Origin of the sequence: Thermus thalpophilus (genome assembly GCF_022760915.1) — a bacterium.
Lineage (GTDB): Bacteria > Deinococcota > Deinococci > Deinococcales > Thermaceae > Thermus > Thermus thalpophilus.
Genome location: NZ_JAKTNS010000019.1, coordinates 1 through 42,508, shown reverse-complemented (window position 1 = coordinate 42,508; position 42,508 = coordinate 1). Strand labels below are relative to the sequence as shown.

The 42,508-nt window shown below is 67.6% G+C and carries 50 protein-coding genes and 2 pseudogenes; 24 read left to right on the top strand and 28 right to left on the bottom strand.

Annotated elements, in window-relative coordinates:
* The 8 genes and pseudogenes from L0D17_RS07955 to L0D17_RS07920 form a co-directional block, all read left to right on the top strand.
* A pseudogene (locus tag L0D17_RS07955) lies at window positions 1–303 on the top strand (hypothetical protein); the annotation flags it as partial.
* A 63-nt stretch (window positions 304–366) separates the two neighbouring features.
* Window positions 367–1,782: a DUF5666 domain-containing protein gene (locus L0D17_RS07950; protein ID WP_243094709.1), complete on the top strand. Its 1,416-nt coding sequence runs from the start codon at window positions 367–369 to the stop codon at window positions 1,780–1,782.
* Between the two features lie 81 nt (window positions 1,783–1,863).
* Window positions 1,864–2,382: a YceI family protein gene (locus L0D17_RS07945; RefSeq protein WP_243094708.1), complete on the top strand. Its 519-nt coding sequence runs from the start codon at window positions 1,864–1,866 to the stop codon at window positions 2,380–2,382.
* Window positions 2,379–3,173, top strand: coding sequence for a cytochrome c3 family protein (locus L0D17_RS07940; RefSeq protein ID WP_243094707.1), 795 nt, complete (start codon window positions 2,379–2,381; stop codon window positions 3,171–3,173). Before L0D17_RS07945 ends, L0D17_RS07940 begins: the two co-directional genes overlap by 4 nt.
* Window positions 3,174–3,181: 8 nt before the next feature.
* Complete coding sequence (locus tag L0D17_RS07935) at window positions 3,182–3,640, top strand: hypothetical protein (RefSeq protein ID WP_243094706.1); 459 nt, start codon at window positions 3,182–3,184, stop codon at window positions 3,638–3,640.
* Window positions 3,637–4,293, top strand: a complete 657-nt coding sequence (locus tag L0D17_RS07930) for a response regulator transcription factor (protein WP_243094705.1) — start codon at window positions 3,637–3,639, stop codon at window positions 4,291–4,293. The genes L0D17_RS07935 and L0D17_RS07930 overlap by 4 nt, the downstream gene beginning before the upstream one ends.
* Window positions 4,290–5,531, top strand: coding sequence for a sensor histidine kinase (locus L0D17_RS07925; RefSeq protein ID WP_243094704.1), 1,242 nt, complete (start codon window positions 4,290–4,292; stop codon window positions 5,529–5,531). The genes L0D17_RS07930 and L0D17_RS07925 overlap by 4 nt, the downstream gene beginning before the upstream one ends.
* On the top strand, window positions 5,506–6,057 hold the full coding sequence (locus L0D17_RS07920) for a hypothetical protein (RefSeq protein ID WP_243094703.1): 552 nt from the start codon (window positions 5,506–5,508) through the stop codon (window positions 6,055–6,057). Before L0D17_RS07925 ends, L0D17_RS07920 begins: the two co-directional genes overlap by 26 nt.
* On the opposite strand, the gene L0D17_RS13580 is transcribed toward L0D17_RS07920, so the two are convergent.
* The 7 genes from L0D17_RS13580 to L0D17_RS07885 are packed head-to-tail and all read right to left on the bottom strand — an operon-like array spanning window position 6,038 to window position 12,983.
* Window positions 6,038–6,850 (bottom strand): NADH-quinone oxidoreductase subunit B family protein, encoded by an 813-nt coding sequence (locus L0D17_RS13580; RefSeq protein ID WP_279231646.1) that lies wholly within the window; start codon window positions 6,848–6,850, stop codon window positions 6,038–6,040. The two genes, L0D17_RS07920 and L0D17_RS13580, sit on opposite strands and share 20 nt — an antisense overlap.
* Before the next feature lie 8 nt (window positions 6,851–6,858).
* Window positions 6,859–8,169, bottom strand: a complete 1,311-nt coding sequence (locus tag L0D17_RS07910) for a hydrogenase large subunit (protein WP_243094702.1) — start codon at window positions 8,167–8,169, stop codon at window positions 6,859–6,861.
* On the bottom strand, window positions 8,157–9,503 hold the full coding sequence (locus L0D17_RS07905) for a proton-conducting transporter transmembrane domain-containing protein (RefSeq protein WP_243094701.1): 1,347 nt from the start codon (window positions 9,501–9,503) through the stop codon (window positions 8,157–8,159). Before L0D17_RS07905 ends, L0D17_RS07910 begins: the two co-directional genes overlap by 13 nt.
* Window positions 9,504–9,506: 3 nt before the next feature.
* Window positions 9,507–10,139 carry a hypothetical protein gene (locus L0D17_RS07900; protein ID WP_243094700.1) on the bottom strand — a complete coding sequence of 211 codons (633 nt, stop codon included), beginning with the start codon at window positions 10,137–10,139 and terminating at the stop codon, window positions 9,507–9,509.
* Window positions 10,127–10,981, bottom strand: coding sequence for a respiratory chain complex I subunit 1 family protein (locus tag L0D17_RS07895; protein ID WP_243094699.1), 855 nt, complete (start codon window positions 10,979–10,981; stop codon window positions 10,127–10,129). Before L0D17_RS07895 ends, L0D17_RS07900 begins: the two co-directional genes overlap by 13 nt.
* Window positions 10,978–12,639, bottom strand: coding sequence for a proton-conducting transporter transmembrane domain-containing protein (locus L0D17_RS13575; RefSeq protein ID WP_341474683.1), 1,662 nt, complete (start codon window positions 12,637–12,639; stop codon window positions 10,978–10,980). The genes L0D17_RS07895 and L0D17_RS13575 overlap by 4 nt, the downstream gene beginning before the upstream one ends.
* The gene (locus L0D17_RS07885; RefSeq protein ID WP_243094698.1) at window positions 12,636–12,983 is read right to left on the bottom strand and encodes an ArsR/SmtB family transcription factor; all 348 of its coding nucleotides are present in this window, start codon (window positions 12,981–12,983) and stop codon (window positions 12,636–12,638) included. The genes L0D17_RS13575 and L0D17_RS07885 overlap by 4 nt, the downstream gene beginning before the upstream one ends.
* A 462-nt stretch (window positions 12,984–13,445) precedes the next feature.
* On the opposite strand from L0D17_RS07885, the gene L0D17_RS13945 reads away from it, so the two are divergent.
* Entirely contained in the window at window positions 13,446–13,715 is a 270-nt protein-coding gene (locus L0D17_RS13945) for a hypothetical protein (protein WP_243094697.1), read from the top strand.
* 74 nt (window positions 13,716–13,789) lie between these two features.
* On the opposite strand, the gene L0D17_RS13570 is transcribed toward L0D17_RS13945, so the two are convergent.
* The 12 genes from L0D17_RS13570 to L0D17_RS07820 all read right to left on the bottom strand — a co-directional run bounded on the left by L0D17_RS13570 (window position 13,790) and on the right by L0D17_RS07820 (window position 25,075).
* Window positions 13,790–14,077, bottom strand: a complete 288-nt coding sequence (locus tag L0D17_RS13570; protein WP_341474682.1) for a DUF1634 domain-containing protein — start codon at window positions 14,075–14,077, stop codon at window positions 13,790–13,792.
* Window positions 14,074–14,910 (bottom strand): sulfite exporter TauE/SafE family protein, encoded by an 837-nt coding sequence (locus L0D17_RS07870; RefSeq protein ID WP_243094696.1) that lies wholly within the window; start codon window positions 14,908–14,910, stop codon window positions 14,074–14,076. The genes L0D17_RS13570 and L0D17_RS07870 overlap by 4 nt, the downstream gene beginning before the upstream one ends.
* A gap of 10 nt (window positions 14,911–14,920) precedes the next feature.
* Window positions 14,921–15,520: a QcrA and Rieske domain-containing protein gene (locus tag L0D17_RS07865; RefSeq protein ID WP_243094695.1), complete on the bottom strand. Its 600-nt coding sequence runs from the start codon at window positions 15,518–15,520 to the stop codon at window positions 14,921–14,923.
* A 2-nt stretch (window positions 15,521–15,522) separates the two neighbouring features.
* A complete protein-coding gene (locus L0D17_RS07860) occupies window positions 15,523–17,799 on the bottom strand; it encodes a glycoside hydrolase family 15 protein (protein ID WP_243094694.1) in 2,277 nt (758 codons plus the stop codon).
* A complete protein-coding gene (locus L0D17_RS07855; RefSeq protein WP_279231645.1) occupies window positions 17,796–18,431 on the bottom strand; it encodes a 6-phosphogluconolactonase in 636 nt (211 codons plus the stop codon). The genes L0D17_RS07860 and L0D17_RS07855 overlap by 4 nt, the downstream gene beginning before the upstream one ends.
* Window positions 18,421–19,317: an NADP-dependent phosphogluconate dehydrogenase gene (locus L0D17_RS07850; protein ID WP_341474681.1), complete on the bottom strand. Its 897-nt coding sequence runs from the start codon at window positions 19,315–19,317 to the stop codon at window positions 18,421–18,423. The genes L0D17_RS07855 and L0D17_RS07850 overlap by 11 nt, the downstream gene beginning before the upstream one ends.
* Window positions 19,314–20,657 (bottom strand): glucose-6-phosphate dehydrogenase, encoded by a 1,344-nt coding sequence (locus L0D17_RS07845; protein ID WP_243094692.1) that lies wholly within the window; start codon window positions 20,655–20,657, stop codon window positions 19,314–19,316. The genes L0D17_RS07850 and L0D17_RS07845 overlap by 4 nt, the downstream gene beginning before the upstream one ends.
* On the bottom strand, window positions 20,654–21,577 hold the full coding sequence (locus L0D17_RS07840) for a c-type cytochrome (protein ID WP_243094691.1): 924 nt from the start codon (window positions 21,575–21,577) through the stop codon (window positions 20,654–20,656). The genes L0D17_RS07845 and L0D17_RS07840 overlap by 4 nt, the downstream gene beginning before the upstream one ends.
* Window positions 21,574–22,407: an SDH family Clp fold serine proteinase gene (locus tag L0D17_RS07835; protein ID WP_243094690.1), complete on the bottom strand. Its 834-nt coding sequence runs from the start codon at window positions 22,405–22,407 to the stop codon at window positions 21,574–21,576. Before L0D17_RS07835 ends, L0D17_RS07840 begins: the two co-directional genes overlap by 4 nt.
* Window positions 22,404–23,624: a S1C family serine protease gene (locus L0D17_RS07830; RefSeq protein ID WP_243094689.1), complete on the bottom strand. Its 1,221-nt coding sequence runs from the start codon at window positions 23,622–23,624 to the stop codon at window positions 22,404–22,406. Before L0D17_RS07830 ends, L0D17_RS07835 begins: the two co-directional genes overlap by 4 nt.
* Window positions 23,625–23,950: 326 nt before the next feature.
* Window positions 23,951–24,409 carry a hypothetical protein gene (locus L0D17_RS07825; RefSeq protein WP_243094688.1) on the bottom strand — a complete coding sequence of 153 codons (459 nt, stop codon included), beginning with the start codon at window positions 24,407–24,409 and terminating at the stop codon, window positions 23,951–23,953.
* Between the two features lie 96 nt (window positions 24,410–24,505).
* On the bottom strand, window positions 24,506–25,075 hold the full coding sequence (locus L0D17_RS07820; RefSeq protein ID WP_243094687.1) for a DedA family protein: 570 nt from the start codon (window positions 25,073–25,075) through the stop codon (window positions 24,506–24,508).
* 310 nt (window positions 25,076–25,385) lie between these two features.
* Between L0D17_RS07820 and L0D17_RS07815 the strand changes: the two genes are divergently transcribed.
* The 6 genes from L0D17_RS07815 to L0D17_RS07790 are packed head-to-tail and all read left to right on the top strand — an operon-like array spanning window position 25,386 to window position 29,837.
* A complete protein-coding gene (locus tag L0D17_RS07815) occupies window positions 25,386–25,817 on the top strand; it encodes a PepSY domain-containing protein (RefSeq protein WP_243094686.1) in 432 nt (143 codons plus the stop codon).
* 58 nt (window positions 25,818–25,875) lie between these two features.
* Window positions 25,876–26,358: a PepSY domain-containing protein gene (locus L0D17_RS07810; RefSeq protein WP_243094685.1), complete on the top strand. Its 483-nt coding sequence runs from the start codon at window positions 25,876–25,878 to the stop codon at window positions 26,356–26,358.
* Between the two features lie 9 nt (window positions 26,359–26,367).
* Window positions 26,368–27,012 (top strand): phosphatase PAP2 family protein, encoded by a 645-nt coding sequence (locus L0D17_RS07805; RefSeq protein ID WP_243094684.1) that lies wholly within the window; start codon window positions 26,368–26,370, stop codon window positions 27,010–27,012.
* A complete protein-coding gene (locus L0D17_RS07800) occupies window positions 26,987–27,640 on the top strand; it encodes a response regulator transcription factor (protein WP_243094683.1) in 654 nt (217 codons plus the stop codon). Before L0D17_RS07805 ends, L0D17_RS07800 begins: the two co-directional genes overlap by 26 nt.
* Entirely contained in the window at window positions 27,637–28,893 is a 1,257-nt protein-coding gene (locus L0D17_RS07795) for a sensor histidine kinase (RefSeq protein WP_243094682.1), read from the top strand. The genes L0D17_RS07800 and L0D17_RS07795 overlap by 4 nt, the downstream gene beginning before the upstream one ends.
* Entirely contained in the window at window positions 28,890–29,837 is a 948-nt protein-coding gene (locus tag L0D17_RS07790) for a PIG-L deacetylase family protein (RefSeq protein ID WP_243094681.1), read from the top strand. The genes L0D17_RS07795 and L0D17_RS07790 overlap by 4 nt, the downstream gene beginning before the upstream one ends.
* Here L0D17_RS07790 and L0D17_RS07785 read toward each other — a convergent pair.
* Window positions 29,834–30,352: a YetF domain-containing protein gene (locus L0D17_RS07785; protein WP_243094680.1), complete on the bottom strand. Its 519-nt coding sequence runs from the start codon at window positions 30,350–30,352 to the stop codon at window positions 29,834–29,836. The genes L0D17_RS07790 and L0D17_RS07785 overlap by 4 nt on opposite strands.
* Before the next feature lie 306 nt (window positions 30,353–30,658).
* On the opposite strand from L0D17_RS07785, the pseudogene L0D17_RS07780 reads away from it, so the two are divergent.
* Window positions 30,659–30,926, top strand: a pseudogene (locus L0D17_RS07780) (hypothetical protein); the annotation flags it as partial.
* A complete protein-coding gene (locus tag L0D17_RS13940) occupies window positions 30,902–31,138 on the top strand; it encodes a zinc ribbon domain-containing protein (RefSeq protein WP_423247950.1) in 237 nt (78 codons plus the stop codon). The pseudogene L0D17_RS07780 and the gene L0D17_RS13940, both read left to right, overlap by 25 nt.
* A 418-nt stretch (window positions 31,139–31,556) precedes the next feature.
* Here L0D17_RS13940 and L0D17_RS07775 read toward each other — a convergent pair whose 3' ends face one another.
* The 6 genes from L0D17_RS07775 to L0D17_RS07755 form a co-directional block, all read right to left on the bottom strand.
* A complete protein-coding gene (locus L0D17_RS07775; RefSeq protein ID WP_243094679.1) occupies window positions 31,557–32,057 on the bottom strand; it encodes a VIT1/CCC1 transporter family protein in 501 nt (166 codons plus the stop codon).
* Between the two features lie 80 nt (window positions 32,058–32,137).
* The gene (locus L0D17_RS13565) at window positions 32,138–32,263 is read right to left on the bottom strand and encodes a hypothetical protein (protein ID WP_279231644.1); all 126 of its coding nucleotides are present in this window, start codon (window positions 32,261–32,263) and stop codon (window positions 32,138–32,140) included.
* Window positions 32,264–32,309: 46 nt separating this feature from the next.
* A complete protein-coding gene (locus L0D17_RS07770) occupies window positions 32,310–33,299 on the bottom strand; it encodes a DUF5009 domain-containing protein (RefSeq protein ID WP_243094678.1) in 990 nt (329 codons plus the stop codon).
* Window positions 33,299–34,303: a polysaccharide deacetylase family protein gene (locus L0D17_RS07765; RefSeq protein WP_243094677.1), complete on the bottom strand. Its 1,005-nt coding sequence runs from the start codon at window positions 34,301–34,303 to the stop codon at window positions 33,299–33,301. The genes L0D17_RS07770 and L0D17_RS07765 overlap by 1 nt, the downstream gene beginning before the upstream one ends.
* A 124-nt stretch (window positions 34,304–34,427) precedes the next feature.
* Window positions 34,428–35,339 (bottom strand): NHL repeat-containing protein, encoded by a 912-nt coding sequence (locus L0D17_RS07760; protein WP_243094676.1) that lies wholly within the window; start codon window positions 35,337–35,339, stop codon window positions 34,428–34,430.
* Between the two features lie 44 nt (window positions 35,340–35,383).
* The gene (locus tag L0D17_RS07755) at window positions 35,384–36,598 is read right to left on the bottom strand and encodes an Nramp family divalent metal transporter (protein WP_243094675.1); all 1,215 of its coding nucleotides are present in this window, start codon (window positions 36,596–36,598) and stop codon (window positions 35,384–35,386) included.
* A gap of 103 nt (window positions 36,599–36,701) precedes the next feature.
* Between L0D17_RS07755 and L0D17_RS07750 the strand changes: the two genes are divergently transcribed.
* The 4 genes from L0D17_RS07750 to L0D17_RS07735 all read left to right on the top strand — a co-directional run bounded on the left by L0D17_RS07750 (window position 36,702) and on the right by L0D17_RS07735 (window position 39,527).
* Window positions 36,702–37,148, top strand: a complete 447-nt coding sequence (locus L0D17_RS07750) for a c-type cytochrome (RefSeq protein WP_243094674.1) — start codon at window positions 36,702–36,704, stop codon at window positions 37,146–37,148.
* Window positions 37,148–37,810, top strand: coding sequence for a response regulator transcription factor (locus L0D17_RS07745; protein WP_243094673.1), 663 nt, complete (start codon window positions 37,148–37,150; stop codon window positions 37,808–37,810). The genes L0D17_RS07750 and L0D17_RS07745 overlap by 1 nt, the downstream gene beginning before the upstream one ends.
* Complete coding sequence (locus L0D17_RS13560) at window positions 37,807–39,078, top strand: sensor histidine kinase (RefSeq protein ID WP_279231641.1); 1,272 nt, start codon at window positions 37,807–37,809, stop codon at window positions 39,076–39,078. The genes L0D17_RS07745 and L0D17_RS13560 overlap by 4 nt, the downstream gene beginning before the upstream one ends.
* A gap of 68 nt (window positions 39,079–39,146) precedes the next feature.
* Window positions 39,147–39,527 carry a hypothetical protein gene (locus tag L0D17_RS07735; RefSeq protein WP_243094672.1) on the top strand — a complete coding sequence of 127 codons (381 nt, stop codon included), beginning with the start codon at window positions 39,147–39,149 and terminating at the stop codon, window positions 39,525–39,527.
* Between the two features lie 200 nt (window positions 39,528–39,727).
* On the opposite strand, the gene L0D17_RS07730 is transcribed toward L0D17_RS07735, so the two are convergent.
* Window positions 39,728–39,964 carry a transposase gene (locus L0D17_RS07730; RefSeq protein WP_279231640.1) on the bottom strand — a complete coding sequence of 79 codons (237 nt, stop codon included), beginning with the start codon at window positions 39,962–39,964 and terminating at the stop codon, window positions 39,728–39,730.
* Between the two features lie 150 nt (window positions 39,965–40,114).
* Here L0D17_RS07730 and L0D17_RS07725 point away from each other — a divergent pair, with 150 nt between their 5' ends.
* From L0D17_RS07725 to L0D17_RS07715, 3 genes are all read left to right on the top strand, one after another.
* A complete protein-coding gene (locus tag L0D17_RS07725; protein WP_243094670.1) occupies window positions 40,115–40,495 on the top strand; it encodes a hypothetical protein in 381 nt (126 codons plus the stop codon).
* A gap of 140 nt (window positions 40,496–40,635) precedes the next feature.
* A complete protein-coding gene (locus L0D17_RS07720) occupies window positions 40,636–41,439 on the top strand; it encodes a sunset domain-containing protein (protein WP_243094669.1) in 804 nt (267 codons plus the stop codon).
* Between the two features lie 34 nt (window positions 41,440–41,473).
* Window positions 41,474–41,752 (top strand): hypothetical protein, encoded by a 279-nt coding sequence (locus L0D17_RS07715; RefSeq protein ID WP_243094668.1) that lies wholly within the window; start codon window positions 41,474–41,476, stop codon window positions 41,750–41,752.
* A 454-nt stretch (window positions 41,753–42,206) separates the two neighbouring features.
* On the opposite strand, the gene L0D17_RS07710 is transcribed toward L0D17_RS07715, so the two are convergent.
* On the bottom strand, window positions 42,207–42,464 hold the full coding sequence (locus L0D17_RS07710; protein ID WP_243094667.1) for a hypothetical protein: 258 nt from the start codon (window positions 42,462–42,464) through the stop codon (window positions 42,207–42,209).
* Between the last annotated feature and the right edge of the window lie 44 nt (window positions 42,465–42,508).

Genomic DNA, 42,508 nt, shown 5'->3' with positions numbered 1-42,508 from the left:
CCGCTTTGGCCTCCTGCCCGGCAACGCTCGGGAGACTTGGGGGGAAGCGCTTTTGCTTGGGCTTCCCGCCGCCCTGGGGGACCGGGGGTTTCGCTGGGGCCGGGGGTGAGGAACTGGATAGAAGCCCGCTTCAGCGTGATGGTGCGCTCTTTGGGGCTTCATCGGGTAGAGGCCAGGTCCTTCTGGGGTCTTTTGGCGCGGGTGAACCTCATCCGCAAGGTACGCTATCGCGTGACCTTAGCCCACAACCTCATCCGGAGCCGGATCCTTCTCAGGATGGCGGGGGTGGGGGATTTGAGGTAGCACACGAGGGGATTTACGTTTCGCTTACGGAAGGGGTATACACTTCTCCCGGAGGTGGTGCACATGGGTAGGTGGATGATTCTGGCGGCGCTGGGCCTCCTGGTGTTGGCCTCGTGCACGATGCCCCAGACGCAGGCGGGCGGCACCCTCGAGGCCATGGGCGCGCTAGGGGGAACCCCCACGAACCCTACCCTCTTGGGCAAGCCCTTGGACCTGAGCCAGGCTTCCCTTTCCGAGGAAGGGGAGGTTTTCCAGGGGAACCTCCTCCCGGGAATGGTGGTGCGGGTCTTGGGCACGGATGCTGGCCAGGCCATCCGGGTCCAGTCCCTCGAGGTGCGGGTGGAACTCAAGGGGCCCGTGACCAGCGTGGATGTTCAGGCGGGCACCCTGGTGGTCCTGGGGCAGACGGTGTACATCGACGCCAACACCCGCATCTACGAAAAGGCCCCTGGGGGGTACCGGACGCTTCTCCTTTCGGACCTGCGGCCAGGGGACTATGTGGAGGTGCAGGGAACGGCCACGGAAGCGGGGATCCAGGCCACGTACGTGGAGCGCTACCCTGGGCCCTCCTCCCAGGTGGAAACCGAGGGCAGGGTACAGAACCTGGACACCGCCGGGAAGGCCTTCACGCTTAACGGCTTCACCGTGGACTACGCCCAGGCCCGGGTGGAAGGCACTCCCCGGGAGGGGGTGTGGGCGGAGGTGAAGGGGGAGCTTTCGGGAACCACGATTCGGGCTGCGAAGGTGGACTTTAAGGGGCAAGGCCAAAGCGGGTTCGGAACCTCCCGTCGGTTGGAGTTGGAAGGCCCCCTGGCGAACCTAGACGAGGCGGCCAAGACCTTCTCCCTTCTCGGCTACACCGTGGACTATAGCGGCGCCCAAGTGGTGGGTGCCCTGATGGAGGGGAGCTACGTGGAGGTGAAAGGGCGGGTGGACGGGGGCAACCCCACCCTCCTGCACGCCCAACTGGTCAAGGCCAAGTACCCGAGGACGCGGGCTCCCAAGGCGGAGGCCAAGGGGCAGGTGACCGCCCTAGACCCCACGGCCATGACCCTGGCCCTGGGGAGCCTTGCCTTCTACGCCGACCAGAACACCCTCCTCAAGCGGGACGAACCGGACGGGCCGATCGCCTTTGGGGAGATCCGGGTGGGGGACTTCGTGGAGGTGGCCTACGACCCCACCCTCCAGGACTCCCAGGGGCGCTTCTACGCCCTGCGGGTGGAGGTCAAGGGGGCCATGGGAGCGGAGGAGGGGGAGTGGGAGGGCGCCGTGCAGGCGGTAGACCGCGCCCAATACACCTTCCAGCTTCTCGGCTACACCGTGGCCACGGACGCCTCCACCCGCTTTGAAGCGGGGGACCGGGACCTGACCCAACAAGACTTCTTCGCCCTCCTTCAGCCCGGGAACTGGGTGGAGGTCAAGGGGGCCCTTTCGGGCACCACCATCCAGGCCAGCAAGGTGGAGCTTAAGCGCCGTTAGGCGTCCTAGTCCAGGGGGCCGGACCCGGGTCCGGCCCCCGTTTACGTCCGGTTTACGGTCTCCTGAAATACTGCCATTGTTATGCCTCGGAGATGGCTTTGGATCCTCCTCCTCTTGTCAGGCGGAGCCCTAGCCCAGGGGTACCAGGTACGGGGCGAGGTGGTTTATACCGCCCGGGCCCCCATCGGGACCTTTAGCGGTGTGAACCGGACGCTCCAGGGCGAGGTGCTCCTGGACCAAGGCTCAGGAAGCGTAAGCGGCCGCCTCTGCCTGGACCTCTCCGCCTGGGACTCGGGAGAACCCTTAAGGGACCGGCACACCCGCGAAATGTTTGAGGTGGAGCGCTACCCCAAAGCCTGTTTCACCCCAACGAAACTCGACGTGGATAAAGGGCTCCTTCACGGAACCTTGGACCTCCACGGCGTCCGGAAGGCCGTGGTCATACCTTTGGAGGTGGCCCAGGGCGTCCAGGGGGTCCGCTTCCGCGCCCGCTTTGCCCTTCGCCTGAGCGAGTACGGCCTGAAGGCGCCGCGGTTCATGGGGATGCAGGTGCGGGACGAGGTCCAGGTGGAGGTTCGGGGCGAGGGGGTGGGGCGGTGAGGGCCTGGGCCGCCCTCCTTCTCCTGATGGGGCTCGCCCTAAGCGGTGAAGGGGAACGCTACCTCTACCTGCGCTGGGATCCCGAGCGGCAACGCGCCCTCCTTTCCGACGGCACCCCTCTTCCACCTGGGGTTAACCTGGTGCCGGGGCAGTACGTGGAGTGGGAGGAGGGCCGCTGGAAGGGCAAGAACACCTGGCAACCCCCGCAGGACCTGGTGAAAACCTGGACACCCCGGGAAGCGGGCCGGGTGGTCTTCAGCCACGAGCGCCATTTCGCCGCCTTGGGGGCCAAGGGAAGCACCTGCCAGACCTGCCACGCCAGCCTGGATCGGGGGAAGGCTTGGCCCAGCTCGGCCCCAAGCCCCGCCTTGGAACCCCACGGCCGGGCTTCCTTGGGGCGCTTTTGCGCCACCTGCCACGACGGCAAAACCCTTCCAGGGACCCTTCAGGGAAGCCAAAGCCCCCTAAAGGCCCCCCTATTTCGCGCCTGGGGCCGTAAAGGGGAAGGCGCCTGCAATCAGTGCCACGCCCCTCAAGACCACGGCCTTGACTTCACCGCCATCCACGGGAAGCGGGTGGAGCGGCAGGGAACACGAATGTGCGCCGCTTGCCACCGCGGCGCCACCCAGCTGGCCCCGCAGGAAAGAGCGTGGGTCCAAGCCTTTTACCGCGCCCAACTCGCCCTCATCCGCAATCCAGATGACGAAAAGGCCTTCAATCAGGTCCTGCCCCCCAACTTCTGCGCCTACTGCCACGGCCTAGACGGCAAGGCCTGGAAGGGGAAAGACTGAGGTGGAGTATGGTGGAGATCCGAGCATGGCTTAAAGCGCGGTTTGCCGACCTCGTGGCCCTCACGGTGGCCTTGGGCTTCTTCCTCACCTTGGCCGAACTCCTCCTCATGGGACACACGGAGGGCGTTCAGGCCCTGGCCCCCCTGGCGGCGGGGCTCGGCGCCCTGTTGGCGGGCTTGGGCCTTCTGAGTCCAGGCCTGCGCCCCTGGGCGGCCGTGGCCCTTCTCCTTCTCGGGGGCGCAGGCCTCCTGGGACTGGCGGAGCACCTGGAGAAAGGCTTGGGCGGCGAGGCCCTGCGCCCGGGCGCCCTGGTCCTGGTGGACGAGGAGGGGACGTACGTGGGGGGCGCGGAAGAGGGAGGGAAGGGAAACGGCGAAAACGAGGCTACACCCCCTCCGCTGGCCCCTTTAAGCCTCTCGGGCCTTGCCCTCCTCGGGGCCTTAGCGCTTTCCGTCAAGGAGCCATGAGGGTTTTGGTGGTGGAGGACGAAGAGGGGATCCTCGAGCCCGTGGTGGCCCTCCTGCGCCGGGAGCGGTACGAGGCCGTGGGGGCGCGGGACCTGGAGGAGGCCTGGGCAAAGCTGGCGGAGGGGGAGCCCGATGTCCTCGTCCTGGACGTGATGCTTCCCGAAGGGGAGGATGCGGGTTTTCGTTTCGCCGAGGCCCTTCGGGGAAGCGGCTTTAAGGGGGGTATCCTCTTTCTCACCGCCCGGGACTCCCTCGAGGATCGCCTCCACGGCCTGGAGCTGGGTGGGGACGACTACCTGGTTAAGCCCTTCCACCTGGAGGAACTCCTGGCGCGCGTGAGGGCCCTGGCGCGGCGCAACGCCGACTTCAAGGGTCGGGTCCTTTCCCGGGGGCCCCTCCTGGTGGACCTGGCGGTGCGGCGGGTAACCTTCCAGGGGAAACCCGTTCACCTGTCCCCCAAAGCCTTCGCCCTCCTGGAGCTCCTCGCCCTCAATCCCGAGAAGACCTTTTCCCGGGAGGAGCTCCTCGCCCGCCTCTTCCCCGAGGCCCAGAGCGAGGCGGTTCTCCGGGTGTACGTGCGAAAGCTAAGGCAGCAACTCGCCCCCTGGGTGGTGGAGCGGGGGCCAGGGGGCTACCGCCTGGGTAAGCCATGAGCTTGAAGGGCCGACTGGCCTGGGCCTTTTTCTTGCTGACCGCCGGGAGCGGCCTCGTGACCCTCCTTGGGGGCTACGCCATCTTCCGCAACCTGGTGGAGCGGGACATCGCCTTGGACCTGGCGGAGGCCACCTCCCGGGTGCAACGGGCCTTGGCCCTCACCCCCTCGGGTCCCCGGCTCGTTTCCGCAGAGGCCTTCGGCGGGAGCCACTACGCCTTTGGCTTCCGGCTCCTGGACGGGGAAACGCCCATCTTGGAAGGAGGCTTCACCCCGCAACCCCAGGAGGCTTGGCGCACGGCCCGCCTGCCGTGGGAGGGGTATCGGCTGGAAGTCTACCTGCGCACGGAGGAGTACGCCCGGGCCCTTCGGGCCTATCTCCGAGGCGGCTTCCTGCTCCTCCTCCCCCTCCTGGGGTTGGCGAGCCTCCTAGGGTACGCCTTCGCCACGCTGCTCCTGAAGCCCCTGGAAGCCCTGGCGGAAGCGGTGGAAGCCCTTTCCGCCCTCCAGTTCCCCAGGCCCCTCAGCCCGGTTCGGGAGCGGGAGATGAACCGCTTGGTCCAGAGCTTTAACCGGATGGCGGAGGCGGTGCGGGGAGCGTTGGAACGGGAACGGCTGTTCACGCGACACGCCTCCCATGAGCTCCGGAGCCCCTTGACCGTGGTCCGAAGCCAGGTGGAGGCCTTGGAGGGGGGGCTGGTCCCCCTGGAGCGCGCCCTTCCCAGGCTGGCGCAGGCCGTGAACCGCATGGAGGCGGTGCTGGAGGGGCTCCTGGCCCTGGCCCGCACCGAGGCGGCGGATCTGGCCCCGCTGGAGCTTGGCGCCTACCTGCGCCAATACCTCAGGGGGTGGACCGGGGTGGGGGCCGAGGTGCAGGGCCCCGCCTGGGTCCTGGCACACCCAGGCTTGGTGGAGCGCATCTTGGACAACCTCTTGCAAAACGCCCTCCGCCACGGGGCCCCGCCCGTGGAGGTGCGCCTCCTCCCCTCAGGGGAAGAGGTCCGCCTCGAGGTGCGGGATCACGGGCCGGGCGTGGCGCCCGAACACGTGCAGCGGCTGACGGAGCCCTTCTTCAGGGGCCAGGGGAGCCACCCGGGCCTGGGGCTTGGCCTGGCGCTGGCGGAACAGGCGGCACGGCGGCTCGGGGGGAGCCTGGAGGTGGAAAACGCGCACCCCGGGCTACGGGTACGGGTGCGGTTGCCGAGGTGGAAGGATGACGCGGCGGCAGTTCCTCGCTAGGCTACCCCTCTGGCTCCTCGCCGGGGGGATGGCTGCGGCCTCAGGCGACGGGGAGAAGGGGCGGGAGAAAGGCAAGGAAGCGCCCAACGAGGATAAGGAAGGGAAAAGAGGCGGGCGCCCGGTCTACTACGGCCGGGTGGAGGCGGTGGAGGAAGGGAGGCTTTGGGCCGGGGGCCGGGCCTTCCCCTCCTCTTCCCCCCTCCTCCCCTACCTGGCCCCGGGGATGGTGGTGGAGGTGGGCCCGGAAGGCCTCCGGGTCCTAGAGCCGGAGGCGTGGGCCTACGGCGAGGGGCCGGGAAGCCTCTTCGGGCTCCCCCTCGCTTGGGCAAGGCTCTGGTGGGTTGCGGGCCAGGTCTGGAAGGCCCTACCGGGGGCCGGACGCGAAGCCATCCTCGTGGCCCGTTACCGCGAGGGCGGATGGCAGGGGGTGCCCCGGGGGCTCAGCCTGCCCCAGCCCCCCAAGGAAGGCTGGTGGCTCTTAAGGCTGGAGGGCTTGAAGGGGAGCCTCATGCGCCTCCTCCAGTAAGGCCTTCGGGCGACACCCCGCCCCTTAGCCTTTGCGCCACCCGCCCCGTTAGAAGCAGGAGTCCAAAAAGGATGGCGCCGGGCCGTGGGGGATCCCCGGGCACGTAAACGTCCACCGCCACCACCCGGTCTACCCCGCCCACCACCGCCGGGCTCCCGGCAAACATCCCGCCCGCGATGGCCTCGTTCCCCACCGCCACCACCCCCTTGGGCTCGGGCATGGCCTCGTAGGTGCGCCGCAGGGCCTCGGCCATGTTGCGGCTCACGGGACCGGTGACCACCAAGGCGTCTGCATGCCGCGGCGAGGCCACCACGGCGAAGCCGAAGCGGCCCATGTCGTGGAAGGGGTTGCCGAGGAGGGCCACCTCGGAATCGGCGAGGCCGGTGTCCCCGGCGCTAACCTCCCGGAAAGCCAGGGTGGGGAGGGCGAGCTCGGGCCTGGGGGGAGGTGGGGGGCCCGGGTCCAGGAAGCGCTGGCGCGCCAGGTCCACCCGCTGCACCAAGTCCTCCCTCCGGGTGACCGCCACTGCCAAGGAGCGCATTTCCCCCACCGCCTCCGGGTACGCCAAGGCGCACCGACCGCACCCCACGCACCGCGCCAGGTCCAAAGCGAAGACGCCCTCTTCCTCAAAAAAGGCCCCGCTGGGGCAAAGGGCCAGGAGGCCCCTTCTCCGCGCCGCCTCCAGCCCCCCAGGCCTGAGGAGGGGAAAGCCGAAGGCGTGTGCCGGGACCTTTAGGAGTTCCTCCAGTCTTCTCGTCAAAAGGCCGATGCGCAAGCTCTTCCACAGGCTCATCTTCCCCCCTAGAGGTCGTTCCCGGCGTAGGAAAGGTCAAAGGACTTGTTGCAGAGGGGGAAGTCAGGGAGCCCCTCCCCCCGCACCGCCAGCTCCAGGGCCCGCCAGTTCTTGAAGGACGGGTCCACCCCTTCCGCCGCCACCACCCGCCCTTCCTCGATGCGCACGAACCAGAAGACCTCCCCCCGGCCCGCCTCCACCCGGGCCATGGCTTCCCCCTCCCCAGGGGCTGGGTCCCAGGCCAGGGGGCCCTCCGGCAGGCGGGAAAGGAAGCCGCGGGCGTGGTCCAAGGCCGCCACCGCTTCCTCGGCGTAGACCTGGGCCCGGGCCAAGACGTCCCCTCCCTGGCGGACCACCGGGGTGAAGCCGGGGTAGAGGGGATCGTCCTGGCGCAGGTCCCGGCCCACGCCGCTGGCCCGGGCCGTGGGGCCCACAAAGCCTAGGGCTTCCGCCTCCACCCGGCGCACCACGCCCACGTACCGCATCCGGTCCAGCACAGGCGGCTGGCGCAGAAGGCGGGGAAGGAGGCGGGCCAGCTCCTCCCGGTAGCGGGCGAGGGCCTCGAGGTCCACCCTCCCCTCCCGCCACACCCCCCCCACGCGGAGGAAGTTCCGGCCGTAGCGGTGCCCCGTGAGGCGGTCCATCTCCCCCTGGAGGAGGGCGCGGATCCGTCCCACCTGCGTGGCCCCGTAGGCGTAGCCGATGTCGGTGAAAAGCCCAGCCAGGTGCCCAAGGTGGCCAAAGGCGCGCTCCAGCTCCAAGGCCGCCCGGCGAAGGGCCTGGGCCCGGGGCGGGGCCGCCCGCCCGAGCGCCCCCTCCCAGGCCTCGGCGAAGGCCAGGGCGTGGGCCACGGGTTCGCTGCCCGCCCTTTCCGCCAAGAGAAGGGCGCGCTCAGGGCCGGCCCCAGGCAACAGGGAAAGCAGGCCCCTGTGCTGATAGCCGAGGCGGATCTCGAGGTGGACGATGCGTTCCCCGAGGACGCTGAAACGGAAGTGGCCCGGCTCGATGATCCCGGCGTGGACCGGCCCCACGGGCACCTCGTGGAGCTCAGGGAACCTAAGAAAGGCGTAGGGCAGGTCGTGGCGCCGCAGGGGCTTGAGGTCCCGGTGGCCCTCCACCACCAGACCCCGCTCCCAAAGCGCCCGCTCAAACCAGTCCAGGGCGGGGAACTCGGCGGCGAGGCTCGGAAACCGCCCGGCGCCCCCGTAGCGGTAGACCGAAAGCGCTCCCCCCACCTCCACCACCAAAGCCACCCGATCCCCATCGGGAAACATGGCCACGGGCCGACCCTCGCGCAGGGCGTTTTTCACCTCGTCCACAGCACCCCCTCCAGGGTTTTCAAAAGCCCCACCGGCGGAAAAAGCCCTAAGAGCACAAGGGCGCCCAGCAAGAGCCAAAGGGAGCCCCAGGCCAAGGGCCTGGACCGGGGTAGCTGGCCCGGCCCGAAACCCATGCGGGTCATGGGCCCAAGAAGACCGGCGAAGGCCAGCCCCAGCCCCAAGAGGTACAAAAGGCCGAGGGCAGGCCAGCGCCAGGCAGCGGCCACCGCCTGGACCTCGGCGAAGAAAAGGGGAAAAGGCGGCAACCCGCCCAGGGCCGCCAGGGCCAGGACCAAGGGCACGCCCAGGGCGGGCATTCCCAGGAAAAGGCCGCCCACCCGCCCCACCTCCCGGGCGTGGGTGAGGGCATAGACCCCGCTCGCCCCCAAGAAGGCCAGGGTCTTGGCCAGGGAATGGGCCAGGGAGTGGAAGAGGGCGAGCCAGGGCAGGCCCAGGCCCAAGGCAAAGACCGCAAGGCCCATGTGCTCCACGCTGGAGTAGGCGAGAAGCCGCTTGTACTCCTTCTGTCCGTAGAGGAGAAGCCCAGCCCCCAAGAGGCTTAAGAGGCCGAATGCGAGGAGGAGGCCCTGGGCGAAGGGAAAGAGGCCCGCCGCCTGGGCCAAGGCGGTGTAGCGGAGCAGGGCGTAAAAGGCCACGTTCAAGAGGGTGCCGGAAAGCAGGGCGGAGGCGGGCCCCGGGGCCTCGGCGTGGGCATCGGGGAGCCAGGTGTGGAGGGGGAAAAGGCCCACCTTGGTACCGAACCCCACCAGCAAGAAGGCGTAGGCCACCCTGAACCCGTTCGGGTCCACGGTGGCCATGAGCGTCCGAGCTTGCCCCCAGTCCAAGGTGGCCCCGCGCAAAAGGGCGTAGACCAGGATCACCCCCAAAAGCCCAAAGGCGATGCCCACGCTCCCCAGCATCAGGTACTTCCAAGTGGCCTCGAGGGCCCTGGCCCCTCCCGTGTGGTAGACGAGGAGGGCGGAGGCCAGGGTGCTCCCCTCCACGAAGACCCACAAGAACCCCAGGTTTTGGGCCAGGTACGCCCCGTGGGCGGCGAGAAGGAAGAGGGCCCCAGCTCCGTAAAAGCGCCAGGCCTCTTCTCGCGGGAAGTAGCCCCGGGCAAACCGGGCCACCAGGGCGTAAAGCAGATCGGTGAGGGCCAGGTAGAAAAGGCCCACGGCGTCCAGCCGCAAAGGCCCCGCCGCCTGGCCCAGGAGGGCCAGGGAAAGGAGCACCGCCGCCAAGGGCACGGCTTGGGACAGGAAGGCAAGCCGTTCCGGACGCCGCCCGCCCAAGAAGACCAGAGCGGGGAGGAACAGGAGCACATACAGCACGCCTCACCCCCTTAGCGCCCGCATACGGGCGGTGTCCAGGTGCCCGAGCTCCCCCTTGATGCGGAAGAGGAGGATGCCTGCCAGGAAGACGGCGGCAAAGGCGTCCAAGGCCACGCCCAACTCCACAAAAAGAGGCAGGCCGTGGCTTTCCGCCAGGGCCAGGAGGAAGACCCCGTTCTCCAGGGCCAAGAACCCCAGCACCTGGCTGATGGCCTTCTTCCGCGCCACCATGGAAAGTGCCCCCAAGAGGACAAGGCTTAGCGCCACGGGCACGCCCTCGGGGAGGGGCGCCCCGGGGAGGAGGAAGACCCTGCCCACGCGGAAGGCCAGGGCGGTGAGGACGCCCGCCAGAACCAGGGTGAGGAAGACGGAGAGGTAGCCCTCCACCTCATGGCTCACCTCGAGGCGGTCCAACAGCCAGAAGAGGTAGTAAGGGATGGCGATCCCTTTGATGAGGAACAGGGCTAGCCCGGCCAGGACAAAGTGGGGCTCCCCTCGCGCCAGCCCGAAGGACACCAGGGCCAAGAGAACGTTTTGTAACGCATAGAGCCGGATAATGGCGTCCAGGCTCCGCCGGCTCACCATGAGAAACCCCGTTCCCAAAACCGCAAGGACGAGCACGTTTACCCCATCCATATCGCCCCCAAAAGCGCCAGCGCCCCGAAGAGGGTGTTGTAGGAAAGGAAGTCGGGGAGCCTTAAGTAGCGAAGCTTCACCCCGTAGGTTTCCAGGTAGGCGAGGGCCAGCGCCCACGCCCCCGAAACCGCCAAGAAGACAAGAAGCCGCGGGCCCGGCAAGAGCACGGACATTCCCGCGGCGTAAAAGAGCATCTTGACCGAGGCGGCCAGCTCGTAGAGCGCCAAGAGAGGGCCGCTGTGATCCAGGAGCTGGGCCTCGTGGATCATGGTCAGCTCCAGGTGGGTGGTGGGGTCGTCCACAGGCATTCGCGCCCCCTCCGCCAGTAAGGCCACGGCCAAGGAAGCGAGGACCAGGGTCAGCACCAGGGCGTTTTCCCCACCCAGGACCGGCAAGCCCTGCAGGCTACTCCCCTGCCCCAGCCTCACCGCCGCCGCCAGGGCCATGAGGGTTCCCGGCTCGGCCAAGAGGGTCACCACCCCCTCGCGGTAGCTCCCTTGGGCTCCAAAGGCGCTTCCAGCGTCCAGGGCGGCGAGCATCTGGAAAAAGCGGCCCAAATTCAGAAGGTATAGCGCCAGGAGAAAGTCCCCGGGGAAGCCGAGCCCCGGCAAGATGGGCAGAAAGCTCGCTGCTAAGGCGCTCCCCAACAGGGCCAAGGCCGGGCCCAGGAGGAAGACGGGGCTGCTGGCCAGGGGGCGCACCCAGGCCTTGCGCCAAAGCTTGGCAAGGTTTCGGTATTCCAGGAAGGGGCTTGCTCCTTGCCGATGGGTCAACCTCGCTTTGAGCCACTTCACGCTCCCGCCAAAGAGCGGGGCGAAGAGCAGGAGAAAGAGGGCCGTCACCGCAACACCACCCCCAAGACCGCCACCAGGGCGAGCAGCTGAAGGAGCAGGTACAGGTGGATGCTCCCGGACTGGAGGGACTGGAGGGCCCGGGCCAAGCGGGCGTAGCCGCCGCCAATCCCCTGGTAGGCCTCGATCAACGGTTCCTCCAAGGCTGGCCGCTCGCCCACCCGAAGCCGGACGAAGGGGAAGAGGTACAGGGCGGGAGCGGCGAACCCTAAGCCGTTGGGCTGCATACGGGGCTCCAAGGGCGCATGGCCGCAGTCCCAGGTGCCGTAGTCCCGGTGCGGCCGGGCCTTGAGCCAGCGGTAGAGGGGATACGCCAGGGCAAGGAGGGCCAGCCCGAGGGCACCATTGGGATAAAAGGTAGCCCCCAGGGGCCGGAGCACGAACCCCGGGAATAGCCCAAGGAGGAGTAAAGCCACCGCTAGGAGGCCCAGTCCCCGGCGCATGCCCCCATCCAGGTGGACCGCCGTTTGGGCCCTGGCAAGGCCCAAGAAGGCCAGACCGAAGAGGCGGACGTAGAAATAAAGAGCCAATCCCCCCACCAAGGCCAGCACCCCCACCGCCAGGGGCAGAAAGCCCGGGGCCTGCAGGAAGCCCCTATAGGCCGACCACTCGGCCAGGAAGAGGGGCCCGGGGGGAAGCCCGGCTCCCACGGCCATGCCCAAAAGGACCAAAGCCCCCAGGCCTGGGTCCAGGCGCCAGAGGCCCCCGAGCCGGGAGAGACGCCGCTCCGGCAAGGCCCCCGCCGCCAGGAAGAGAAGCCCCTTGAAAAGGGCATGGGAAAGCTGATGGAGGAAGAAGGCGTAAAGGAAGAGGGGAGCCTGGGTGAGGAAGTAGGCTCCGAGGGTCGCTTGCATGAGGCCCAGATTCTCCACACTAGAGTAGGCGAGGGCCCCCTTCAGGTCCTCCTCGCCAAGGCCCCGCACCAAGGCGTACACGCCCCCCAGTAACCCCAACACCACCAGGGTCCAGGCTGCCCACGCGGGAGGGGGGCCGAACCAGAGCTGCGCCTGGTAGAGCCCATAAAGCCCCAGCTTGGTCATGGCCGAGGAAAGGAGCGCCGACACCGGGCTCAGGGCAACGGGGTGGGCCACGGTAAGCCACGGGTGGAAGGGGAACAGGGCCGCCTTCACGCCGAAGCCCAGGAGGATCCCAGCCCAGAGCCAGTCCCTGGGTAGGGTTACCTGGCCCAAGAAGGCCAGGTAAAGCCCAGCGGACCCCAGGCGGCTAGCCAGAAAGAAGGCGCGAGCTCCCGCCTCGGCCTGAGGGCCTTCCAGCCCGATGAGGAGATAGCCCAGGAGTGCCATCCCCTCCCACAGGAACAAGAAGGGAAGCCCGGGCGGAACCACCATCACCCCGGCCAAGACCCCTATGAAGAGGGGGACGAGGAGGGCGTAGGCCCGGGCAGCCCTGGGGTGGTGGGCCAGGTAGGCGGGGACGTAGAGGGCGAGGGCCAGGGTGAGAAGGCCGAGGAGCAGGTGGAAAAACCCGGAGGCCTGGCCGCCATACCCCCAGGCCAGGCCTCCCCGGACCATGGAGAGGGCCCCGGCCACCCCTAGGGCCAAGCCGTACAGGAGGGACCCGGGGTTCCGGAACCCGAGGAGGCTGGCCAGCGCCAGGGCGAGCCAGCTTCCCACGAGCCAGGCGCTCACCTTTCCCCCTCGAGGGCCTCCAGGCGAGCCCGCTCCGATTGCACGTGGCGCTCAAAAATGCGTCGCCCCAGGTTCAAGAAGGCGTAGACCTCGGGGTCCTTGGTCCGGTAGTAGGCGAGCGCCCCTTCTCGCCTTACCTCCACTAGCCCCCGGTCCCGCAAGAAGGCCAGCTGCCGGGAAACAGCAGGCTGCTCCACCCCAAGTTCCCGCTGCAGGGCGGTGACCGTCTTTTCCCCCTCCCGCAAGGCGTCCAGAATAGCCAGGCGCAAGGGATGGGCCAGGGCTTTAAAAAACTCCGCCTTATAGCGATGCAAGGGGCTCGGCATGTATTCCTCCTTCCACATATGGTGATATTGACATATAGCAATCCTATCTACTTCCTGCTGCGTCGTCAACCTCGGGTGGGCTTGCCTTTCAAAATCCGTATGGTCTACGCGCCCTAGCGCCATGGGCAAGCGCGGCTTTCCCCGGCGAGAACCGAGCCCCAAAGAGGTCCTCACCCACTGCCTCCGCCTCGCCCAGGAGGTGGCCCCTCCCACCCCCACGGGCCGAAGGGGGGGGACCCTGGCGCTACCCCCACGCCCTCTACCTCGCCTTGCTCCTCTTCCGCGCCTTCCCCAAGCTCGTCCACCGCCGAACCGAGGCCCTCCCGCGAAACCCGACGGAAGACCCCTTCCCCTCCCACCTGTCCCTGGCCCAAGCCCCCGACCCCCGGGGCAAGAATCGGCAATACTCCCTTTCGGGCCGAAGGCCTGCAAAAGGCCCTCCTCTCCCTCTTCCCCCAAGCCCAACTGGGTGAAGCGTGGGTGGTGGAGGGGAAGACCCTAAGGGGGAGCCGCACGGGACAATCCCCCCAGGCGCGGCTCTGGTGGGTCTTGGCCCTGCACCTGCGGACCACCCTGGCCCAGGTGAGGGGAGGGAGGCGGAGGCCCAGCGGAGGCTTCTGGCCTCCTTGGGGGCGGTGGGCGACGGAGAACGGTTCCTTCTGGGTGAGGGGGAAGAAGGCGGCCCTGGAGGCGTTCTCCTTCCATCCCCTCTCCGCCCTCAAGTTCCTGGGGTTGTATGCGGCGGAATAGCAGTCAAGTCTGCATCCCAAAGGGGCGTGCTAGGGGCGCGCCCCCATCCCTCAGGGGTTCGCCGTCCGCACGCCTTACGTGAGGAGGCCGAGGAGGCTTAGGAGGAGGACCATGAGCACAAAAAGGGTGATGCCCACGAAGGTCCAATCCCCCTCGGTGGCGAAGAGGAAAGTAGCTAGCGCCACCCGGGTCACGGGGGTAAGGACGAGGACGTATAGCCCCGCCCAGGCCAAGCCCTCCGCCAGGCGCGGTCCTAGGCCCAAGAAGCCCACGTGGCCGAGCCCCCCCAGGGTTAGGAGCAAGGCGGCCAGGGCCACTCCCAGGCGGAGTACCCAGGCGAGGAGGGCCTCCCGTGTCCTCACGCCCTCACCCCCTGCACGAGCATCTGCACTCCCAGGGCAGCGATGGCCAGGGCGAAGACAAGCCTGAGCCGCGGTGTGGGGGTTCCGGGCAGGAGGCGCGCTCCCAAAAAGGCACCCAGGAGGACCCCGAGCACCACGGGAAAGGCCACCCAGGGGTCCACGTAGCCGCGACGGAAGTAGAGCCCGGCGCTGGCCGCCGCTGTCACCCCGATCATGAAGTTGGAGGTGGTGGTGGAAACCTTGTAGGGCAGGCCCATGACCCGGTCCATGGCCAGCACCTTTAGGGCGCCGGAACCGATGCCCAAAAGCCCCGAAAGGGCGCCTGCGAGAACCATGAGGAGAAAACCCTGGGGAAGCCGGCGCACGCCGTAGGCGACCTCGCCTCGGGGGGTTGGGTAGCGGCCACCAAGCCGGAGCCTGGCCGTCAAGGGGTGGGAGGCGGTTGGCGGAAGGGGTTGGTCCTGGTGCCGGGATCGGAAGGAGAGATAGGCGGAGTGGAGGAGGACCAGCCCAAAGAGAACGGCCACCCACCGCTTGGGCAACACCCCAAGAAGGTTGGCCCCCAGGAGGGCCCCCAGGGTGGTGGCCGTCTCCAAAAACATCCCTAGGCGCAGGTTAATGTACCCTTCCCGGACGTAGGCTGCGGCTGCCCCGCTGCTGGTGGCGACCACGGAGACCAAGGAGGCTCCGAGGGCGTGGTGCAGGTCCACCTTGAAGGCGAGCACCAAGAGGGGCACCAGCACCACCCCGCCCCCCAGCCCGGTGAGGCTTCCCAAAAGTCCCGCCAAGAGGCTGCCCCCGAACACGCCGAGGGTGAAGGCAAGTTCCCCCATGGCCTTAAGGTTACCCGTTTTGCACCCCCACGGGTCCCGTAAAGGGTCCGGTGACCACGACGCGCCCACCCTGCACCGCCACCGCAAGCAAGGGTATGGGGCGGGGCGGGGGGCCCGCCACCACCTGGTCCGTGAAGGGGTTGTACTCGCCCCCGTGGCAGGGGCACTGCATGACCTCTTGGCCTGCGTGCCACAGGCTGACGATGCAGCCCAGATGGGTGCACACCGCTGAGTAGACCACGAGGTCTCCCGCGGCATGGGCTTTGACCAGGGGGGCCATGCGGTTTGGGTCCAGGCGGAGGGCGAGGAGGGTATTTCTGGGGTCCCCGCTCCGCACCGTGCCCGTTTTGGGCTCCATGGGGTAGGCCAAGACCATGGGGCCACCCAAGGGGAGGCTTTGGGGGTCAATGGGCGTGCCCTGGTTGTGCCCGGTGGCGTAAACGAGGAAGTCGCCCACCTGGGGTGGCAACTTGTCGGGGGACCGGGATGCTGGGGGAATCAGGTCCCTGGCCACCAGTAAGGCCGAAAGGGTGGCGAAGCCCACGCTTGTGCCGATTAGCCCTAGGATGAGCCGGCGCTCCTGTTGCAGCTTGGGGTCTTCCCGCTCCATCTTCACCTCCGTTGCACGCGGTAATCCTTCCCTTCCCAGCGCCCTTCCTCGGGATAGTACAGGGTGAAGTTGAGTTCGGCGTGGTCCTCGAGGTCCACCAGGACCCCGTGGAGGCCAAAGGGCAGGGGTAGGGAGTTCAGGTCCCGCACCTCCTTCCACCCGTCCACCCCTAGGTGCAGGCGGAAGGGCTTGCGCGCTTCCACCAAAAGCCGCTCCCCTTCCCCCAGGTGGGTCAAGGGGACCTCGAGGCGGAAGTGGCGCACCCGCGGCTTCGCCCCCCGGAGGTAGCGCTCCGCCACCCGGCCCAGCCGCTCCACCGGTCCCTCCCCCCGCGTCCAGGCGAGGTAGAGCTTTAGGTACTCAGCGTGAGCCCAGACCAAGGGCATGGCGCTTCCCGTGGGCTTGCCGGGAAAAAGGTTCCGCTCCGGTATGGCCGGGGCGTCCCAGACCTGCTCCGGGATGAGGCCCCCTGGGCCCGTTCCCCGGGCCATGCTCCTCAGGTAGGGGGTTGGGTCCTCCCCCATAAGCCACGCCTGCGTGCCCCGCTCCCCCGTGAGGAGGGGCCAGGCCCGGCCCCGGCCAGTACCGTCAAAGGGTCTTCCGTCCTCGTGTTCCCCGTAGCCATCCTCCGGGTAGCGGTGGTAGAAAACCCCGGTGGGAAGCTCCACCCGCAAGCGCGCATCCACCAGCTTGAGGGTGTCCAGCACCCTGGGGTCGTGGGGTTCCCTCAGGCCCAAGCGCACCAACCAGAGGAACTCCAAGCCCAAAAGCGCCCCCACCTCGAGGCTTTCCCCCCCTCGGTTGGCCAGGAGCACTCGGCCCCTTGGCCCCAGGGGGCCCGGTGGGGCCAGGCGCACGTAATGGCCCTGGGTCCCGTGGGCCTGGTCCAGGGCGGTGCCCTCCACGTAGCACCACTCCTCCACCCTGGCGTTCCAGCAGTCCGCCAAGGACAGGGCGTACTCCGCCTCCTCCCCCTCCAGGAACCTGTAGAGGGCCGCTCCCGCCAAGGCGGCGATGGTCAGGGCCAGGGTGTAGGGGGAAAGCCCGGGGTTCTCCTCCCAGCGGTCCTGGGGGCTCACGGGTCCCTCCCGGGCCAAGAAGGCGGCGGCTTGCCTGGCCATGCGGCGGGCGGCGCCGTTCAAGCTTCCCAGGTCCCCCTGCTCCTTCATCCGCAAGGCCAGGAGAAGGGGGAGTGCGGCTTCGTCCAGCTGTACCCCTTGCCAATATGGTCGCCCGTCGGGGAAGAAGTTCTGCGGCCAGTGGCCATCGCCATCCTGGGTGGCGGCCAGGTAGGCCAGGACTCCCCGGGCCGCTTCCCCCTGACCCAGGGCCAGGAGGGCGAAGGCGGCCTCCACCGCGTCCCGGGTCCAGACCAGGTGGTATCCCCCCAGGTCGTCGCGGTGGTTCCCCCAGGGCACGGAGAGGCTGGCCACCATGGCCCCCTTATAGGTACGGTCCCCGTGAACCTGGAGGACGTGGTAGGAGAGGAGGGCTTCCCGCTTCAGCTCGGCGTCCTCCCCAGGGAGGGCTACGCCCCGCGCCGCTTCCCAAACGCCCTCCGCTCGGGCCCGAATGGCCTCGAGGCCTTCCGCCAAGGCGGCTTTCGCCAGGGTCAAGGCGCCCTCTGGGCTCGGGGCGAAGGCCAGGGCCAGAACGCCCTTCGCCTCCGATAGCTCCCCCATCAGGGCCACGTTGCCGTCTTCCGCCCTCGGGAAGGTCCAGGTCATCCGGCCGTGTCGGGCGAAGTCCTGCCAGCCGTCCGAGAAGCCCACGTACCCTGCGCTTCCCCGCTGGAAGGGGCCCACCAGGGCCAAGGCGTTTCCCGCCTTGGCCGCCAGGAGGGCCCCTTCCGCCACCCCGGCGGTGTTGCCGTACCCGGTACCCCCCAGGTGGGGGGCCAGAAGGGGGTAAAGCTTGAGCCCCGCTCCCTCCAGGTGATAGGCGATGAGGAGCACGTCCCGCTCGGGGTCGGGGAGGAAGCGGAGTTCCAGGCGATGGCGTTCCCCCTCGTGGACCACCCCCACCTCCGGGCGCAAAGGCTCGGCCAGGAGGCGGTAGCGGTTGGCCCGCTTCACCTCTACCCAGAAACCGTCCCCCGCCACGAGAAAGCCGAGGTCCCGGATCTGGGGCATCCCCGTGGCGGGCCAGTACACCTCGTTGAGGATGCCCCTTCCCAGGGTGTACCAGAGCCGGCTTCGCCCCAAGGCGGTTCCCACCCAGTCCTTGGCGCTGGAGGACCACGTGGGCGGTAGGCCGGGTTTTCCGAAGGCTTCCATCATGCCACCTCCTGATCGGTGAACAGCCAAGCTTCCTCGGCCCCGTGCGCCACCTGCAAGGGGGGTAGAGCCTCCCCCTGCGCCAGGCGGAGGAGGGCCTGGCGCTTGCCCGCCCCCAGGGCCAGAAAGAGGACCTCCCGGGTGCCCCAAAAGGCCCGTGGCGTGAGGGTGAGGCGGAGGGCCGGGGGCTTGGGGCCCAAGACCACCTCCACCAGGTGGGGAGAACTCAAGGCGGGGCTTCCCGGAAAAAGGCTTGCCGTGTGCCCGTCCTCGCCGATGCCCAGAAGGGCGAACCCCAAGGGCAGTTGGGGAGCTAGGCGCTGTTCCATCCAAGACCGGGCCTCCTCCGGGGGCATGCCCAAGGGGAAGGGGAGGAGCCGGGAGGCCAAAGGGCCCAAGGCCTCCGCTACCCGGTGCAGGTTGGTCCCCGGGTCCGAGGGGGGAAGCCAGCGCTCGTCGGAAAGGAACAGCGTGCCCTTGTAGCCGTGGGCGAGGCGGGCCAGGGTCCGGTAGACGGGCAGGGGCGTTTCGCCCCCCGCCAGCACCCCGCTGGGGCTGCGGGCCAGCTGGGCGAGGAGCCAGGCCAAGGCCGCCTCCAGGGCCGCTTCGGGGGAGGAAAAGACCTCAATCCGCATCGCGCCTCCGCACCGGGTGTCCCCCAAAGGCCCGCCGCACCAAGGCCAGGAGGCGGTAGCGCAGGGAAGCCCTGCCCTGGCTCTCCCAGCGGGCGAAGAGGGCCTGGGCCAAGGCAGGCGCGGGGAGGCCACGGCGCAAAGCCTCCTCCACGGCCCAGCGGCCCTCCCCCGAGTCCGCCACAAAGGGCTCCACCTCCAGATCCCCTTCCAGGACCTCAGCGAAGCGGTCTAGAAGGAAGGAGCGCACGATGGTTCCCCGGCGCCAAGCGGCCACCACGGCTTTGGGGTCCAAACCCAGCTCCTCATGAGCCGCGGCCAAAAGCTCAATGCCCTCGGCGTAGGCCTCCATGAGGGCGTACTCCACCCCGTTATGGACCATTTTGGCGTAATGCCCCGCCCCCAGCTTACCGGCGTGCACGAGGCCCCCCTCGGGGGCGAGGGCCTTCAGGTAGGGGAGGATGCGCTCCATCAGCGCCCTGTCCCCGCCCACCATCAAGCCGTAGCCTTCCGCTTCACCCCACAGGCCCCCCGAAACCCCCACGTCGAGAAACCCCACGCCCAAGGCGGCAAGCTCGCTCCCGCGGCGCTGGCTCTGGCGGTAGGGAGAGTTACCCCCGTCCACCACCAGGTCTCCGGGGACCAGCTTGGGCTTCAGCGCCTCCAGGGCCTCCTCCACGGCGCTTGCCGGCACCATGAGCCAGAGGTTGCGGGGTTGGGGAAGGCGCGAGAGGAGTTCCTCCAGGCTCTCCGCCACGGCGACGCCGTCCTTTGCGGCCTGGGCCCTGGCCCCCGGATCGGGGTCGTGGGCCAACACCGGAAGCCCCGCCCTGCGCCACCTGCGCGCCATTCCGCCTCCCATGCGCCCCAGTCCCAAGAGCCCGATCACGTGCCACCCCCTAAAGGGAGGAGCCGGTGCCCGGGAAGGAGCAAGCCGTCCAGGCTCGGCCCCTCGCTTCCTTGCGGATAGACCTGCGGCGTGCCCCTCCGCCAAGCCCGAAGCACCGGGTCCACCACCCGCCATGCCTCCTCCACCTCCACCTCCGAGGGGAAGGGGCGGAGATCCCCCTCCAGGGCGGCCAGGAGGAGCTCCTCGTAGGCGCCGAACTCCGGTTCGGGGCCCAAGCGAAAGCTCAAGGTCTCCTCCCGGCCCCTGGGGCCCAGGAGGGAGAGTTCCAAGGCCACGCTTGGGGTGAGCCGGAAGGTGAGCCTCCCCCTCCGGCCCTCGGGGGAGGGGTGGGAGAAGAGGGTGATGTGGCCAAGCCCCTGGACAAGCCGCTTGCCGCTTCGCAGGTAGAAAGGGACCCCGAGCCAGCGGGGGGCTTGGGAGGCGAGGCGTAGGGCGGCGAAGGTTTCCGTCCGCGAGCCTGGGGCGACCCCCGCCTCATCCCGGTAGCCCTGGTACTGTCCCCGCACCGCCCCTTGGGGGTGGGCGGGGAGGAGAGCCCTGAGGGCTTCGGCCCGGGCGGCTCGCAGCGAGCTCCCTTCCAGCCGGGCAGGGGGGTCCATGGCCACCAGGGCCAGGAGTTGCATGAGGTGGTTCTGTAGCATATCCCTCAGGGCCCCCGTTCCTTCGTAGTAGCGCGCCCTCCCCTCCAGGCCCAGGGTTTCGGCGTAGGTGATCTCCACATAGGCGGTGCCCTGACGGCTGAAGAGGCCCTCGAGGGCCGGGTTTTCCCGCCGCAGGTGGAGGAGGTTTTGCACGGCGCCCTTGCCCAGAAAGTGGTCCATGCGGAGCACCTGCTCCTCGCGGAAGTAGCGGTGAAGGAGGAGGTTTAGGGCCTGGGCCGAAGCGAGATCGGTGCCGAAGGGCTTCTCCACCACCACCCGCCGCCATCCCCTTCGCTCCCGGCCGAGGCCCAAAGCGCCGAGGGCCCGCACCGCCCTGGGGAAGAGGGTAGGGGGGAGGGCCAGGTAGAAGAGGGCGGGCCCCTCGAGGCCGCGGAGAAACCCTAAGCCCTTGGTGGAGATCTCCGCCTGGCGGTAGGCCATCCAGCCCTTCAGCTCTCGCCATGCGCTTAGGTCCACCCCGCCCCGGTGACGGAGAAAGGCTTCCAGGTGCTCCTGCACCGCCTCGAGGCTCCAAGGTTCCGCCCCCACCCCCAGGAGGCGCAACGGGGGGAGCCGCCCCGCCTGGTGCAGGGCCACCAGGGAGGGGAAGAGGAGCCTGCGGGAAAGGTCGCCCGTGATGCCCAGGACGACCAGGTGGATGGGCGCCTCGCCCCTCATGGTTTCACCGGTCCCGCCCTCTTCGTCTCGTCCAGGACCTTGGAGGTGTAGACGCCCAACCCGGTGGCGGGGGGCAGATGGTCCTTAAGGACGAAGTCCGGCCGGGGCTGGCTGTCCACGAAGGCGGCGATGTCCCGGGCCTCCTCCGGGGTTAGGTTGGGGTTGCCGAGGGGCATGGCTCCGTGGATGAAGGCGGCCAGGTTCTGCCAGTTGGCCATGCCCGCCCCGGCGTTGTAGGAATGCGGGCCCCAAAGCGGAGGCCCCACCTGGCCTTCCCCGTTTTGTCCGTGGCAGACGGCGCACCTTTGCTGGTAGAGCGCCTGGCCGCGGGCGGGATCGGCCGCCTTCCAGTCCACCTGCAAGGGCCGCAGCGCCTTGGGGCCCGTGGGGCTTTTGGGGTTCATCTTCATGGGGAGGCCTTGGGACAAGGAGGTGATGTAGGCGTCCAAGGCCACCATCACGCCGCTCCCCAGAGGGGGCAACGTCCCGTTCATGCTTCGCATGAAGCAGTCACCGATGCGGTTTTGCAGGGTGATGACCACCTTCTCCCGGGGGGAGTAGGCGGGAAAGGCCGTGGCCGTTCCCACCAGGGTAAGGCCCTTTGGGTCGGTGCCCCCGTTTAGGTGGCAGGACGTGCAGTTTAGGCTATTCCCCACATAGGGCTTGGACAGGGGGTGGTCCTTGGTGTTTAGGAAAATCTCCTTTCCCAAGGCCACCACCTGGTCCAAGGATTCGGGGAAGTCGGCGGGAAGGGAGGGGTAGTTGGGGGCGGCGCCACCCCCCGCCACGGGGCCTAGGCCCGGGGAGGTTCCCATGCGTTGCCGCAGATCGTCTATGGCGAAGTAGATGCTGGTAAACCCTAGCCCCACCAGGAGGAGGGTCATGAGGGAGAGGAGGGTGTCCAAGCGGGGGGTTTTCATGGACCCCTCCGGCTGTAGGGCATGGGCACGTACTGGACGCTGGGACGGCGCATCTGGGTTTGGGGGTAGAGTTCCATGAGGGCGTACACCTCCCGGGGCATGGCGGTGGACACGGGTAAGCCCAGCCCCCGGGCCTCCTCCACCGTGATGGGGTAGTCGTGGGTCCAGGTGCCCTGGGAGAGGAGGCGGGCGGTGGTGCGGGCCCTTTCGGGGTCCATGTGTTTGGCGAGGAGCTTTTCCGCCACCTCCGCCACCTGGCGCATGGCCTTGGCGGCGATGTCCGCCTTGATCAGGGTGGCGTCCTCGATCTTGTCCACGGGCTTGGTCTGGAGCAAGGCCAGGAGGCTTGCCGCTGGGTATTCGCCGATCTGGGGATCCACCGGCCCCAGGACGGCGTTCTCGTCCATGACGATCTCGTCCGCCGCCAAGGCGATCAGGGTGCCCCCGGACATGGCGTAGTGGGGTACGAAGACCGTCACCTTGGCCGGGTGGCGCAGGAGGGCCAGGGCGATCTGCTCCGCCGCCAGAACCAAGCCCCCTGGGGTGTGGAGCACCAGGTCGATGGGCACCTGGGGGTCGGTCAGGCGGATGGCCCGAAGGACCTCCTCCGAGTCGTCCACATCTATGTAGCGCACCACCGGGATCCCGAGGAGGCTGATGGCCTCCTGCCGATGGATCAGGGTGATGACCCGGCTACCCCGCCGCTTCTCCAGGGCCAGGATCTGGCGGGTGCGGGCGGCCTCGAGGGCCTGCCGTTGCAGGTAGGGGCTCAGGAACGTGAAGATGAGGAAGAGCCAGAAGAGGGCGTTGAGGAGGTCCGAAGGGTTCACTGCCCACCCCCGGCGGGCGTAACCCGCACCTCAAAGGTCCGCCCTTGCCGCCACACCTTGAGGCTCACGGCTTGGCCCGGCTTGAGGTTGGCGAGGAGGTTCTGCAGGTCCGTGGGCTGCGTGAGCGGGTTACCGTTAGCCTCCATTAGCACATCCCCGTCCACACCCACCTGGACGACCTGACCGCTTACGGGGTCCTGTAGGTCCACGAAGCGGCTGGCCCCCTTGATCCCGGCCTTTTGGGCGGGCAGGCCCGGGGTGACCCGTTGCACCAAGAGGCCCTGCTCGGGCAGGCCGTACTGGGCCCGAAGGCTGGGCGGCAGGGCGCTTAAGGGCACGACCTCCACGCCGATGCGGGGGCGCTTGGCCAGGATTTCCGCCTCGCTCACCTGCTTGCCCGCCCGCATGGCGGGTAGCCACTCCTTTACCAGGTTGATGGGGATGGCGAAACCGATGCCCGAGTACTGGGGAGCCCCCACCTGTCCCGTGGGGGAAAGGATGGCGGTGTTCACCCCGACCACCTCGCCCTGGGAGTTCAGGAGGGGTCCCCCAGAGTTGCCGGGGTTGATGGGGGCATCCGTTTGGATGAGCTTGGGCACCAACGGGTCCACCGCTCCGGGGTTCTGGCGGATGGCGGAGATCACCCCTGTGGTCACGGTGAACTCCAGCCCGAAGGGGTTGCCGATGGCGATGGCCTTCTGGCCCACCAGGAGGCGATCGGAGTCCCCTAAGGGGAGGACCGCCGGGGGTTTGGCGTCCACCTTGAGGAGGGCGAGGTCCAAGGCGGGCACGGCGCCCACAAGCTTGGCGGGGTAGGCCTGGGGATTGCCTTGGAGCCGGACCTCTATCCGCTCCGCCCCTTGGACCACGTGGTAGTTCGTCAGGATGTGGCCCTCGGGGTCCACGAAGAAGCCCGAGCCCGTCCCCACCTGCGGGGGTTGGAGGAAGGGGGCGAAGAAGGGGGCGAACTGGGGCGGTAGGTTGCGGGGCAACGCCTGCCCTGGCACGTAGCTCTGCACCAGAACCACCCCGGGCCCGTACTTGGCGGCGATCTCCACCGTGTTGGCCTCGTCCGGGAGGAGGCCTTGGGGCCCGGCGGCGGGGTTGCTGGCCTGGGTGGGGAAACTTTGCCCGTCCCCCCGCTCCCAGGCCCACCAAACCAGGCCACCCGCCAGGCCGAGCGCCGCCAGAAGCAAAGCCGAGCGAATTTTACCCATGGGTCACCTCCTCACTCCCATGGTACGGGGTTAACCTGGAGGCGAGATGAATTTTCCTTCAGAAGCTTCCATCCCGTCCCTCCGCCCGCTTACCCCGCCTTGGCTCGGTGGGGCCCGTTCCCGGCCGGCTTGGCGCCCAAGGGCAAGGCATCCCAGGTGCCGCCCTCCACCGGACCGGGCGCCCCCCAACCGCCGTCTTGAGTTCCAGCGGGGTTCCGAGGCTGGTTGCGGCGGTAAGGGTCGCTGGGGCCCTGGAGGGATGGGCGAGGGGCCTGGCCCAAGGGAAACCCCGCCGGGAGGGGGCCCGGCGGGTCCATGCGGTTGGGCTACTTGCCCTTGCCCTTGGGCGGTTGGGCGGGCGGGTGCCCCTCCCCATGCCCGCGCCCCTGGGCACCCTCTTCCGACTGCCCCTTCTTGACCAGGTTGCCGTTTGCGTCCACGGTGAAGCCCTTGGCGCGCAGGAGTTCCGGTAGCGGGACCAGCTTGCCGTCCACCGTGAGCTTCACCTCGCCCAGGCCCCGCCCCTGGCCCACCACCTTCACCGCCACCTGGTACACGCTCCCGTCCGGAAGGGTGATGCGTAGCACCGCCGCCTGGGACAGGTGGTCGGTCGGTTGACCGGGTTGCCACACCACGTTCCCGTTGGCGTCCAGGAGGGCGAACTGCGTGCCTTGGGGCCAGGACTTCCCCTCGAGGGCCTTGGGCAAGGAGGGGGAAACGGAAACCCCAGCCAGGGCCAACCCGAGGGCCGAAAGGAGAAGGGAGAGCAACAGGACTCGCTTCATCCGCTCACCTCCAATGAAGAGCGTAGGCCCTCCTCCTGAAAGGGCGATGAAACCTGGCCCAGGGCCCCACAGGGGCGGCCTAGGAAGGGGTCGGTTTCACCCTGTTCCCTTTCGCCCCCAGGCTAGGGGAAGGAGCGAGAGGCCCACCACGAGCAGGATCAGCGGCAGGAGATAGCGGTCCACGTGGGGAACGCTACGGCCCAGGAAATACCCCAGCAGGGTGACTCCTTGGGTCCAGAGCAAGGAACCCACGAGGGAGAGCAGGGCAAAGCGGGGGTAGGGGATGCGAAAGGCGCCCGCCACAAAGGGCATGCCCGTGCGGACCACGGGGATAAAGGGGGCTAGGACGAGGGCCAGGGTTCCCCTTCGGGCCAGGAAGGCCCGGGTCTTGCGGAAGTGCTCGGGGCGCATGCGCCGAACCAGGCCCTCCCCAAGCCGCCTGCCCCAAAGGTAGCCCAGCTGGTGGCCCAGGTATGACCCGAGAAAGAGGAGAGCGAGGGCCCAGTCCAGCCTCAGAACCTCTCCCGCAGCCAGGATGCCCACGGCCACGAGAAAGCTATCCCCGGGAAGGAAGAATCCGAGGAGCAGGCCGGTTTCGGCGGCCGGTATCAGGAAAAGGCCAGGGTAGGAGAGCAGGGAGATCAAACGTACGGGATCCAAGGTCACACCCCGATGTCAGGATAACCTGGTGCGCCAAGACGCACATGGGCGCCTTAGGCCCTCCCCCAGGGTGAGGGCCTAAGCCTCGCCTTTCCCCCCTCCCAGGGAAGCGCTAGCCCCCTTCCCCTTGGGCGTCCTTAAGCCCCCCTGCCCGAGCATGGACCGCGGTGGGGCTTGGGCTTCTCCCGAACGCCCCGCCTCTACCAGGCGCACATCTGGGCCCTGGTTTAGCCCAAAGTGTTTACCTCCTTGTTACCTTCTCCCCCTAGGGTGAAGGGGCCCTTGGGGCAGGACCCCCGGGGCAAAGGAGGAAGCGATGAGGAAGATGCTGGCAGCGGGTGTGGGTGTGTTGGCCTTGAGCGTTTTGGCCGTGGCCCAGATGGGGCCGAAGGGTCAAGGGGGCGCGCAGGCCCCGGCCTACCAGGGGTCTATCCCGGTGACCCAGGAATACGGCAACGAGGACCAGGAGTCCGCCGCCTACCAGGCCCTGGCCAAGGTCACCGCCGAGGAGGCGGTGAAGGCGGCCCAGCAGGCCTTGGGCACCACGGCGGCTCCCACTCAGGTATCCTTGGGGAACGAGAACGGGTACCTGGTCTGGGAGGTGGTCTTGGCGGGGCAAGAGGTGAAGGTGGATGCGGGGACCGGGAAGGTTCTCCACCGGGAAGCGGTGGGGAGCGAGGGTAAGGGCTCCAAGGAGAACCACGAGGAAGAGGGCGGTCAGGGCGAGGGCGTGGAGGAAGGCGAATAAGGGGTGAGGGGGGAGACCCAGGGACACCCCTGGGTCTCCCCCCGGTCAGGAGGGGGCGATGCGGAAGGCGTTCTTGCTGGGGATGCTCGTTTGGGGCTTGGCCCTGGCCCAGGGCCTGCCCCGGGTTGGGTTCATGGAGGCGGTGCGGGCCGCCCAGGCTTGGTCCCGGATTCCCACGCCTGCGGAGGAGATCTCCTTGTCCTGGTCCCAGGGCCAGCCCCGGTACGCCGTGGACCTGGCCAAGGGGCGCCGTCTGCTCCAGGTGTACGTGGACGGTATGACGGGAAGGGTCTTGGGGGCCAAGCCCTTGAGGGAAAGAGCCCTTGGGGCCAGGGCTTGGCTCAGGGAGCCCCCGGGGGTCCCCCTTGGGGAGGCGGTGAAGTCCGCCCAGAAAGCCCTGAAGACCCGGGAGTTCCCGGAGCAGGTGGCGTACCAGATCTGGGGCGGGAGGCCCGTCTTGCGCATGGACTTTAGCCAGGTTCAGGCGATCCTGGACGCCCGAACCGGGGCCTACCTGGGCCAGGGTCCCAGAGGGCGGTAGGCTATGGAGGTGAGGGGTTCACAACGCTCCAGGCTTCCCCTTGCGGCCCTGTACGGTGGGTTGCTCCTGTCCTTGGCGCTTTTTGCGGTCCTGGCCCAAGGGGTCTTTCGAAAGCAAGGCTTTGCCTTTGACGGGGCAGTCCTGGCCTGGCTTCACGGGCGCCAGAGCCCCCTGGGGGACACCCTGGCCTTCGCCCTCTCCTGGACCGCATCCCCGCCTCTCGTGGTGCTGGGGTCCTTGGCCCTTCTCCTTTGGGCTTACCGACGGGGGCGGCCCTGGCCCATCCTCCTGGTGTTCCTGGGGGGGAGCGAAGCCCTTAACCTCGTGGCCAAGGTTTTCTTCGCCCGTCCCCGCCCCCACCTCTTCCCGCAACTTGCCCCGGAGTCCGACTACAGCTTCCCCTCGGGGCACGCCATGGCCGGCTTGGCCTTGGCCTTGGCGCTCTACTGGCTCCTGGAGGAGGGCGGGTCCCGGGCCCGGGTGGCCCTGGCGGTTGGGCTCGTGTGGGCCTTTCTGGTGGCCCTATCCCGGCTCTACCTGCAGGTGCACTACCCCTCGGACGTGCTGGCGGGTTGGGCGCTCACCACCGCCTGGTTTCTCGGCCTGAGGTGGCTGTGGAAGGGGCAGGATGCGGGTCCTTTTGGTGGAAGATGACCCCAGGGTGGGGGAGCTGGTGCGGGAGGTCCTCGAGGCGGAGGGCTATGCGGTGGACTGGGTGACCACGGGGGAGGAGGCCTTGGGACTCCTTGCCACTTTCCCTTACGATCTTGCTGTACTGGACGTTATGCTCCCGGGAATGGACGGCTTCGCCCTCTTGCGGAAGCTACGGGGGGAGCAGAGGCTCCCCGTGTTGATGCTGACCGCCCGCGGCGAGGTGGAGGATCGGGTGGAGGGTCTGGAGGCGGGGGCGGACGACTACCTCCCCAAGCCCTTCCACCTCAAGGAGCTTCGGGCCCGGGTTCGGGCCCTTTTGCGCCGGGCCCATGGGGAAGCGCAAAACCTGGTGGTGCGGGGCCGCCTAACCCTGGACCTGGAGGGAAGGCGGGCCTACTGGGAGGGCCGGGAAGTGAGCCTTGCGGGCAAGGAGTACGCCCTGCTGGCCTTTCTCGCCCTAAACGCCGGGGGCATTTACCCCAGGGAGGTTTTGCTGGAAAAGGTCTGGGCGGGGGAGGAGAGCGTGGACCCCAAGGTGGTGGACGTCTACGTCTACCGCCTGCGGCGCAAGTTGGCCGAGGACGCCATCCTCACCGAACGGGGACGGGGATACCGCTTCCAGGGATGAGCCTCCGCCTGAGGCTTGCCTTAAGTTACGCCCTGCTCCTGACCCTGGTCCTGGGGGGGCTCGGCCTGTACCTCCACTTCGCTGTGAGGGCGAGCCTTTTTGGAGCCGTGGACGTCACGCTTCGGGAGGCCCTTGGGGTGGCCCGCTCCCTGGTCAACGAGGAGAACGGCGCGCTCCGCCTGGAGGGGGAGGGGGAGGCCCTGCCGCCGGACCTTGGGCTTTACCTCTACCAGAAGGGCAGGCTCGTGGACCGTCGGGGACCTGCCCTTCCCCCTCCCCCCAGGGTGGCGTTGGGGTGCGCCACCTGGGGGGAGGTGCGGTACTGCGCCCTGGCGGAGGGGGGAGGGGTCTTGGTGGCCTCCCGTTCCCTGGAAACCGTGGAGGTGGCCTTGGCCCGAATGGATGCGGTGTTGCTCTTGGCCTTCTTGGCGGCCCTCGCCTTTTCCCTCCTCCTCGGTTATGCGCTTGCGGGGCGGGCCTTGGCACCCCTAAACCGCATGGCGCGCCGCGCCTTGGAGCTGGCCCAGGCTCCGGACCCCAAGGCTCGCCTGCCCGAGCCGGGTTCGTGGGACGAGGTGGGGCGCCTGGCCCGGGCGCAAAACCTTCTCCTGGCCGCCTTGGAGCGCGTCTTGGAGGGGGAACGGCAGTTTGTCCGCTACGCCGCCCACGAGCTCCGCACACCTCTTTCCGTGCTGCTGGGGCGGCTGGAGCAGGCGTTGGAGATGGCGGGTTCCCAGCGCAAGCCCCTGGAGAAGGCCCTCGAGGCGGCCCTCCACCTCAAGGCCTTGACGGAAAGGCTCTTCCTCCTGGTGCGGGCGGAGGCCCCGGTGGCGCGGGAGGAGGTGGACCTCACCGGGATCGTCTTGGAGGCCATGGAAGGGCTGGTGCTGGCAAAGAAGGTGGAGCTGGACCTGCCCAACGCCTTGCCCTACCGGGGGGACCCCGTCTTGCTCCAAGCCTTGGTGCGCAACCTCCTGGAGAACGCCCTGCGCCACGCCCGTGCCCGCGTGGCCATCCGCCTTCGGCCTGGGCCCTGTATCCTGGTGGAGGATGACGGCCCCGGGATACCCAAGGAGCGCCGGGAGGAGGTCTTCCGCCCCTTTTTCCGGCTGGGCCCAGGAGGTGGGAGCGGCCTCGGCCTCGCCCTGGTCCGCCGGGTGGCCGAGGCGCACGGGGGTTTTGCCCGAGTGGAGGAAAGCCCCTGGGGCGGGGCGCGGTTCCGGGTTTGCCTGGGCCCGAGGGAGGGAGCGTGAGGCGTAGGGTGCTGGTGTGGGCTTTGGTCCTCGTGGGGCTCCTGGCCCTTTTCATCAACGCCCCCTGGCTTTTCCAGCAGGGCTACGCTTGGTACTACCGGGGGAGAGTGGGGAAACTCCCTCCTTACGCTGATCCCCTTAAGGTGCGCCTTTTGGTCTTGGCGCCCCATCCCGACGACGAAAGCCTGGCGGCGGGGGGCCTCGTGCAGCGGGTTTTAGCGGCGGGAGGTGAGGTGTTCCTCGCCTGGATGACCCTGGGGGATGGGTTCCAATGGGATGCGGCCCTCCTGGACCGGAGGGTGCGGCCCGGACCCGAGGACCTCCGGCGCCTCGCCCTTCGGCGCTTGGAGGAGGCCAAGGCGGCGGCGCGGGTGCTCGGGGTCCCGGAGGATCACCTTTACTTCCTGGGTTACCCGGACCGGGGCCTCCTCCACATGTTCCTGGAGAACTTTTACATCCCCTACCGCTCCCCGGCCACCCACTTGGACCGCGTGGCCTATCCTGGTGCCTTCCACCCCGGGGCCCCCTACACCGGGGAGGCGTGGGAGGAAGACCTTAAACGGGTGCTGGCCGAGGTAAAGCCCGACCTGGTCCTCTCCCCAGCCCCGGAGGATGCCCACGTGGACCACCGGGCCACCGCTTATATGGCCCTCCGCCTCATGGGGGAAAGGGGCGCCTTGGATCGGCTCCGCTTTTACATCGTGCACGGGGGGCTGGAGTGGCCCTTGCCCAAAGGCCTGCACCCGGCCCTTTACCTCGAGCCCCCGCCCCGGGGGCGCCACCTTCCCTGGTGGCGCCTGGACCTCACGCCCGAGGAGGAGGAGCGGAAGCTCAAGGCCTTGAGGGCGCACCGAAGCCAGATGGAGCTCCTGGGGCGCTTCATGGAGGCCTTCGTGCGCAGGAACGAGCTCTTTTCCCGGCCCGAGGCCCCGGCCAGTCCCTAGCGGTTGCGGCTGGAGCGCACCTTGCGCACCCGTTTCGGCTCCAGGTGGTCCTTGGGCACCACGCTGATCGTGCCGTCCACCTCTAGAACCGCCTCCAGGACGTCCTCGAGGCGGGCCACCCCGTGCTCCCGCAAGGCGGCCATGAGTTCCTCCAGTTCCACCCCCTCCCGACGGAGGTGGTCCCAAACGGGCCTTCCCTCGTGAACCAGGAGGACGGGCTCGCCCATGAAGGAGCGGCGCAGGCGGCTACGGGAGAGGACCCGGTCCAAGAGCAGGAGGAGGCCGGCCCCCAAAAGCCCGCCCAGCAAGCTGTTGTCGGGGCCGATCATGGCGTTTTGCACCACGTTGGACAGGAGGAGCAGGGTAAGGAGATCCAGGGGGGTCATCTGCCCCAGCACCTTCTTGCCGCTCAGGCGCAGGAAAAGGAGGAGGACCAGGTAGACCACGGCCACCCGGAGGAGGGTAAAGGCGAGGGTGAGGGGATCGCCTAGGATTTCTCGGAGGTGGGCTTCCATTGGCACCCGAGCGCAGGGGACCGCCCGCTTTAGCTGGCGGGGGAACGCGCCTCGGGAAGATTTTAACCGAGCGAGGAAGGGCGAGCAGAATGCCTCCTGGGGAACCTGGTGGGGCGGCATGGCTTCGGAGGTGCGACGGGGTACGCTTCCCACACGGTTTTGGGGGCCTGGGCCTTGGGGAGGTTTGGTCCCCGTGGGGTGCGGAAGCCGAGGACGGCGGTGGCGCCCTTGGAGCTTTTGGCCCATGGCCTCAGGGTGTCTCCTTCCTCCCCCTCCGGGGTACAAGGCGATTTACGAGGCAAGGCCGGCCTTCCGGGCCAGCGGGGGTCAACGGATGGAAGGAGCCCCCCTGGCGCCAATCCCTGGAGGGTTCTGCGGGCAGGCCTCTTTCTTCCCCTCCTTGGGCGAGGGGAGCCGAGGGACCTCTCTCCCCTCAAGCCCATCTTCCTTGGGGGACCGCGGGAGAGGGGAAAGGTCAGGCTTAGGTCCTCATCCTATTGGAGGGCCCAAGGCGCTAATGGCGCCTTGGGTGACCAGGTGCTTCCCTGCATGGCCTGGAAAACTGGTAGGGTAGTGATCCCCGTGGGCCCCAGGGGGACCTCCCAGACCTGCGCCGGGCGCGGGGAGCGGGTGGCCAAGGCGCTCTCCGAGGGCTTTTCCGTCTGCCCCGCTTGCGGGTACACCGCCCACCAGGACGTCTACGCCTCCCAAGTGATCCCGCGCCGGGCCCGGAGCGGGCCCACGGGGGCGTCGGGGCCACCCGGCGTCGTGCCCGTAGGAAGCTGACGGCTGAAGGCTTCGGTGGCCCACAAAAGTCCGGGCATGTTGGACCTCTTTCGGCGGGGGATGTGCCGCGGGGGGATTTACAAGGAGGGGGCGTGGGACGCTGCCAGGGGCGAGGCCCGTGGCTTGCTGGGGGTATACGAACACTCCCAGGCCGCCGTAACCAAGCCCAGCAAACATGATGCGATGCGCCTTTCCACATCGGCGGAGGACCCCTGCAACCCAAGGGCGCCTATCGCAAGGTGGGTGAGAGGGTGAGCTTCTTGACCCAAAGCGCCGGGTCCCAGAAACGGGACAAGCATTCCCGAAGCACAAGCGCGTCCACTTCCTGAACCGAGGTCAGGCGCAACCTAGCGTGTAGCCCCGCCCTTCGGAGCGGGGAGTCGTCCCAGCGCCCACGATCCTTTATACCCTGCGCACCCTAACCCGGTCCCAGCCGCCCCAGGGTGAGCCCCACAAGGAAGACGAGTCCCCCTCCCACCAGGACCTGGACCACGGTGGCGCCGAGGGGGCTTCGCATGTAGCGGTACCGGATCCAGGCGATGGCCAAGAGCTCCAACACCACCACCGTGGAGGCCAGGCCCAGAGCCAGACCCAGGTGGGGGATGAGAAAGGGCAGGGTATGGAAGGTACCTCCGAGGAACGTTCCGATACCGGTGACGCTCCCGCGCAACATGGGGTGTCCGCGACCGGACAGCTTGCCATCATCGGAAAGCGCCTCGGCAAGCCCCATGGACAAGGCGGCACCCAGCGCGGCGGCCATGCCCACCAGGAAGGCGCTGTGGGGATTCCCCGTGAGTCCGGCGGCGGCGAAAAGGGGGGCCAGGGTGGACACCGACCCGTCCATTAGCCCTAAGAGCCCTGGCTGGACCACTTGGAGGACGATGCGGTGTTCGTGCTCGGGCACGGGAGAGGGCTTCATGTCCCCTAAGCTAACGCACGGGAAGTTCAGTTGCAAGTGATTGCTACTAGCGGTAAGCTTCGCTGAGCCGCCTCTCGCTTTCAAGCCCAAAGCCAGTAGCCCAGCAATGGGAGCAACGCCAGCGCCAGGTTGAACGCAAGGCGCAAGCCAAAGCGCTCCCTCACCCGCAAGGACACAAAGTCCACAAGGACGATGGTGTTTACCATCACGGGCAAGTAGGCTCGCTTCCAAAGCGCCGCATTCCTTCCCTGGTTAAACCCGCATGTAAATCCCCTTCCGGTCCAGTGCCCAGAGGATCACACTCCATACCAGGACGTAGCCAGCGGTGTAAAGGTATCCCCCAGGAAGCCCGAAACGCACGAGTAAAAAGGTTTGGGTTGCGGCCAGGAAGCCGGAGAGGACCGTGAGCTTGAGGGCGATGGGAAGCGCATAGGCGAGGAGTGGATTGGTCCCTAGGGGAGATAGGAGGCGGCGGAGGGCGGGGAGGCGTCCCAGGCCTTCCAAAGCCACCACGGCCGCAAAGAGGGCCAGGAGGAGGTAGGTGGGGGTCCAGTAGGTCTTGTCGGGGGGAAGAAAGGGAAGGAAGGCTAAGCCTCCCGCAAGGCCCAGAAGCCCCCAGGGCCAAAGGGCCCTCCTCGCTCGCAGGGCCTCGCCCACCCCCGTGGCCAAGAGGACGAAGGCTCCCGTGGGGATGGCGGAGGGGAGCCCCCTCAGGCCCAAGGGAGCCAGGTAGGTGCGGTTCAGGTGAAGGATGGCGTTCTCATCGGGGCGGAACACGCCGGCTCCAATCCCGGGAACCGGGAGGAGGAGGATGGCGGCACCGTAGGCGCTGAGCAAGGCCAGGGCTAGGAAGGTGCGGCGCAAGGGGGGGAGGTCGTAGAGCCACGCCCCCACCCAGTAGGCCAAAGCCAGGAGTTGCAGCACGTCCAGGGCGAATACAGGACGCCGAGCCTGGAGGCTGGTAAGTCCCAAGCCCAGAAGGAAGAGGAGGCCCACCCGCCGCAGGATCCTGAGTTCAAGGAGAAGCGGGGACAGCCCCTTGTTCCGCGCGCCTTCCCGGCTGTAGGGAATGGCGGCCCCCATGGCGAACAGGTACCAAGGGAGTACCAGGTCGGCCAGGTGGTAGCTCTGGCCGAAGGGGCCGTGGCCAAGCCACCCCGGAGCCCCCGGGGGCAAGTTGTTAACGGTGAGCATGAGGAGGACCGTAAGGCCCCGGAAGGCGTCCAAGCGGGTGTCCCGCATTACCTTCGGGCTAGCGGCAAGGCCCCCACGGGGCCTAGGACAAGACCCCGCTCCTTAGCCTTGCGAAGGAAGAAGGGGAGGACCTCCAACGTTCCCACCACATTGTCGTGTAGCAGGACGATCCCTCCGGGGCGCAGATGGGCCTCGAGGCGGCGCTCCAAAACCCCTGGGGCCAGGCCGGCGTAGTCCCCGGGATCGTCCGTCCAGAAGACCGTGGCAAGCCCGAGCTCGCGGGCGATGCGGAGCACCTCAGGGCTGTAGCGCCCCCCCGGGGGGCGGAAGTACCTGGGGGTGGTTCCGGTGATGGCCGCCAACACCTGGTTGCAGAGGAGGAGCTCCCGCCTCACCTCCTCTGGGGGGAGCTTGGGCAGGCGCACGTGGTGGTAGGTGTGGTTGCCGAGCTCGTGCCCCGCCGCCACCAGGTCCCGGACGAAGTAGGGGTAGGCTTCGGCGTTGCGGCCGATGACGAAGAAGGTGGCCTTGACCCCCGAGCGGGCTAGGAGGTCTAGGAGTAAGGGGGTGAAGAGGGGATGGGGCGCGTCGTCAAAGGTCAGGGCGGCGAAGGGCCGTCCGGGGTCCCCGTGGTAGATGACCCCTGGCCTGGGGCCGGTGCGGCTTTGCAGGAGCTGCGTGGCCCGTTCCTTGGCGCGGAAGGACTCGGGGCCCTCCGGATGGGGTTTGTCCTCCAAGACGGGCTCGGGGGGAAGGAACCCGGTTTTGCCGGGATTGAGCCATAGGCGATCGTAACGCCGAGGCTCGCGGAGAGCGAGAAACTCCCTGGCCCGGCCCTGCGGGACGCTGGCGGTGAGGAGGGGGAGGTCCTCCGCCCGGTAGGGGGCGCCGTAGAGGGAGAGGTCCACCTCGGCCAGGGAGGGCCTCGCCCTCCAAGCCTCCTCGACCGCCTGTTGGGCTAGGCGCAGCAGGCCTTCGGGGTTTCTCGCCTGGGTTTCCAGCACCACATGGGCGGCCTCGATGTGGCCGTTACCGAGGTAGACGGCGCGCACCACTCCAGGCAGGGTTAGCCCGAGGGTGGGCAAATCTTGGTAGGGCAACGGCTTGACCGGGGTACCGCCTTCCCCCCAAGGTAAGGGGGCTAGGAGGAGGAGTAGGGGCCACACGGGTTCCATGCTACCGCAGAGGATCCAAGCCATCGGGGTAGCGAAGCTCCCCCGGTCCAGAGCCGGGACGGTCCGTCCTGCCGTACTGGAAGACCACCCGATTTGTCTTCCGATCCACCACCAGGACGCGGTGGCGCCGGTCGTCCGTGAGGACCACGAGGCCGTTGGCAAGCCCCACCGCCACGGAGGGGTGGTCGAGACGCTCCTCCTTCCCCGTGGGGGCGTACCGCCAAAGGACCCGCCCCTTAAGGTCCAACTCCAGCACCGCTCCAGGGGACCACCAATCCACCACCAAGAGGGTACCCCAAGGGGTCAGGTTGGCGTCCGAGGGGTAGTGGAGGGGAAGGGGCAGGGTGCTCAGGCGGTGGCCCTGGAGGTCCACGATGGCGATATCGTGCCCCACGATCTCGGTGACCACGAGCCGATCCCTGCCCAAGGGGAAAGCGCCGTTGGGCTTGTTGAAGTACCCGTCCCGGTTGCGGCACACCCCGGTGTGGCCGAGAATGCGCGCGAGCTGGCCTTGCGGGGTGAGGAGGAGGACCCGGCAGTTGCGGATGTCCGCCACGGCCAATAGGCCGGAGGGGAGGGGGACCAAGTCATCGGGGTTGTCCAGCTGGCCCGGCCCCGGCCCCGGCCGCCCGGGCTTGCCGTAGGTCCAAAGGAGCTGGCCCTCGGGGTAGCGCACGGCCGCCACGGCGTCCACCTCGGGGTCGGTGATGTAGGCCACCTTACCTCCCGGCGCAAAAAACACGTCGTCGGTGTAGCGAAACGGGGACGGGAGAGGCACGGTGCGCACCAGCCGGCCTTCTGGGGATAGCTCCACCAGGCGGTGGTTGCCCGCGTCCGCGATGACCAAGCCCTTGCCCAAGGGCGCCGCCACGCCCAGAGAAAACCCCAAGAGGAGTGGAAGCCACCGCCGCATATTCCCTAGCTTAAGGCGGGTCCGTGAAGGATGCCTGAACAGCCTCACACCAGGGCCTGGACCAAGAGGATAAGGTTCAAGCTTAAGACGAAAAGAGCTCCGCCCCAGGCCAGGAGGCGCACCCACGGCCTAATCCTAAGGGCTCCCATCACTCGCGAGTCGTTCACCAGGGCGAGAAGGGGAAAGAGGGTGAAGGGGAGCTGGAGGGAGAGGATCACCTGGGACAGGACGATGAGCTCCATGGGCGAGGCGTGGAGGTTGAGGGCCAAGGTGGCGGGCAGGACGGCCAGAAGGCGGGTGATGAGGCGGGTCCGCGCCGGGTTGGCCCGGGCCCGGAGGAAGCCTTCCACCACCACCTGGGCGGCCAGGGTTCCGGTGGTGGTGCTGGATAGCCCGCTGGCCAAGAGGCCCACGCCGAAGGCCCAGGCGGCCAAGGGGCCGAGGAGGGGGGCTAAGGTGTGGTAGGCCTGCCCCAGATCGGTGATCGCTAGGCCCCGAGTGTGGAAAACGGCAGCCGCCACCACCAGGATAGCGGCGTTCACCAGCCAGGCTCCGCCCAGAGCGAGGACAGTGTCCAGGAGGAGGTAGCGGTAGACCCTCCTCCTTTCCTCGCCCATGCGGCTTTTTACCTGGGCGGAGTGGAGGAAGAGATTGTGGGGCATCACCGTGGCCCCCAGGATCCCTAGGGCCACGTAGAGGGGGCCCGGCTGCAGAAGGCTCGGGTCGGGCAGGAATAGGTGGGCAAGGAGGGCCCGGGGTTCCGGCCGGGCCAGCACCACCTCCACGGCGTAGGCCATGCCGATCACCCCCACCAGCAGGGTGATGGCCGCCTCCACCGCCCGGACTCCGAAGCGGTCCAGGTAGAGGAGGAGAAAGACATCCAACAGGGTTAACCAAGAGGCCACCACCAGGTTCACGCCGAAAAGGAGATTGAGGGCCACCGCCATGCCCATGAACTCCGCCAGGTCCGTGGCCACCATGGCCAAAAAGGCTGTGGCGAAGAGCAATCGGCCCCGAGTCCCTGGGTAGCGTTCCCTTAGGTGCTCCGCCAGGTCCTTGCCCGTGGCCACGCCTAGTCGGGCCGCCAGGGCCTGGAAGAGGATGGCCAGGGCGCTGGCCAGGGTGACCATGAAAAGGAGGCTATACCCGTAGCGGCTTCCCGCCTCGAGGCTCGTGGCCCAGTTGCCTGGGTCCATGTACCCCACGGAAACCAGGAACCCGGGACCCAGGTACCACCACCAAGGCCGGGATTTAGGCACGCCTAATAACCCCATGCCCCTAGCGTAGCACAGGGAGCTGTCGGCGTTGCCCTTTCAGCTATTCTTCAGCCGAGGTGGTAAGCTGGAAATCTGGGGGTGAAGCATGCGTAGGTTAGGAGTTTGGTTCCTCTCCCTGGTGCTGGGCCTCGTCATGGCCCAAAGCGGCCAGGCCCTTTACGGGCAGTACTGCGCCACCTGCCACCAGGCCAACGGCCAAGGGGTTCCTGGGGCCTTTCCCCCCCTGGCGGGGCACGTGCAGGAGATCCTCGCCAAGAAGGATGGGCGCACCTACCTGATGGACCTGGTCCTCTACGGCCTGCAGGGGCAGATCCAGGTCAAGGGCCAGGCCTACAACGGGGCTATGCCGGCCTGGGAAGCGCAGCTTAAGGACGACCAGATCGCCGCCATACTGAACTACGTGGCCACCAGCTTCGGCAACAAGCCCCCTGCGGGCTTCAAGCCCTACACCCCGGCGGAGGTGAAGGCCGAGCGGGCCAAGAAGCTGACCCCGCAAAAGGTTTACGCCCTGCGCCAAGGTCTGAAGCTCTGATGCACCCCCGCTTGCTCCTCCTCGAGGACGACCCTCCCTTGGGCCAACTCGTGGCCCAGGCACTGGAGGACCAGGGGTTCAGGGTGCGCTGGGCCACAAGCCAGGAGGAGGCGTGGGCGTTTCTTTGGGAGGAGGCCTTTGACCTCCTGATCCTGGACGTGCGTTTGCCGGAAGGGGAAGAGGCGGGCTTCGCCTTAGCCCGAGCCTTAAGGGAGGCGGGCTTCTTCACGCCCATCCTCTTCCTCACCGCTAAGGACACCCTGGAGGACCGCCTTCTGGGCTTGGAGGTGGGGGAAGACTACCTCGCCAAGCCCTTCGCCCTGCCCGAGCTCCTCGCCCGGGCCCGGGCCCTCCTCCGGAGGGGGGAGGTGCGGCCCCGGAGGGTGGTGGTGGGGGACGTGGTGTTGGAAGTGGAGACCAAGCGGGTGCTTAAAGGGGGAGCTCCGGTCAGCCTCACGGCCAAGGAGTACCAGCTGTTGGAGCTCCTGCTCCTTAACCCCGGCCGCCTTTTCTCCAAGGAGGAGATCCTCGAGCGCATATGGGGTCCGGGGTACGAGGGCGCCTCTAACCTGGTGGAGGTCTACGTGAAAAACCTCCGCAAGAAGCTGGGAGAAAGCCTCGTGGAAACGGTTAGGGGCCTAGGGTACCGCGTTCCCGGATGAGCCTACGAGCCCGTCTGGCCCTGGTCACCTCCTTGGTGGCCCTGACAGGGCTTGGGCTTGGCTTGGCCCTGTCGGGTATAGGGCTCACCCGACTGGCCGTGGCGGAGGTGGACCGAACCCTCCGCTTTCAGGCCAACGTACTCTTGGAGGCCGCTTTGGCTGAGCCCGACCGGCTGGTCCCGCCGGAGGTAGAGGCCGACGCCTTGGGAGGGGATTTCCCGGGTGCCGCCTGGCTTTACCGGGGAGATGCGCTCCTCTGGAAGGGTGGCCTCGAGGCTTCCCCAAGCCTTCTCCGGACCTATAAGGGGGAGCGCCCCACCACGCTTTCCAACTGGAGGGTTTACGCCGTGAGCCGGGGGGGCTACCGGGTGGTGGTGGCCCAACCCCTAGGGGTGGTGGACCGCTTGGCCCTCTTCTACCTGCGCCTCAGCCTGCCCATCTTCCTCCTCTTGGGCCTCCTGGCCGGGGCAGGTGCTTACCTCCTTGTGGGGCAGGCGCTTCTCCCGTTGCGGCGCCTGGCGGAGGGGGCGGAAAGGTTCCAGGTGGTGGCGGTGCCCCCGGGCAAGGATGAGGTGGCCCGCCTGGCGCAGGCTTTTGCTAACCTGCTGGCAACCCTCAAGGCGGAGCGGGAGCGGGAGGCCCGGTTCCTTGCCCTGGCGAGCCACGAGCTCAAGACCCCCATCGCCGCCTTCCGGGTGGGGCTGGAAACCCTCTTAAGGGCGAAGGAGGTGGACCGTGAAACCCTGAGGCGGCTCAAGCAACAGGCGGAGCGCCTCGAGGCCCTGGCGGAAAACCTTCTCGCCCTGTCCCGCGCCGAGGCCCAGGAGCTGCGTTTGAGCGAAGTGGATCTCTTCCGGCTTGCGGGCGAGGTCTTTGACCGCTTCCAACCCCTGGCGGTGGCGCAGGGGCGGGAGATTGTTTTGGAGGCCGAGGCGGCCACGGTATGGGCGGATGCCCGCCTTTTGGAACAAGCCCTCAACAACCTGGTCCAGAACGCCCTGCTGCACGGCAGGGGTGCGGTGGGCCTGCGGGTGGGCGAGGAGGGGGGCAGGGTGTTCCTGGAAGTCTGGGACGAAGGGACAGGGCCCAAAGGAAACCCCCGTGAGGGCCTCGGGATGCGCATCGTCCGCCAGGTGGCGGCGGCGCTGGGGGCCGAGCTCACCTTCCGCCACCAGGGGGGCTACGCCGTACGCCTCACCTTCAGGACCGCTTCAGCATCTTCCCTTTCACTAGAAAGTGGAGCGAGTGCTCCGGAGGTGAAAGGATGAAGAGGGTTCTGGGTTTGGTTTTGGCGTCGGCAATGGCGTTGGCGGCCACGATGGGCGGGAAGGGCGGGATGAAGGTGGCGAGCGTCTTTCCGCCCAAGACCCTGCCCCCGGGCACGGTCTTGGTCCTGGAGGATGCCAAGGGGCTCGCCTTGTGGCAGACGGGTAAGGGTATGCTCCCGAGCGCGGAGGAGTTGGGGAAGGCGGCCTATGTGGTCTTCTCCCTGCCCTCTGGACGGGTCTACCGGTATCCCGTGGTGGGCACGGCCACGAGCCTGTCTACCTTGAAGGTTCGGGTGGGTAAGAACGTGTATGCCCTGAACACCCTCCTCAAGAACCGCCACGTGTCCATTGGGAAGGACGGGAGCTTGGTGGCGCAGGCCCAGGCTCCGTCGTCCGGAAAGTCTTCGGCGTCCCAGTCCGGAAAGGCTTCGGGCGCCAAGAAGCCTTAGGAAGCGCCTGGCCTTTCCCAAACTTACTCGGGGAGTGCAAGGCCCCTGCCCGCCAAGGGCAGGGGCCCTTTTAAAGGGGCGCGAAGCAGGGGAGGTACCCCAGGGACCAGGACACTCTGAAGACCCCTCTTCGGGAAGCAGGGAGGAAAACCGTGGCAGAGGTGTCAGAGCGTTTCTCCGGCCCTGCCGGTGCCACGGGGTCAAGTAGCCTTTTTGGTGGGTTTCTCTTCCACGGCCCAGAGCGGGCCCATATCCATGTAGCGCCTAAACGCCCAGTCCTTACTCGCCCTCAGCATCACCACCGTGGCCAGGTTGGCCAGGCTCCTCACGCTCGGAAACACCCCCACCACCTTGGTCCCCCACTTCCCCTCCCTGAAAAGGCGCTCCAGCACATTCACACGCTTGATCCGCCCCTGGTGGCCACCCGGAAACGCCAAATGGAAGTTTTCACCCCCCTATACACTCCCTGCGCAACGGATACCTTGACCGGCACCCCCACCCCAGCACACCCCAAGACCCCGAGCATCCCCCTCGCCCAGGCTTACCTCGTCGGCCCGCTCCTCTCACCCAAGAAGACTGTCCACGCCATGTGGGAGGAGGGCTTACTCCCCCGCTCCCCAAGCCGCCTCAGCGCCTTCCTCTCCCGTAGCCCCCAACCCACCACCAGACCCTCCCCACCCCCCCTCGCCCAGGCTCCCAAAGGCGGCTACCTCTCCCTCCCCCGCGCCGGTATCCCCTTCGTGGGCGGGAGGCGGCGCTGGGTGAAGGGACGGGGGAAGGTGTCGGTGGGGGAGCTCTCGGAGCGCCACCCTCCGGGGAGGGTGCGGCACGGACGGCGCTTTGGGGTGTACGCCAAGCGGGCGCGGGCGTTTTCGCCCTGGGCGGGCCAGGTGACGGGGTGGCGGGGGATGCTGACCGATCTAAAGGCCACCTCACCCCCCGGGAAGAGGCTGGGGAAGGGGGGTTAGGGATGAGGGGAACACTCCTGCGTTTTTCTTCTCCCTTCCCTCCGGGACCTAAGGCGATTTACCAGGCAAGCCCTTTAAGCACTTGTGCTACATCATAAGGTTTCATCCCTACTTCAGCGCAGCAGGCTAACATCTCTCGCGTGTTGCTTCGCCGGTTCGCTTTGCCTATCCGGCTGCCGGGCAATCACCCCTTGAGGGGAGCCTGGTTGTGGTCCTTTTGGGTTTTTCTGGGCATTGGCGTGGCCCAGGCCACGCCGCCCCTCCTGCCGGACCCCAGTAAGACCCCAGGGGATGTGCTCACCACCGATGCCTCCCTGGTTTGCCAGAAAGGGTACAGTGCATCGGTGAGAAACGTTCCCCCTGCACTAAAGCAGCAGATCTTCGCGTTATATGGCCTCATGAAAGAACGAGGCCAGGACTGGGAAGTAGACCACCTGATCTCCCTGGAGCTGGGCGGCTCTAACTCGGTCAAAAATCTCTGGCCGCAAGCAGGATTTACCGTTCCCTGGAACTACCACGTCAAGGATCGGCTGGAAAATGCTCTGCACTACCTGGTCTGCCACGGGGAACTGTCCCTTGAAACTGCCCAACGCGCTATCGCCAAAAACTGGATCGAAGCTTTCAAGGCTGTCTGCGGTGATCCTGCCGATGGATGTGCAGCGTTCCGTTTCGGGTCACGCTATCCAAGAACATTCCACCTCACCCTGGAGGCTAAACAGAAACTATCGGCGCTTGGCCAAGATACCCGACCATCCCCTGCTTACGCCACGCAAACCGCCCGAGCGAACCCGGATGGCTCGTGCCCTAAGGAGGCGCCCATCAAAGGCTCGAAAGCCCGCATCTACCACGTCCCGAGCGACCCCTACTACTCCCGTACACAAGCGGTAGCCTGCTTCCCGAACGAAGAAGCGGCGCGGCATGCTGGGTACCGCCCGAGCCACTAGAACTGCTCCCTGGGGGCAGTAAGGGAAAGAAGCCATGAAAATACGCATCGCAGGACTAGAGGTGGAATACTGCGCCTTCGGTGAGGGCCTCAAGCCCCTTTCGGATCCTCCCACCCCTGAGGAAGAAGCTGCTTTGGCTGCCCTTTTTGCGGAGATCACCGCCCAAGGTTTCTCCCCGCGGAAAGTGGAGAGTTATCGGAGCCTGAAGATGACCCAGAAGGGTCGCTTCCTGGTACGCTCCACCGATCCAGCTGGTCACCCCAAGGAGCACTATGGACGCTTGGTGAAGGGCAAGGCCGTGCTGGACGGCTAGCGCAAAACTTGCACTTACGCCCTCCCCCTCGGGAAAATGTAGCGGGGGTCTTGGAAAGGGCTGAGGGTTTCCTGTCTGGTTGTAGGAGAGGTTCTGTTGAGGAAAACGAGGGGGTACCTCATGGACCAAAGTGCCCTGAAGGCCACTATCCGGGAAGGCGGTGAGGGAAACCGTGGCTGAGGGGATCCAAGACCTACTGGAACTAGACTGGGAAGCCTTCCTTCGGGAAGAGAGGGTGGCCCCAAGAACGGCGACTACCCCAGGAAGCTCATGACCACCTTCGGCCTAGTGGGCCTCTGCTTCCTTAGGGACCGGAAAGGCACCTTCTACCCACCCTTCCCCCTATAGCGAGAACCCCGCCAACCAGCTCTACCAGCGCCACCCCGGGGGCTTGCCGCTGGGCCACTCCGTGTCTTTCCCTACGCTTTGTTGCAAGGGTGTTGGCCTAGTGGGCCTATTCTCCGCTATAGTCCCCCCACTCGTGGAGAATCCCCGATGGCCCCTCCCAGTAGAGGTTTCCCGCCTCGTCTTGGTGGGTGGGTTCAGGGGTTTCCCCGGAAAGGAGCTGGCTCCACTCCTCCGCCATCCAGGTGTTGAAGTTCTCCCCCCCTTGCCAGCTTTCCCAGAAGTCGCTTCCTGAGGGCGGAACCTCCTGAAAGCCGTTGAGGCCCGGCGTTTCGGGGCTTTGGGACCCGGAAAGGGGTCGTGTCAAGAGTTATGTGTAAGAGTCTGTGTACGGGGGGCATACCGCTCCTG

What these genes read in the sequence shown, in the direction of transcription:
- L0D17_RS07810 (WP_243094685.1), top strand. Translation starts at nt 25,876, where the DNA reads ATGCGGAAGGCGTTCTTGCTGGGGATGCTCGTTTGGGGCTTGGCCCTG.
- L0D17_RS07870 (WP_243094696.1), bottom strand. Translation starts at nt 14,910, where the DNA reads ATGGGGGAACTTGCCTTCACCCTCGGCGTGTTCGGGGGCAGCCTCTTG.
- L0D17_RS07735 (WP_243094672.1), top strand. Translation starts at nt 39,147, where the DNA reads ATGAAGGTGGCGAGCGTCTTTCCGCCCAAGACCCTGCCCCCGGGCACG.
- L0D17_RS07750 (WP_243094674.1), top strand. Translation starts at nt 36,702, where the DNA reads ATGCGTAGGTTAGGAGTTTGGTTCCTCTCCCTGGTGCTGGGCCTCGTC.
- L0D17_RS13580 (WP_279231646.1), bottom strand. Translation starts at nt 6,850, where the DNA reads ATGAGCCTGTGGAAGAGCTTGCGCATCGGCCTTTTGACGAGAAGACTG.
- L0D17_RS07815 (WP_243094686.1), top strand. Translation starts at nt 25,386, where the DNA reads ATGAGGAAGATGCTGGCAGCGGGTGTGGGTGTGTTGGCCTTGAGCGTT.
- L0D17_RS07935 (WP_243094706.1), top strand. Translation starts at nt 3,182, where the DNA reads ATGGTGGAGATCCGAGCATGGCTTAAAGCGCGGTTTGCCGACCTCGTG.
- L0D17_RS07950 (WP_243094709.1), top strand. Translation starts at nt 367, where the DNA reads ATGGGTAGGTGGATGATTCTGGCGGCGCTGGGCCTCCTGGTGTTGGCC.
- L0D17_RS07920 (WP_243094703.1), top strand. Translation starts at nt 5,506, where the DNA reads ATGACGCGGCGGCAGTTCCTCGCTAGGCTACCCCTCTGGCTCCTCGCC.
- L0D17_RS07900 (WP_243094700.1), bottom strand. Translation starts at nt 10,139, where the DNA reads ATGGATGGGGTAAACGTGCTCGTCCTTGCGGTTTTGGGAACGGGGTTT.
- L0D17_RS07840 (WP_243094691.1), bottom strand. Translation starts at nt 21,577, where the DNA reads ATGAAAACCCCCCGCTTGGACACCCTCCTCTCCCTCATGACCCTCCTC.
- L0D17_RS07770 (WP_243094678.1), bottom strand. Translation starts at nt 33,299, where the DNA reads ATGCGGGACACCCGCTTGGACGCCTTCCGGGGCCTTACGGTCCTCCTC.
- L0D17_RS07745 (WP_243094673.1), top strand. Translation starts at nt 37,148, where the DNA reads ATGCACCCCCGCTTGCTCCTCCTCGAGGACGACCCTCCCTTGGGCCAA.
- L0D17_RS07760 (WP_243094676.1), bottom strand. Translation starts at nt 35,339, where the DNA reads ATGCGGCGGTGGCTTCCACTCCTCTTGGGGTTTTCTCTGGGCGTGGCG.
- L0D17_RS07845 (WP_243094692.1), bottom strand. Translation starts at nt 20,657, where the DNA reads ATGAGGGGCGAGGCGCCCATCCACCTGGTCGTCCTGGGCATCACGGGC.
- L0D17_RS07825 (WP_243094688.1), bottom strand. Translation starts at nt 24,409, where the DNA reads ATGAAGCGAGTCCTGTTGCTCTCCCTTCTCCTTTCGGCCCTCGGGTTG.
- L0D17_RS07800 (WP_243094683.1), top strand. Translation starts at nt 26,987, where the DNA reads ATGCGGGTCCTTTTGGTGGAAGATGACCCCAGGGTGGGGGAGCTGGTG.
- L0D17_RS07865 (WP_243094695.1), bottom strand. Translation starts at nt 15,520, where the DNA reads ATGGAGCGGGAAGACCCCAAGCTGCAACAGGAGCGCCGGCTCATCCTA.
- L0D17_RS07860 (WP_243094694.1), bottom strand. Translation starts at nt 17,799, where the DNA reads ATGATGGAAGCCTTCGGAAAACCCGGCCTACCGCCCACGTGGTCCTCC.
- L0D17_RS07930 (WP_243094705.1), top strand. Translation starts at nt 3,637, where the DNA reads ATGAGGGTTTTGGTGGTGGAGGACGAAGAGGGGATCCTCGAGCCCGTG.
- L0D17_RS07725 (WP_243094670.1), top strand. Translation starts at nt 40,115, where the DNA reads ATGTGGGAGGAGGGCTTACTCCCCCGCTCCCCAAGCCGCCTCAGCGCC.
- L0D17_RS07855 (WP_279231645.1), bottom strand. Translation starts at nt 18,431, where the DNA reads ATGCGGATTGAGGTCTTTTCCTCCCCCGAAGCGGCCCTGGAGGCGGCC.
- L0D17_RS07885 (WP_243094698.1), bottom strand. Translation starts at nt 12,983, where the DNA reads ATGTGGAAGGAGGAATACATGCCGAGCCCCTTGCATCGCTATAAGGCG.
- L0D17_RS13940 (WP_423247950.1), top strand. Translation starts at nt 30,902, where the DNA reads ATGGCCTGGAAAACTGGTAGGGTAGTGATCCCCGTGGGCCCCAGGGGG.
- L0D17_RS07830 (WP_243094689.1), bottom strand. Translation starts at nt 23,624, where the DNA reads ATGGGTAAAATTCGCTCGGCTTTGCTTCTGGCGGCGCTCGGCCTGGCG.
- L0D17_RS07925 (WP_243094704.1), top strand. Translation starts at nt 4,290, where the DNA reads ATGAGCTTGAAGGGCCGACTGGCCTGGGCCTTTTTCTTGCTGACCGCC.
- L0D17_RS07945 (WP_243094708.1), top strand. Translation starts at nt 1,864, where the DNA reads ATGCCTCGGAGATGGCTTTGGATCCTCCTCCTCTTGTCAGGCGGAGCC.
- L0D17_RS13560 (WP_279231641.1), top strand. Translation starts at nt 37,807, where the DNA reads ATGAGCCTACGAGCCCGTCTGGCCCTGGTCACCTCCTTGGTGGCCCTG.
- L0D17_RS07715 (WP_243094668.1), top strand. Translation starts at nt 41,474, where the DNA reads ATGAAAATACGCATCGCAGGACTAGAGGTGGAATACTGCGCCTTCGGT.
- L0D17_RS07775 (WP_243094679.1), bottom strand. Translation starts at nt 32,057, where the DNA reads ATGAAGCCCTCTCCCGTGCCCGAGCACGAACACCGCATCGTCCTCCAA.
- L0D17_RS07795 (WP_243094682.1), top strand. Translation starts at nt 27,637, where the DNA reads ATGAGCCTCCGCCTGAGGCTTGCCTTAAGTTACGCCCTGCTCCTGACC.
- L0D17_RS07785 (WP_243094680.1), bottom strand. Translation starts at nt 30,352, where the DNA reads ATGGAAGCCCACCTCCGAGAAATCCTAGGCGATCCCCTCACCCTCGCC.
- L0D17_RS13565 (WP_279231644.1), bottom strand. Translation starts at nt 32,263, where the DNA reads ATGGTAAACACCATCGTCCTTGTGGACTTTGTGTCCTTGCGGGTGAGG.